The organism is Paraburkholderia sp. J7 (assembly GCF_905220155.1).
Taxonomy (GTDB): domain Bacteria; phylum Pseudomonadota; class Gammaproteobacteria; order Burkholderiales; family Burkholderiaceae; genus Paraburkholderia.
Genome location: NZ_CAJMYZ010000007.1, coordinates 1 through 56,310, shown reverse-complemented (window position 1 = coordinate 56,310; position 56,310 = coordinate 1). Strand labels below are relative to the sequence as shown.

Here is a 56,310-nt window from a genome sequence, read left to right as displayed (position 1 = left end):
GAACCGCGGATGATCTCGAGCGCCTGCGGCACGGTCAGCCCGGCGATCTCCGGCGTGCCGGTGCCCGGCGCATAGGCGGGATCGATGCCGTCGATGTCGAAGCTCAGGTAGACCGGACCGCCCTGCACGCGCGCGCGCACTTCTTCCATCAGCGGCGCCAGTGAACGGTTCCAGCATTCCTCAGCCTGCACGACCTTGAAGCCCTGCTGGCGGCACCAGTCGAAGTCCTCGGCCTCGTAGCCGGTCCCGCGCAAGCCGATCTGCACGACGCGATCGCAGTCGAGCAGCCCTTCCTCCACGGCGCGGCGAAACGGCGTGCCGTGCGCGATCTTTTCGCCGAACATCGTGTCGTTGACGTCGGCGTGCGCGTCCACGTGGATGAGGCCCACGCGGCCATGCTTGCGATGGATCGCGCGCAGGATCGGCAGCGTGATCGTGTGATCGCCGCCGAGCGAGATCGGGCGGCAGTCGTGTTCGAGGATCGCGTCGTAGGCGGCTTCGATGCGTGTGATCGAGTCGGCGAGATTGTAGGGATTCGTCGCGACGTCGCCGATGTCGGCCACGCGCAGCGAATCGAACGGCGCCGCGCGCGTCGCCATGTTGTACGGGCGCAGCAGCACGGATTCCGAGCGAACCTGACGCGGGCCAAAGCGCGCGCCAGTGCGGTTCGAGGTGCCGAGGTCGAACGGCACGCCCACGAAGCAGGCATCGAGGCCCGATGCGTTCTCGACCTGCGGCAAGCGCATCATCGTCGCGATCCCGCCGCAGCGGGGCATGGCATTGCCGCTGAGCGGCTGGAAGTATTGATCAGACATTACGGCGCTCCACTTTCATTTACCGTGCCGTATCATTCGAAACGGCCATAGCCGCAGTTGTAAGCGCGCGTCCATGAAAGATGAATAACGATCTCGTCGTTGTTCACATAGACTTCAGTCTATGTATCGATGTTTTCCCCGGAGAATCCATGCTCGGCAGCCTGACCGATCTCGACCTGCGCCTGCTGCGCGTCTTCGTTGCCGTGACGGACGCCGGTGGCGTGAGCATTGCGCAGACCACGCTGAACGTGAGCCAGCCCACCATCAGCGCGCAGCTCTCGACGCTCGAAACGCGGCTCGGCTACCGGCTCTGCGAGCGCGGGCGCAGCGGTTTCAGGCTGACGGAAAAAGGGGCACGCCTTTACGAACTGGCAACCACGCTGCTCGCCGCCGCCGAAGAGTTCACGCTCAAGGCGCGGCACCTGGACCGCAAGCTCGTGGGGACCTTGAGCATCGGCTTGATCGGCCATACGCCGACCAGTCAGAACGCGCGCATCAGCGAGGCGATCGCTTCGTTCCGGCAACGCGACGAAGCGGTGCGTTTCTCGATTTCGGTGAAGTCGCCGGGCGAGCTGGAGGAACAACTGCTCAACGGCGCGACGCAAATTGCGGTCGGCTATTTCTGGCACCGCGTACCGACGCTCGAATACACGCCGCTTTTCATCGAGCGGCAGATCGCGTATTGCGGACGCGGGCATGCGCTGTTCGAACGCGCGGGGCAGCTCGATCCGCTAGAGGCCGCGGAATTCGAATGGGTATGGCGCACGTATCCCACACCCGAGGCCCAGCACTCGACGACACAAAGCAAGGTCACCGCGCAGGCCGACAACATGGAGGCCGTTGCCCTGCTGATTCTCTCCGGACACCATCTCGGTTACCTGCCCGAGCAGTTCGCGGCGCCGCATGTGCGGCGTGGCCTGCTCGTCGCGCTCAATCCAAAGCAGCTGAGCTACGAGGTCACGTTTCATGTGGTCACGCAAAAGCGCAATCGGCATAGCCCGATCGTGCGGGCGTTTCTGGAGGACCTGAAGCACGCGCACTTGCACGAGGCCGAAGACGACGCGCAATGAAACGAGCGCGCCCTTCATGCGCCACTTCGGGCTAGAACGGCGATACCGTTGTCGCCGCCGCTGTCGCGCTCGACGCGGCAGGCGTCCATCGATACACCACGACGCTCGCGGCGTTGTAGTTATCCTTCGTCACGACGTACTCGCCAGTCGAGCGCAGATAGGCACGCAGGCCATACATCGAATCCACATCGTTGCCCACGTACACCGCATTCGGATTGCTATTGATGAGCGTCGTGTCGATCGCGCCGGTGGTGAGGTTGAAGGCATCGATGTTGGGGACGGTGTGCACGTAACCCACGAACAGATAGTTGCCGGCGGCGGCAATCGACTTGGGATTCGCGCTCGTGAGCGTAATCACCGGATTCGGCGCGCTCGTGTTGCCCGCCAGCCAGCCGTGATACACCTCCACTCGCGTGCCGACCGCGGTCCAGTCGGTAATGCCGGCGTCTTCTCCCGTGAGTATCATCGTGTCGCTTTCGGGCAGGTAGACAATGCGCGTGAGCCGCGAGATCGTGGCGGGAACGGGCGTAGTGAGCGCGGCGCCCCAGAGCGGCTTGCCGGTCGAGTCGAAGCCGGTTAGCGGGTAGTGGGAAATGACGTTGGTCTTGTCGAGGCCCACCCAGAGGTCGCCCTTGCTGTCGAGGCAAAAGCCGTTTCGCACCGGGGCCGCCGTATTGAACGCCGCCCCCGGCAGCGTGTAATCGGGAATGGCGATATAGCCGCTTGCCGCGTTGAAGTGGAAGAAATAGAACGTATCGGGATTCTGACCTGCGGCCACGAGAATGCGCTGCCCACCCACACTCGCCACTTGCGCGAAATGCTCGCCGCGCGCGGCGTCTGCGAGATTGATGCGCGGGTCGGAGGGATAGGTGAACGGGTCGATCGTGTTGGCGACGAAAGTGCCACCAGCCGTGCCCGAATAGATATTCATGGCGCCGTAGAATGTCGCGCCGTCGGTTCCCGGGTCCGGCGCCGCATTGCCTTCGAAGTTGAGCGACTGAAGCTTCCAGCGCAGCGTGCCGGTGCCATCGTAAGCCTGCAGATCGGTGCCGCCGTTGCGGCCGAGGTCCCACGAGCCGCCCCACGGATTGTTCAGCACGTACAGCGTGCCCGCGGAATCCTTGCCGATACCGACCACGCGCGTAAAGCGCTTGTCGCCTACCTGCCCCTTGATGCCCGTGGTCGTGTCGAGATAGCCGCCCCGTATGCCGAACGTGCCCGTTTGGGAAGGCGTGCCCGTTACGCTGAAGTTCTTGATGTTCATGTCGGGACCCGAGTCGCCGATCATCAACTGTAAGGTCTGCGAATCGAAGTACAGCGATGATGGCCGCGCCGTGGATGCCAACTGGATCGTGTTCAGGAGCTGGCCACCGGCACTGAATTCGAGCACGGCGCCCGCGCTTTTTTGCGCGACCCACAGATTGCCGCTCGCGTCGAGCGTCAGCGCGCCAGGACCCGCCACGCTGATGTCGCGTTGCCAGACGCCATCCGTGGTGTACACGCGCACGCGGTTGCCGGGAAAATCGCTTGCATAGAGCAGCGAGCCGGAGGTCGCGAGTCCGGTGATGACATCGGCAAGCTTTTCGGTTGTATCGGCGCTCACGGCGATCAGCAGGTCGCGGGCGCCGCTCGCGCGGTTGTATCGCCCGACGTTGCCGCTGCCATACGTGGTGTTGTACTGCATCGCGACGAACAGCGAGGTCGTGTTGCCCGTGATCGCGCCGCCCTGGAAGTCGCCGTGGCCGCCGATCGAGCCGAGGCTCTGGCCGTTCTGGTAGATCGCCACGCCGCCTTCGTTTTCATCCCACATCGACGACGTATAGATCACGCCTTCGGGCGCGACCCACATCGAGCGTGCCACGTTGCCCACGTGCGTCGCGTTGGCGCCGTAAGTGTTCGCAATCCAGTCGGTGGTGTATTGCGCTTCGCAAACGGGCGCAACCGTTGCGGTGAGGGCGGCCGTGAGCCATGCTGCGCCGATTCGATGAAAGATCATGAAAGATTCGTTGATTCGTAGACCTTACGGTGCAGGTGTTGAGGGTGCGATGTCGTCACCACGGGCTTCGTAAAAGTTAACGGCAGCCGCGCGGCGAGAATTGAGCGCTTTTTGATTGCGCCCCGATCCGGGCAGATTACAGGCGTAAAAAAGGCGCGACGGCCTTCGCCGTCGCGCCTTGCTTTGAACGTATCCGCTCAGTCGCGCGTTAGCAGCACTTCCCGGCGCCCGAGCCATACCGCGCGTTTTGCCGCTCGCGGAAGAACTCTTCGTAGGTCATCACCGGGCGGTCGGGATGCGTCGCGCGCATATGCGCGACGTAGCCCTCATAGTCGGGCAAACCGACCATCAAACGCATGGCCTGGCCGAGATAGCGCCCAGCCGTTTGTACGTTGTCGCGAAGTCCCGAGAACATCGTGTGCTCCGTTCAGTAGCGTAACGCCGATCAGTGCACGCGATTCGCCGCGACCGCAGCGCCGCCAGCCGGCATCGCCTGGTACGGCGTTTCCTGCACGGTCGGGCGGTTGATGCGGCGTGCACGCGCAATCGCGATCAGCCCGTACACGACAATGCTCACCACCACGAAGATGAACAGGCCCGAAAGCGCGGCGTCCACATAGTCGTTGAACACCATGCGTTGCATCTGTTCGAGCGACTTCGCGGGCGCGACGATCTTGCCTTCTGCGATCGCCGCCGAAAGCTTCTGCGCGTGCGCAACGAAGCTCACCTTCGGGTTGCTGTCGAAAATCTTTTGCCAGCCAGCCGTGAGCGTGCAGATGAGCAGCCAGAGCGTCGGCACGGCGGTCACCCATGCGAACTTCTCGCGCTTCATCTTGAAGAGCACGACGGTGCCGAGCATCAGCGCGATTCCGGCGAGCATCTGGTTCGAGATGCCAAAGAGCGGCCACAGCGTGTTGATGCCGCCAAGCGGATCGACCACGCCTTGATAGAGGAAGTAGCCCCACGCAGCCACGCACAAGCCCGTCGCGATCAGGTTGGCCGGCAGCGACTCCGTGCGCTTGAGCGAGGGGTGGAACGTGCCGAGCAGGTCTTGCAGCATGAAGCGGCCCGCACGCGTGCCCGCGTCGACGGCAGTCAGGATGAAGAGCGCTTCGAACAGGATGGCGAAGTGATACCAGAACGCCATCATCGCTTCGCCGCCGATCACCTGGTGCAGGATCTGCGCCATGCCCACGGCCAGCGTGGGCGCGCCGCCCGCACGCGCGACGATGGTCGTCTCGCCCACGGCCTGCGCGGTGTGCGTGAGCATCTCCGGCGTGAGCATGAAGCCCCACTGGCCGACGGTGTGCGCCACGGCGTCCGGCGTCGTGCCGAGCACGGCGAGCGGCGCGTTCATCGCGAAGTACACGCCGGGCTCGATCACCGAAGCAGCCACAAGCGCCATGATCGCGACGAAAGATTCCATCAGCATCGCGCCGTAACCGATGAAGCGCGCGTTGGTTTCGTTATCGAGCAGCTTGGGCGTCGTACCCGACGAGATGAGCGCGTGGAAGCCCGACACCGAGCCGCACGCGATCGTGATGAAGAGGAACGGGAACAGGTTGCCCGACCAGACCGGACCCGTGCCGTCGATGAACTTCGTGAAAGCCGGCATCTTCAGTTCCGGCGCGACGATCAGAATGCCGATCGCGAGCGCGAGGATCGTGCCGATTTTCAGGAACGTCGAGAGATAGTCGCGCGGCGCGAGCAGCAGCCACACCGGCAGCACCGAAGCGACGAAGCCATAGCCGATCAGAATCCACGTGAGCTGCGTGCCCGTGAACGTGAACCAGGCGGCGAGCGTGGGCGAATCGTGCACGTGCTGGCCGAAGGCGATGGACGCCATCAGCAGCACGAAACCAATGATCGAAATCTCGCCGATCTTGCCCGGGCGGATGTAGCGAACATAGAGGCCCATGAAGATCGCGATGGGAATCGTCGCGGCCACGGTGAACGTGCCCCACGGCGAGTTCGTGAGCGCCTTCACCACGATCAGCGCGAGCACCGCGAGAATGATGATCATGATGAGGAAGGTGCCGAAGAGGGCGATCACGCCGGGCACGGGGCCCAGCTCCATCTTCACGAGATCGCCGAGCGAGCGGCCATCGCGACGCGTGGAGAGGAACAGCACCACAAAGTCCTGCACGGCGCCCGCGAACACCACGCCCGCGAGAATCCACAGCATGCCGGGCATGTAGCCCATCTGCGCGGCCAGCACCGGGCCCACGAGCGGACCCGCGCCTGCGATCGCCGCGAAGTGATGGCCGAACAGCACGTACTTGTTGGTGGGCACGAAGTCGAGCCCGTCGTTGTGGCGCACGGCCGGCGTCATGCGCAGGCCGTCCAGTTGCAGGACGGTGCTTGCGATGAAACGGCTGTAGAAGCGATACGCGATCAGGTAGACGCACACGGCGCAGATCACGATCCACAGTGCGCTGATTCGCTCGCCGTGCGCGAGCGCGATGGTGCCGAACGCGAAGGCGCCAAGCAGCGCGACCAGCGTCCAGACGACAAAACTGGATGTCCGACTCATGCGGTGTCTCCTGTGTCGACCAGTGTTAGCGCCTAAGTGCTGACTCTGGTCTCATGCAAAGCATTTATGGTTTTGGCTTTTTGCCCAGCGTCAGGACCGGGCCCAGGCGCGCCGGTGAGTGCCAGCGCATGCATGACGCATTGCGCCATGCTGTGGGCGCTAGTATTCGCTTTCAGACCGACAGCCACAACCGGACAACTACGTAAGCGCGCTACGTAGAACTACGTAGGCATGACAACGCTTCGTTGCGCGCTCAACGATCGACGCAAGCACGGCGCAGCCAAACCGGGTATCGACCGGCATCGGCTGGATCATGACCGGTTCCCGGGAAACGACGGAAGAATCGCTATCATCGCCGCTCAACAATCTCCATCATTTGAAGACCCGCGCTTTTAAACACCGCGTGGATTGCCGGCCCCGCCGCGCGCGCCCGGTTATGCTTGCAGACTCAGCCCCCGAACACCGTCATGCCCGCCCCATTTTTCTTCGCCGACCGCCGCCTGAAGACAAAAATCTTCCTGCTTGCGGTCGTGCCGTTCCTCGCTGCCATCGCCGGCATCGGGATCGGCGTGCGCCAGCAGGCCACGCAGCTCGCGCAAACGCAGCACGCGACCATGCAAAGCGCCTATCTGTCGAGCAAGGAGATCGAGCTGCGCCACTACGTGGAGCTGGCCACGAGCGCCATCGCGCCGCTGTACGCGCCCGAGGAGAACGCCAGCACCGCGTTGCCCGCGCCCGCCGACGAAGCCGATCGCCAGCTCGCCGCGTTAGCCGTGCTGCAAAAGATGGACTTCGGACCCGACGGTTACTTCTTCGTGTACGACATGCACGGCCGCTCGCTCATGCATCCGCGCGAGCCCGCGCTCGTCGGCCAGGATCTCTGGAACCTGCGCGACCCGCAAGGCGCGCTCACGATCCAGCAGCTGATTGCCGCGGCCCAGCGCGGCGGCGGCTACGTGCGCTACATGTGGCACCGGCCGTCCACCGGCAAACTTGCGCCGAAGCTCGGTTACGTGGTGCCGCTGCCGCGCTGGGGCTGGATGATCGGCACCGGCATCTATCTCGACGACGTCGATTCGACGCTCGCGCACATTGACGAGCGCGCCTCCGCGAATATCAGGCACACCATTCAGTGGCTCGGCGTGATCGCGCTCGCGGGCGTGCTCGTGATCGCGCTCGGCGCGCTCGTGCTCAATGTGAGCGAGCACCGCAGCACCGATGCCAAGCTCAAGCGCCTCGCGCAGCAAGTGGTCGAGTCGCAGGAGCAGGAGCGCGCGCGGCTCTCGCGCGAATTGCACGACGGCATTAGCCAGATGCTCGTTTCGGTGAAGCTGCTGCTCGAGTCGGCGCTCGCGCGCTTCGAGCGCGGCGAAACGCGGGTGCCCGCCGCCGAAGCGTCGCTCGCCACCGGTCTCTCGCGGCTTTCGGACACGCTGCGCGAAGTGCGCAGCATCTCGCACGCGCTGCGCCCCTCGATGCTCGACGACCTGGGCCTCGCCGCGGCGCTCGAGCAACTCACGCGCGAGATGGCCGAGCAAACGGGCATCGAGATCGCCTTCACGCAAGCCGCGCCGAAGCCTGCGAGCAAAAAGGCGCAAGCGAGCGCGCTGCCCGACGCCGTCAACACGGTGCTCTTTCGCATTGCGCAGGAAGCGCTCACCAACATCGTGCGGCACGCGCAGGCGGCGCGCGCCGCGCTCACGCTCGAAGTCGCGGCGAACGGCGTGACGCTCGGCATCGCCGACAATGGCCGCGGCTTCGACGTGGCGCACGCACTGGCCGACCCGCGCGCGGGCCTGGGCCTGCGCAACATGCGCGAGCGGCTGGAGTCCCTGGGCGGCCGCCTCGACATCACCTCGCAGCCTGGCCATACGCTCGTCACCGCATGGGTGCCTGTTGCGCCTAATGCCGCGCCGAAAGCCGCCGCCGTATCCAGAACGCCGACATGACGATGACGAATGCAAACGTGAACGAATCAAAGAGCCCCGACGCGAGGCCCGCGCGGCTCATCCTCGTGGACGACCATCCGCTCGTGCGCGACGGCCTGCGCGCCCGGCTCGAAGCCGTGCCGGGTTTCGAGGTGGCAGGCGAGGCCGGCAACGCCGACGAGGCCATCGCGCTCGCCGCGTCGCTCGAACCCGATCTCGTGCTGATGGACGTGGGCATGGCCGGCGTGAACGGCATCGCGCTTGCGGGCCTCTTCCACGAGCGCTTTCCGGCCATCCGCGTGCTCATGCTTTCGATGCACGACAACGTCGAATACGTGACCGAGGCGGTGCGCGCGGGCGCGAGCGGTTACGTGCTAAAGGATTCGCCGGCCACCGAGATCATCCGGGCGATCGAGGCGGTGCTGGCCGGCCGCACGTATTTCAGCGCGGGGTTGAGTGCACGCATGATCCAGGCGTCGGCGCGCAGCACGCCGGTGGAGCGGCTCACGCCGCGCGAGCGGGACATTCTCGACGCACTGGCACAAGGGCTATCGAGCAAGCAGATCGCGCAGCGCGAGGGGCTCTCGGTGCGCACGGTGGAAACGCACCGGCTCAATCTCAAGCGCAAGCTGGAGATCGAAGGCCAGGCGGAGTTGATCAAGTTCGCGGTGGAACACCGCAGGAAGTGAAAAGGGCGCTTCGGATCAACCGAAGCGCCCTCAGAGGCACAATGCGTGTGCAACCACAGATTGGCGATCAGCTGCGCGCGTTGTGGTCGACGAGGAACTTGATGAGGCCGTCGATGCCGCCCTTGGCGATCTGGTCGGCAAACTGCGTCTGGTAGACCTGGATCAACCACGCGCCCATCATGTTGATGTCGTAAATCTTCCAGCCGCTCGGTGTTTGCGTGAGACGGTAGTCGATGGCGTCGTCGCCGCCGTTGCTGATCACATGCGACTGCACCACGGTGTCCTTTGCGCCCGCACCCGTGTTCGACGGCGCGAACTTGAAGTTCACCTGCGTATCGCGAAGTTGCGAGAGCGACGAAGCGTACGTTTTCACGAGCAGGAGTTGAAATTGCTCATACAGCTTCTGCTGCTGTTCGGGCGTGGCCGTCGCCCAGGGTTTGCCAACGGCGATACGCGTGGTGCGTTTGAAGTCGGTGGCGGGAACGAAATGGGTCTCGACCACCTGGGTGATCTTGTTCATGTCGCCGCCGCGTGCCTGCGGGTCGGCCTGCATCGCCTTCACGGTGCCTTCCACGGCGGCCTTGACGGTGGCGTCCGGCGAGGTCTGCGCGAACGCGGCGCCCGAAACGCCCGTGAAACAGGCGGCGACGATAAATGCGGTCAGGTAACGTTTCATACGCTCTTCTGGAACAGTGAAATTCAGGCGCCGGTACAGTGCGATTCAGTGCGGTTCGGTGCGTGCGCTTTGCGCGCATTCACGCAACCGCCGCGCGGCCGGCTGAGCCAGTATAACGGCTTTGGCGCACACGCTGCCGGGGCGCCGCCTCACGCTCGGCGTGCATGAGCCGCGCCAGGACGGGCTGGGCCGGTATACTTGTGCGTTTCGCGTCAAAGAACCCCATTGACAGGGCCCCCTCGCCTGTATGCTGAAGCCATTCATCATTAGCCTCGTCGCCTGGTCGGTGCGCCGCGCGGCGTGGGTGATCGCACTTGCGATCGTGCTCGCCGTGCTAAGCGGCGTGTACGTCGCAAGGCATTTCAAGATCAACACCGACATCAGCGGTCTCGTCGAGAACACGGCCGAATGGGCCGCGTTGAGCGAAGCCAAGGACAAGGCGTTCCCGCAGCGCGCGAGCTCGCTGCTCGTGGTTGTCGAGGCCGACGCGCCCGAGCTCGCCGACGCTGCCGCCGACAAGCTCGCGCAAGCGCTCAAAGCCGACTCGCGCGAATTCAGCGCCGTCTCGCAGCCCGCGGGCGGCCCGTTCTTCCAGCACAACGGCCTGCTTTTTCCGTCCACAGCCACCGTGCTCTCGACCACGGGCCAGCTCGTGCAGGCGCGCCCGCTCGTGAACCAGCTCGCGAAGGACCCGAGCCTCGCGGGTCTGGCCGGCACGCTCACGACCACGCTGCAGTTGCCGCTCACGATCGGCCAGATCAAATTGCCGCAAATGGCAAGCCTGCTGGGCAGCGCCGCCAATGTCGTCGACGACGTCCTGGCCGGCAAGCCCGCTGCGTTCTCGTGGCGCGCGCTCGTCGACAAGGACTCGGCCACGAAGCCCGCGTTCGCGTTCATCACCGTGCAGCCGGTGCTCAATTTCGCCGCGCTCAAGGCGGGCGCGAACGCAGTGCAGGCGATCCGGGAGACCGCCGCCTCGCTTCATCTCGACACCGAATTCGGCGCGCGCGTGCGCCTCACGGGCGAACAACCGCTCGCCGACGACGAATTCGCCTCGGTGCAGGACGGCGCCGCGCTCAACGGCGTGATCACGATCATCGTCGTGCTCGCCATCCTGTGGCTCGCGCTGCGCTCGGGCAAGCTGATCGGCGCCACGCTCATCACGCTCGTGATCGGCCTCGTCATCACGGCCGCGCTCGGCCTCATGATGATCGGCTCGTTCAACATGCTCTCGGTCGCGTTCATGGTGCTGTTCGTGGGGCTAGGCGTCGATTTCGGCGTGCAGTTCGGCGTGAAGTATCGCGAGGAGCGCTTTCAGGACGAGCGGCTCGACGCCGCGCTCCTCAAGACCGCACGCACCATCGGCGTGCCGCTCACGCTCGCGGCGATCGCCGTGGCCGAAAGTTTCTTTTCCTTCCTCCCAACCGCGTACAAGGGCCTCTCGGAACTCGGACAGATCGCGGGCGTGGGCATGTTCGTGGCGTACATCTGCAACATGACGGTGCTGCCTGCGCTCATCCGCGTGTTCAACCCGAAGGGCGAGCGCGCCTCGCCTGGCTTCGCGTTCCTCGCACCGGTCGACAAATGGCTCGCCGAGCATCGCAAGCCGGTGCTGCTCACCACGCTCGTCGTCATCGTGGGCGCGACGCCCTTGCTGCTGCATCTGCGCTTCGACTTCAATCCGCTGCATTTGAAGGATCCGCATACCGAGTCGATGGCGACGCTGCTCGCGCTGAAGGACTCGCCCGTCATCTCGATCAACGACGTGAGCGTGCTCGCGCCGTCGCTCGAAGAAGCCGACAAGATCGCCGCGCGGCTCTCGAAGCTGCCGGAAGTGGCGCGTGCGACGACGCTCAGCACGCTCATTCCCGACGATCAGCAGCAAAAGCTCATGCTGATCTCGAGCGCCGCGCAGCAGCTTCTGCCTGCGCTCACGCAGCAGCCGTCCGCACCCGTGACCGACGAGGTGCGTGTGCAGACGCTCAAGCGCGCGGCCAACCAGCTCTCGCTCGCCGCGAGCGACCATCCCGGGCCGGGCGCGGCCGAGGCGAAGCATCTGTCCGACTCGCTCAACAAGCTCGCGAGCGCGAGCCCGGCCACGCGAGACCGCGCGGAAACCGCTTTCAGCCTCACGCTCAAGCTTGCGTTTGCGCAGCTCGCGCGCCTCTTGCAACCCTCGGAAATCACGCGTGAAAACCTGCCGCCCGAGATGGTGCGCGACTGGGTGGCGCCGACTGGCCAGGCAATCGTGGACGTGGCGCCGCGCGTGCCGCCCGGTGTCGATTCCAACGACGACGCGATGCTCGCGCGCTTTGCACACGCTGTGAAGGCGGCGGAACCGAACGCGATCGGTGGCCCAATCTCGATCCTGCACTCGGCGAACGTGATCATCCTCGCGTTCTTCCAGGCGGCGGGGTGGTCGGTCCTGCTGATCACGGCGCTCCTCTGGATCACGCTGCGCAATTTCGGCGACGTGCTGCGCACGCTCATTCCTCTGCTGGTATCGGCGCTCGTCACGCTCGAACTGTGCGTCGTATTTGGAATTCAGCTAAATTTCGCGAACATCATCGCGCTTCCCCTGATGCTCGGCGTCGGCGTCGCGTTCAAAATCTATTTCGTGATGGCCTGGCGCGCGGGGCAAACCGGCCTCCTGCATTCGAGCCTCACGCACGCGGTGCTCTTTTCCGCCGCGACCACGGCCACCGCGTTCGGGAGCCTGTGGCTATCGCATCATCCGGGCACCTCGAGCATGGGCAAGCTGCTCGCGCTGTCCTTGTTCTGTACGCTGATCGGCGCCGTGGTGTTCCAGCCGGTGCTGATGGGCAAACCGCGCGCAAAACGCGCGAGAGCTGAAATTCAGGGGATCGATCAATGAAGAAGAAACAAGCCGCGCTCACCATGGCGGCGGCGGGCCTGGCGCTCCTCGTGACGTCGGGTTGCGCCACGGGCCCCGACCGCAAGCCGGGCGATCCGTTCGAGCCCGCGAATCGCGCGATTTTCACGTTCAACGACAAACTCGACACCTACATTGCGCAGCCGGTCGCCAAGGGCTACCAGAAGGTGACGCCGCAGCCGCTGCGCCAGGCGATCACGAACTTCTTCTCGAACATCGGAGACGTCGACAACTTCGCAAACAACGTGCTGCAGCTGAAGATCACCGACGCCGTCGAGGATCTCATGCGTATCGCGATGAACACGACCTTCGGTCTGGGCGGCCTGATCGACTTCGCGACGGCAGCGGGGCTGCCCAAGCATCACCAGGACTTCGGCCTCACGATGGGCCACTACGGCATGCCGGCCGGCCCGTATCTCGTGCTGCCGCTGTTCGGGCCGAGCTCGGTGCGCGACGGTATCGGCATGGCCGTGGACGTGAAGTTCAACGTCATCAACTACTTCGAGCCGGCTGTGCGCAATCCGATGTATCTCGCGCAGTTCATCAGCGCGCGGGCGGACCTGCTCGGCGCAACCGACCTGCTCAAGCAGGCGGCGCTCGACCCGTATTCGTTCGTGCGCGACGCGTACCGCCAGCAGCGCGAATCGCTGATTCGCGGCGGACGTGCTGGCAACAATGCGCCGCTGCCCAATTACGGCGAGCCGGGCGACGAAGGTGGCGAGGGCAAGCCGAACGAGAACGGCGCGCCCAATTATGAGGATCCGGGCGAGTCGGGCGGTGCGGGTGGTGCTGCCACTGGCGCGACTGGCGCTTCAAATAATGGTCTGCCGAATTACGACGATCCGGGCGAGGGGAGCACGGCTGCAACAGCGGCTGTCGCCGGTGCGGGTGCTGCTGCGGCGGCGGGTACGGCCGCTTCCGCACCGGCTACGGCATCGGCGCCGGTTGCGGCTTCGGCCGCCGCGCCGGCTTCGGGTGTGACGGCGGTGCCTGCGACACCTGCGTCGGCGCCCTGAACCCGGTATAGCGATGGCCTGCTTCTGGCGGGCAGCATGCAAACGCAAAAAAACCCGGCAACCTTTTCAGATTGCCGGGTTTTTCATTCATCCGCGCATACCGCTCAGTGCACCGAAGCGTCTTCGCTCTCGGCCAGGCGCTCGGCCTCGTTTGCCGCCGCCAATGCCGTGGCGTCCGCCGACGTCTGCACGGTCTCGCGATAGCGCTCGTAGGCTTCGTCGGCGTAGCGGATGCGTTCGCGGCCGTGCGGGGCGGGCACGCCGTCCGCGCCGAGGTTCACGAACACCATCTTTTCGATCGTCAAAATGCTCTTGCGTGTGATCTTGTTGCGCACTTCGGCGCGCAGCGTGATCGACGTGCGGCCGAACTCCGTGGCCGTTATGCCGAGTTCGATGATGTCGCCCTGACGCGCCGAACTCACGAAGTTGATCTCAGACATGAACTTGGTCACCACGCGCTGGTTGTCGAGCTGGCAGATCGCATAGATCGCCGCTTCTTCGTCGATCCAGCGCAGCAGACTGCCGCCGAACAACGTACCGTTCGGATTCAGGTCTTCAGGCTTGACCCACTTGCGAGTATGAAAATTCATGGCTGGTAACTCCCCGAAATGTGATTCGCCCCCAGATTTGCAGAAACGGATCTAGGGTTAACACTGAGATGTTACCAGAGATAGGGGTTTACCCTAGGTATTTCAATAACCCGCCAAGGTCATCCTGGGAAAAAAGCGCCGCTGGCCGTCAGCACCTGCCGCGCGGCGCTGAGCGACTGGCGTGCCGCTTTCGCATCCGCCGCCACGCGCAGCAGGCCGCCTAGTTGCGACGGGTCGCGCGCCAGCTCGCGCAGGACAGGGAGCACTGCGGTCGTGCCGTCGTCGCGCAAGCCTGCCATTGCCGCCTTCGGCAAGCTGCGCCAGGCCGGATCGACAATCGCGCGGCACACGGCAAACGGCACGCCATGCGCGGCTGCCGCTGCCGCTGCCAGATGCGACTCCATGTCGACGGCGAGCGCCCCGCACGCGCCGAACAGCGCCGCCTTATCCGCCGCGCCGGTAAGCGGCGCGGCAACGGCTGCCTCCACGCCGCGCCGGGTTTTCGCGGCGAGCGGCGAGGCCATCAACGCGTCGGCCATGCGTGCGCTCCAGGCGGGATCGGTCGCGACGCGCCCGAACGGGCCGTCGATCGCTTGCGCAATCACCAGGGTGCCCGGCTCGAGATCGGGCGCAAGACCGCCCGCCGTGCCGAAGCTGACGATGCCGGCCGCACCGCCCTTGAGCGCCGCGGCGAGCGCGCTCTGCAGCAGATCCGCGCGCGCGGCGTAGACAGCGCGCACGCCATCCCGGCCTTTGCCCGCGGCAATGCCCGCCTCGAAGGCCATGCCCGTTACTGCGATCACGGGCAAGGCACGCGCCTTGACACCAGCCACCGCGCTCACAGACCGACCGTGACGCGCGTCACGCCCGCGCGCTTGAGGTTGCGGTAGCGCGCGAGCGCCCACAGCGGGAAGAACTTGCGATAGCCGTGGTAGCGCAGATAGAACACGCGCGGAAAGCCCGTGGCCGTGAAGCGCGTTTCGTCCCAGAGGCCGTGGACCTGCTGCGTATTCTGCAGATAGTCGATACCGCGCGCGACCGCCGGATGATCGACTGCACCCGCGGCCATCAGGCCGAGCAGCGCCCACGCCGTTTGCGAAGCCGTACTCGTGGCGCGCTCGTAGCCGCGGTATTCGAGCTTGTAGCTCGTGCCGTCTTCGCCCCAGCCGCCATCGTCGTTCTGGATCTGCACGAGCCACTGCACCGCGCGCTTCATGCGCGGGTCGTCGTGCGCGAGGCCGGCCGCGTTGAGCGCACACAGCGCCGTCCACGTGCCGTAGACGTAGTTCATGCCCCAGCGACCGTACCAACTGCCGTCGGACTCCTGCTCTTCGAGCAGGTAGTTGTACGCGCGGCGCGCGTGCTCGCTCGCCGCCGGCAGTTCGCCGAGCTGCGCGAGCATCGAGAGGCAGCGGCCCGAGACGTCGGCGGTCGGCGGATCAAGCAATGCGCCGTGGTCCGAGAACGGGATGTTGTTCAGGTAGTACTGCGTGTTTTCCGGCTCGAACGCGCCCCAGCCGCCGTTGCTGCTCTGCATGCCGACCACCCATTCGCGCGCGCGGGCGATGGGGGCGTCATAGGCCTTCGTGTTGTCGAGCTTGTCCACGCGATCCATGGCGGCCACGACCACGGCCGTGTCGTCGACGTCGGGGTAGTGCGGGTTGGCATACTGGAACGCCCAGCCGCCCGGACGCACCGCCTCACGGCGCGAGATCCAGTCGCCGCGCACGTCGAGGATCTGCAGCGGGCGCAGCCATTCGAGGCCGCGGCGCGCGGCTTCCTCGGCGCGCGCCTCGCCAGTCTCCAGCAACGCGTGCGCCGCGAGCGACGTGTCCCACACCGGCGAAAGGCAGGGCTGGACGTACGCTTCCTCGGTGTGAACCGTCACCAGCTTTTCGAGCGACTGGCGCGCGATGGCGCGATGCGGATGATCGGCGGGATAGCCCAGCACGTCGTACATCATCACGGCGTTGGCCATGGCCGGGAAGATCGCGCCCAGACCGTCCTCGCCGTTCAGCCGCTCGTCCACGAACGCCACCGCGGCGTCGATCGCGCGTTGGCGCAGGTAATTCGGAAAGAGCGGATCGGTCACGCGCAGCACGCCGTCCACGGCGCGGAAGAAGCCGAACCAGCCCTTGCTCTGATGCGGGGAGCGGGCGTTCAGGCCTACGCTCACCGGCGCGCCGCGGAACAACTCGTCGATGCGCACGCCGCGCGGGTTGCGCGCGACCGGGCGCTTCGCGCCCAGCACGAGCAGCGGCACGATCACCGTGCGCGCCCAGTACGACACCTTCGAAAGATGGAACGGGAACCACTGCGGCAGCAACGTGATCTCGACGGGCATCATCGGGACTGCGTACCATGTCACCACGCCAAAGAGCGCGAGCAGGATGCGCGTGAACACGTTGACCTGCTCCGCGCCGCCTGCCGCGAGAATCGCCTCGCGTGCACGCACCATGTGCTCGGCGTCTTCCGCGTCGCCGATCATCTTGAGTGCGAAGTAAGCCTTCACGCTCGCGCTCACGTCCATGGCGCCGTCGGTGAAGAGCGGCCAGCCGCCTTCCGGCAACTGGATGCGGCGCAGGTAGCGCGCGATCTTCTGTTCGAGCTCGAGGTTCGCTTCTTCGCCGAGGTAATGCACGAGCAGCACATATTCGGCCGGAATCGTGGCGTCCGCTTCGAGTTCGTAGACCCAATGGCCATCGGCACGCTGGTCGGCGAGGATCGCGTCGGTCGCGCGCGCGACGGCGGCGTCGAGCGATGCGAGCGGGACCAGCGGTGCGGCGACCGGAGCGGCCGTCTCACCGGCAAACGTGGGAGCGGGCGTCGCCACGGCCGGCGCGTAGGCAACGTCAGCGCCCGTGAGGGGGCTGGCGAGGTCTTCGGTCGGCATGGCTTGGGATAAATCGTTCATCTACGTTCCAAATTTTCGGTCAGGAGCAGTTCGGCGGCCTTGCGGCCCGAGCGGATCGCTCCTTCGATCGTCGCGGGCAGACCGGTAGCCGTCCAGTCGCCTGCAAGCATCAGATTGTTCCAGCGCGTGCGCGTCGCGGGGCGGCGCCACTCTTCGTCGGGCACCGCGGCGAAAGTCGCGCGCGCATCGGCGCACACGCGCCAGGCGGGCAGCGGCTCGAGCGGCAGCGAAGCCGCCTCGGCCACGTCGGCCCACACGCGGCGCGCGATGACCTCGGGATCGAGGTCGAGCACGCCGTGCGCGTCGTGGATCGTCGCCGAGAGCCGCCCTTCGGCCGTGCACAGCCAGTGGGCCGTGCCGTTGACGAGCGCCATCGGCGTGACGAGGCCCGGCGGCGCCGGCACGGCGTAGTGCACCGTGACGATCGCATTGTGGCGCTGCGGCGCCTGCAGCGCCGGCACGAGCGCGGCGGCGGCCGCGCCGGGCACGGCCAGCACCACGGCTTCGTCGTGAGCGAGCGTTATACGCCCGTCTGGAAAATCGAGTGCGGTGACACGGCCCGCCGCGTCGTCGTACACGATCTCCCTGAGCGGCGAATCAAGGCGAATCGCCGCGCCACCGTGCTGAAGCATGCGCAAGGCCGGATCGACGAACGCGCTGGAAAGTCCACCGCGCGCCGCCAGCGGCCGGAACGACTCGCCGCCCGCTGCGAGCGACTCGCGCAGCATGGCGCCCGCCAGTTCCGCGCTGCCCACGCGCGGCTCGACATTGAGCGCCGTGAGAAAAAACGGGTGCAGCAGCCGGTCCCACAGCACACCTTCGCAGCGCATGGTCTGCGCCATCGTGCGGCCTGGCTTGGCGAACAGGAGCGGCAGCAGCCCCAGATAGTCCGCGGCGCGCGTACCCGGCACGCGCGAGCGCGCGTCGCCAATCCAGAACGGCATGCGCGAGCGCGAGAAGCGCACCGTCCACCGCGAGCGCGCCGCGATATCCATGAACGCGAAGCCGGGCTCGGTGGGGCCGGAAAGCGCGTCGCCGGCGCCGATCGTGCGCACGTATTCGAGTGTGCGCGCATGACCCGCCAGCACCAGATGATTGCCCGTGTCGAGCGTCGCCGAAAGCGTGCGGTCGTAGTACGAGCGGCAGCGTCCACCTGCCTGGCCGGCGGCCTCGTAGAGCGCCACCTGCACGCCGCGCCGCTGAAGCCGCACGGCCGTCGCGAGGCCCGCAAGCCCAGCGCCGATGACGTGGACTAGCCGCGGCATCAGAACAGCGCGTAACGCGCCACGATCCACATCAGCCGTGCGCGCGGCTTGCTGACTTTCGTGCGCGGCAGGTCGAAGCCGCGCTCCACGGTGCGCTCGAGCAGCACGCGGTAGACGCCCGACATGATGCGCGGCGCTTTCACCTGCGCACGGGGCGCGGCGTCCATGATCGCGTCGGCTTGCACGAAGTGCGCGCGGGCGCGTTGCACGAGCGTCTCGCACACGCGCGGCAGCGACGGGTCGGCGGCAATCGTGTGCGGATTGCCCGCCGCAATGCCTTCGCGCGCGAGCAGCTCGCGCGGCAGGTAGCAGCGGTTGATGTCCGCGTCTTCGTCGATGTCGCGCAGGATGTTGGTGAGCTGCAGCGCGCGCCCCAGATGGTGCGACAGCAAGCGGCCCGGCTCCTCCTGCATCCCGAAAATTCTCACCGACAGGCGGCCCGCGGCGCTCGCCACGCGGTCGCAGTACAGGTCGAGCGTGTCCTCGTCGGGCGCGCAGATGTCCTCGGCGGCGTCCATGGCCATGCCGTCGATCATCGCGTGGAAGTCTTCGCGCTGAAGCCCGAACGTATGGATGTGACGCGTGAGCGCCGCGAGCGAGGCGCGCGGCGTGCCGGCATAGCACGCATCGATGTCGGCGCGCCATTGATCGAGCCCCGCCGCACGCTCGGCGCGCGGCAGGTCGCTGTCCGCGATGTCGTCGACAGCGCGGCAAAAGGCGTAGACCTGATACATGGCGTCGCGCTGCGCAGGAGGCAGGATCCGCATCGCCAGATAAAACGAGCTGCCCGACGAAGCGGCGGCGGCGTCGGTTTGTTGTGTATCGTCCACGACGAGATTGGAAACAGCCAAGACGATCTCCGCTGGGGGCGCCCTCAACGGGCGTTCGACTCTATTCGGGCCCGCATTGCCGCGGGTCGCCCGCGCGCGCGGACACGCGCGAGGCACCCGACCCTAAAATTGCCCGCCAGGGGCGCGCAAGGCCGGAAACGGGCAAAAGTATATCAACCTTTGAGGGGCGCCGCAGTTGAGTCGGGGCGCATAGCGTGGGGGTGCGTGCCCCAAAGCGCGGAGCGACGAGACGGATCGAGGCCGCAGCCGCCTGCGGCCCGGGCAAGTCTCAGGCAAGCGCGACCGAGCGGTTGCGCCCCTGGCGTTTCGCGGTGTAGAGGGCGGCGTCCGCCTCGTTGATCATGCCCTCGTAGTCGGGCGCCCCCGTGCGCGCGGTGGCGGCGCCCACGCTGGCCGTCACGGGCACGATCACGCCTTGCACCTCGATGGGCTCGTCGCCGATCGTGCGGCGGATCTTCTCCGCCACGTAGAGCGCGTCGTCCAGCGGCGTGCACGGCAACAGCAGCGCGAATTCCTCGCCGCCGAAGCGCCCGAACACATCCTGCTTGCGCACGACGCCCGACACGCGCTGCGCCATCGAGCGCAGCACCGTGTCACCGGCCACGTGGCCGAATTCGTCGTTGATGCGCTTGAAGTGGTCGAGGTCGAACAGCAGCATCGAAAGCTCGCCGCCATAGCGCTGCCAGCGCAGGAATTCGTCGGCGAGGCGTGTTTCGAAATAGCGGCGGTTCGCAATGCCGGTCAGGCCGTCGCGATCGGCGTATTCGCGCAGCTTGGCCACGGCCTCCTCGCGCTCGCGCTGCATGACGCTCACGTGCGTGACATCCGAGAGGGTCACGCACACGGCGATCACGTCACGCCCGCGCATGAGCGGCATGAAGGTGCAGTCCTGCTGCATGTAGTCCACACCGCCCGTGATCGGCCGGTCGTGGTCGAACTGGAACAGATACGGGCGCTGCTCCCACGAGCTGAACGCGAAGCTGCCCAGCTGGAACACGCTCTCGACCTTGCGCGTGAGCCACGCGCGCGGCAGATCGGGGAAGCGTTCGAAGATGGAGCGGCCGATCACGTCCTCGGCCGTCACACCGCTGTGGTCCTGCATGAAGCGGTTCCAGCTCAGCACGTTCATGTCGCGATCGACCACGAAAATGCCGAAACCCACCCGTTCGACAACGAGGTCCGATAGCGATGGCAATCCGGATGGCTCGTTCATAGGCTATGCAACAACGCGTCGATGGCCCGGCTCACGACATGGATCGACTCCTCGGCCATCAGCATGACGAGGTGGGCGCGAAAGCGCTGGTCTTCCAGCGCGAAATTGACTTCGACGAGCAGCGCGACGTCCCAGGCGAGCAGGCCCGGCTGGAACACTTCGTCAAGCATGATCGCCTCGCCGAGGAGGCCCGGCTGCGAAAACACCGGCATGCGCCCGAGCTGGTCGAGCATCGACGAGACACACGCGCCCGTAAGCGCGTTGGCGACGTCGAACATCAGCTCTTCTTCGGTGAGCGCGTCGTCGCCGATCGTGGCGTAGGGGCCGCCGACAAGGCTCCCCAGCTCGGCGATCTCGCCGCTGCGGCAGATCACCAGCGCCTCGCCCTTGATCTCCGAGCGAAAGCCCTGGCGCACAGCCGCGACCGGACCGTCGATGCCGGTCATCTCGCGCAGCGCCGCCGCGGCCTCGGATACAGCGACCACGCGCACGCGCGGCACCGAAAGTTCGATGAAGGCGTTGAGCAGCCCCGACAGTCGCGTCGCTGCCTGCCCCATGCCGAGATTGGCGATCTCCTGGAGCGCGTCGCGCTGGAGTTCCGTGAACACTCGATCAGGCATACAACCCGTACTCCTTCAGGATGGGCAGCAGCGCCTCCTGGGTTACCGGCTTTGCGACGAACGCCGCCGCGCCGAGCGCCTGCACGCGCTCACGGGCACGAGGCTGGACGTCCGCTGAAACGACGATCACGAACGTGTTGAGGTCTTCGTGCTGCAACGCTTCGAGGACCTGGAAGCCCGTCATGTCGGGCATCGTGAGGTCGAGGAACATGACAGCCGCACGGCCGGCGCGGTAATGCGCAAGCGCTTCGTGTCCGTTCGCCGCGTACGAAATCGAAACGTCCCAGTCCTCGGGCAGCGCCTTCGTGAGCACCTTGCGGGCTAACAGCGAGTCATCGGCGATCACGATGGGCAAGGACATGGATATGCTGAATGAGTGTGCGTTGGACGGAGTGCGTTTCGACGGATTAACGGCGGCACGGGCAATTACTTTAGGGAAAACTTCAAAGAATTTTGCGAACCGGCCGAATAATGCATAACGCATGAACGGATCCGCGCGCTGGCATGTCGGCACAAGGCGCATGGCCGCGCCTTCGTCCCGCCGTCGCCCAATGGATACCGGCAACCCGTGCGCCGGTCATGAAGGCCCTCGTCTGCATGCCTGCAGCCACCCCGTAGCATGGCCATGCGCCTGGTCGGCTGGCATGGCTCACATGCGAATGCGTTATTTATCTCGTGTCCGCGATTCTCGAATCAAATTGAATCAAATGCAACTCGCCGTTAATCAATCAACGAACAAAATCGACTCATTTCGACTAATTTATGGAAATAAATGATCCATCCCTTAAATGAAGGACGTCGATTATCCCTTTGTGGTACGTTTGCGCTTCGCCGATTTTCGCGAATTCGGCATGAAGCGAGAGGAAACCCCCTGGACAGCGCGCTTGCCAGCCGATTTTTGCAGCACGCCGGGGATCTGCCGGCCGTCGGGGCGTCATCGCGGTCGTTTATCATGTCGCATGCCCAGCCGTCTTTTCCCTGTTTTTCCGTACGATGATTGCTGACCGGCCCGAGCGGCCAGACGAACGCCCCTCCCTGCCGCCCCCCGCCGACGACACGCCGTTTCCGGCCGCGCCGGGTCACGACTTCACGGTGCGCCGGCGCACGCTGCTCGCGCTGCTCGTCGCGGCGATCGTGCTGCCGTGCCTCTACGTGGCCGCCATGGCGTACAACGACCTGCGCACGCGCGAAGCCGACGCCACCGACACCACGCTGCGCACCGTGCGCGTGGCCGAAGAGCATGCGCTCAAGGTGTTCGACATGAACGAGGCGCTCGACGCGCGCGTGGTCGACCTTGTGCGCGGCCTGAACGACGACGGCATCCGCGCCAGCGAGGCGCAGATCCACGAAAAACTCGACGCGATCGGCGGCGGATATCCGCAGGTGGCCGCCGTGTCGATTTTCGGGGGCGACGGCGATCTGCTCGCGAGCAGCCGCTACTCGCCGCCACCGCCGGTGTCGATTGCCGCGCGCGAAGACTTCACCGGCATCCGCGACGGCCGCGTGATCGACCACGTCTCGCGCGTGATGCAGGGCCAGGTGAGCGGCGAGACCGTGTTCAACATGGGCGTGGCGCGCCTGAACGACGCCGGCGAGTTCGCGGGTCTCGTCTCGGTCGCCTTGCGCCCCGGCTATTTCAGCTCGTTCTACCGCGACCTGCTCGGCCCCGATTCGCCGATGTCGCTCGGCCTCGTGCGCAGCGACGGCACGATCCTCGCCTTCGATCCGCCGCCGCGCGCCGACGCGTCGGTCATCACGCCGCGCTCGCCGCTCGGCGCCGCGCTCATGCGTGGCACGGAGTCCGGCGTCGTGCGCATGCATTCCACGCTGCTCGACAGCAACGTGATCCTCGCGTTCCGGCGCGTGGGCGCGTACCCGGTCTACGTGACCTGCGCGTATCGCACGCCGGCGATCTGGGCGGCCTGGTACCGGCACCTGAGCGTGCTGATCATCTCGATGTTTACGCCGTCGATCGCGCTGTGGTGCGTGATCTGGCTTTCGCTGCGCCGACTCGCCGCCGAAGAGGAGGCGTGGGAGCGCTGGCAGGCCGAAGCCTCAATGCGCCGCTCGATCGAGTCCGCCTACCGGCAATCGCGCAAGATGGAAGCGCTCGGCAACCTCGTGGGCAGCGTCGCGCACGATTTCAACAACCTGCTGATGATCGTGTCGGCCAACGTGCAGATCGCGCGGCGGCGCGGCGCGGCGGGCTTCGAGCGCGAACTCTCCGCAGTCGAACGCGCGCTCAAGAGCGGCCAGTCGCTCACGCGCCAGCTGCTCGGCGTGGCGCGCAAGCAGCCGCTGCGCAACGAGACGATCCATGTGGGGCGCTGGCTGCCGGCGGCCCGCGAGTTGTTGCGCGCGTCGCTGGGCGCGAAGGTGTCGCTCGTCGTCGAAGTCGATGACGATGTGTGGCCCGTGCTCGTCGATGTGGCCGAATTCGAGCTTGCACTGATCAATCTGGCCGTGAATGCGCGCGACGCGATGCCCAACGGCGGCCGCTTCACCGTACGTGCGCGCAACATCAGCTTCCGGCCCGACGAAGGTTTCCCGCTCGACGGCGACTTCGTGCACATTGCGCTCGAAGACACGGGCACAGGCATGCCGCCGGACGTGCTCGCGCGCGCGTTCGAACCGCTCTACACGACCAAATCGAAGGGCACGGGCACCGGCCTCGGACTCCCGCAAGTGTTTGCGTTCTGCGAGCGCACCGGCGGCCTCGCCGCGATCGACAGCGCAATCGGCGCGGGCACGACAGTGCATCTGTATCTGCCGCGCTCGCTCGCCGAGCCGCCCGCGCAGCGTCCGGGCGAGCCGCGCGAGGAGAGCGCCCAGGTCCAGCATGGGCTGAACGTGCTGCTCGTGGAGGACAACGATGAAGTCGCGGCCGGCACCGAGGCGCTCCTGCAGATGATGGGCCACCGCGTGACCTGCGCAAGCGACGCCGCGAGCGCGCTGCAGCGCGTCGAAGCGCCGCTTGCCGAGGGTGAGCACGCGCCGCGCTTCGACCTCGTGCTTTCCGACATCCACATGCCGGGGACGATGAACGGCATCGATCTGGCCGAGGCGCTGCAGGGGCTCGAGCCGGAGCTACCCGTGATCCTCGTGACGGGTTACGCGGAGGAGCTGGAGCGCACGCGCAATGCCGATGTGCGTGTACTGTCGAAGCCGTTCGACATCGCGTTGCTGGAGAAAATGCTCGAGGCGATTCGCGAGGACCGCCAGGCGCGTGCGAAGCGCGAGCACGACACGACGCTCCAGAGCCCGCGGGCATGACCGGACACGCGTGACCCGCCTCGCGGCACGAGGCTTGCGGCAGGCAGCGCGACCCGCAGAATCAGGCGGTTAGACGTCACGCCCAGCATGCGCCGACCGATGCACCATCCCTGCACAATCGGCGCATGATGTGAGCGGGCGTCGCCATCTGGCGAAGGAGGCTGCCATGAAACAAACCGTGACCGGCGTTTTCCCAACCTACGACGAAGCACGTCACGCGCAGGACGCGCTGCTGCAACGCGGCTTCGCGGCGGGCGACATCGACCTGCCGGCGCGCACTGAGGGCGTGCTGGCTGGCATCGAGCGGCTCGTGGGAGGTTTTTTCTCGACGACGGGCGACGTGCGCCGAACCACCGAGGCCCAGACCGGCATGACGCCGCCGCCGGGCGAGCCGGTGCGCATCGGCGTGCATGTGAGCGACGAGGCGCACGCCAATCTCGCCTACGAAACGCTGCGCGAGGAGCACGCGACGGACGTTGCGCTACGCGGCTCACCGTGGGCGTGGCCGGCGACGGACAGTCCCGTCGCGCGCGAACACTCGGCGCTCGATGAACTGGGGCTCTCCGAGTTCGCCGACGCCCTGCGCCGCCGTGCGGCGCAAACGGAAGCAGCGCGCAAACAAACCGCTGAGGAACCTACGTTCGCCCCCACCGCCGAACCGATGCGGCCGACGAGCGAGGCCGAGGCGACCGTGCTCACTTCTGCGAGTGCGCCCGGCGCCGGAGCGGTGATGGGCGCGCATCATGTGGATGTTCCAGCCGCGCCCGAAGCGACGCGACCCGCCGCTGGCGCCGCGCCGCAGATTCCGGACGAATTCCTCGAGTACGAGGAAGACACGCCCGAGCACGACAAGGACATGCCGGGGCAGCGTCGCACGTTACATTGAGGCCGCCCGCGCAATACGGCGTGTGAGGTACGTTTGGTGTGATCAGGCGTCAGCGGCCAAGCTGGCGCTTGACCCAGGCCACGTACGTGTCGACGAAGCCCTGCAGGAACTTGCGCGTGTCCTCGCTGACGATCTCGCCTTTCTCGTTGATGCGGCTCGCGTCGTGCTTGATGAACATCTCGGGCTGACCGAGCACGGCGACGTCGAGATAGGCGAGGACATTGCGCAGATGTTGTTGCGCGAGCGCCGTGCCGGTCGCTCCCAGCGACGTGCCGAGCACCGCGCCCGGCTTGCCGCGCCACGAATTCGTGCCCCACGGCCGCGAACCCCAGTCAAGCGCGTTTTTCAGCCCGCCCGGAATCGAGCGGTTGTATTCGGGCGTGACGAAGAGCAGCCCGTCGGCGGCTTCGATCTGCTGCTTGAAACGGCGCGCCACCTCGGGATAGTCTGCGTCGTATTCCTGGCTGTAGAGCGGCAGCACGCCGATGTCGAGATACTCGAAAGTGAAATCCGCAGGAGCCAGCGACGTCACCGCGTGTGCGAGTTGCCGGTTGAATGATTCCTTGCGCAGACTGCCGACCACAACTGCGATCTTGTAGGCCATTTCGGTTTCCTCGAAGGTGCGCGAAGCGCAGTGAAAGGAAACATCATCATAGACGCGCGCGAGTTCTCGCGATGCGCGCGCGCCTGGCCAGGCACCATGCACCGCTGTGGATAACCAGGGGTGGCGCGAATTTATCCACAGTTTTTGTCGATAAGCTTGTGGACAACTTGCGCGGAGAGCCGGTGGATACGGGCCTCGCGTGGGATTCGTCTGCAGGTTAGCAAATGTGCAATTCCGGCGCGTGCATGGCGTTGATTGCATCTCGTCCTTGCACGCTGGCTCTTGCGCTCGCTTTGACGTTCGCTTGTCGTGCGTGAGCGACCCGGCGATTTCAACCGAGCAGCGCCGCGACGTTTTCGGTTGGGCGGCCGATCACGGCGCGTCCGTCGCGTACGACGATGGGCCGTTGAAGCAGAATTGGATGCCGTGCAATTGCTTCGTATAACTGATCAACTGTCACACCAGATGCATCTAGACCAAGCTCTGAGTACTCGGTTTCACCGGTGCGGATCATGTCGCGCAGCGATCCGCCCAGCATCGCGTGCAGCGCCTTCAGTTGTTCAACGGTGAGCGGCTGCTTCAGGTATTCAATCACCTCGACAGGCTCATTCGCCTTCGAGGTGGACACCAGTTCGCAAGCCGCGCGGGATTTGGAGCAGCGGGGGTTATGGTAGATCGTGATCATGGCGTCTGATGGACGAGAGGGGAGTGGTGGGTGAGCCTCGGTGAGGCCGTGGAATCGCTGTGATTTTACCGAGGGTGGGCGGGTAGACGTATGGAGTCTCGGTCGACGAAGGACTGACGCCTTTAACACGCGTTGCAGCCATGTGGCTGCGCTTGGGATTTGTGGTGAGGTCTTCCGGTCGTGCGCTTGTGGGGGGCGAGCTGTGGTAGGGGATAGGGACTGACTTTATGCGCATAAAGAGCAGTGGCGTGCGTGCGGTCGTCTTTCAGTGCACGAGCTATTCCACCCATGTCCGCCATACATCAATCACGTGATCGATGAGGCTTCATAACCCAGACGATCGTTATGGGGCAGCCACAGACCTTCGCACGAGCTTTATGCGCATAAACCTTGTCCGAATGGCTAATTCAGTTGCGAATTACACCAAAAATCATTGAACTGAAAAACATTCCAGGTAAAATCCCATGCTAATAGCAAAAAGGAGAATACCAATTGGCAGCAGAGATAATCGCAGTCACGCAACAAAAGGGCGGGGTCGGTAAGAGCACGATCGCGATGCATCTCGGCGCGGCCTTCCACGAGAAGGGGAAGCGGGTGCTGGTTGTGGATGCCGATGGTCAAAACACGTTGGTCCATTGGGCCAGTGCGTCAGCCGATGGCGACACGGGTATCCCGTTCCCGGTCGTCAATCTCTCCGAAGCCGGTGGCCAGATTCACCGGGAGATCAAGAAGTTCATCAACGACTACGACGTGATCGTGGTGGACTGCCCGCCGTCGATCACTGAGAAGGTCTCCGGCGTGGTGCTGCTGGCCGCTACTGTTGCCGTCATTCCGACTTCGTCCTCTCCGGCCGATTATTGGTCGAGCGTTGGCCTCGTGAAGCTCATCCAGCAGGCCCAGGTCATGAACGAAGATCTGCGCGCCGTATTCCTGCTGAACAAGACCGAAGAAAAGCGCATGCTGACTCGCGAGTTGAAGCGCGCCCTTGAAGAGCTCGGTTTCCCACTGCTCAGAACGCAGATTCCCACACGTGAGGCGTACAAGCAGGCAATGGCACTCGGCCAGACAGTTCTACAAATGAACGACCGCGGCGCTCGCCTCGCTGCAGTGGAAGTGCGCGCATGCGCCGACGAGATTGCGGCCATGCTCCCCTGACTTTATGCGCATAAAGGACCCTGAATGAAACCCTCCCAATTCGCCAAAGGCTTTCAGGCTCGGCCTGATACGACGAGCAGCGAAAAGCGCACGGCACTCGACCGCCTCAACGCCATCGACGGACTCGTCCAGGACAAGCCAAAGACGCGAGAGGTGGCTGGGCGCTCGAGTCAGCCTGCCCTTGTGACTGGCCTTGAATCTGCGGTCGAGCCCGTTCTCGACGAAGCACCGGGCCTCGAAAACGAGTCGGCCGAGTACCACGCCTGGCGTATCGCACACGGCTACCGTCCCGGGCAGATCATCGAGTTGCCGCTCAAGGACATCAAGCCGAGCCCCTTCAATCCGCGTCACTTCTATTTGAAGGCTTCGATCGCAGAACTGGCCGTCAATCTCGCGAAGCAAGGGCAGCAGCAGGCAATCCATGTGATTCCTGACTACGCAGCGCCGGGCAGCTACTACGTGAGCGATGGCGGCCGTCGCGTGCGTGCGCTGAAAGAAGCAAACAAGGAAGTCGTCAAGGCAATCGTCATCGATCTGCCGATCGGCATTCAGAGCTACAAGCTCGGTTACGACCTGAACGTTCAGCGCGATTCGCAAACCGTGTTCGATAACGCGGTGGTGTGGAAGCGATTCATCGATGAAAAGCACTTTCAGAGTCAGCGCGAGCTTGCCGATCACCTCGGCCTCGATGAATCGACGGTTGCGGTTGCGCTGTCGATCGGCAAGTTGCCGGAGCTGGTCATGCAGGAAATGGTGGCGCGCCCGGACCGGTTTGGCTCGAACATGGCCTATCAGGTTGGCCGTTATCACGGCGCGCGCGGCACGGACGCCACGCTGCGTCTCATCAACCGCATCGTTGCCGACGACCTCAGCACGCGCCAGGTGGCGGATATCGTAAAAGGCCGGGCGAGCGCGCAGGAAAGCCCGAAGCCGGCTGGACGGCAACGCTACGCGCAACGGCTGGAGATCAAACTGGACGGTGTGGCTGTCGGTGACCTGAAGTCATACGGGGACGACCGCCTCGAGTTGCGCCTGAAGGGACTCGCAAAAGATCGACGCGACGCGATTCTTCAGCAGATCGAGCAGATCCTGAAGACGAAATAAGTTTGGAAAATTTGTCGACGACTGCCACGCATCGGGCAGACCGTCGACAATCAGACGGGGCGTTCCACGTCGCTCGAATCGGCCAAATCTGGCCCCACCGCCCCGCCTTGCGCGGGCCGGCCTTGCATGACGGTCAGGCCGCGCGCGTCTGGCTCAGCGTGAACGCGAGCAGGTCGCCGTCGGTCGGTTCGCCCCAGGTCTTGCGCGCGAGCCAGTCGAAAAACGCCGTATCGGCCAGTTTCGATTCCAGTCCGCGACGACGCCAGTCATCGCGCAAATGCGAACCCAGCCCCGGCAGTTCATCCGTCTCGAACGACTGACGCGCAAGCTCGCGCTCCATGTCGCCCTGCTCCTCGTAGAGCGAGCGGGCTTCCTTGCGCCGATAGGCGGCATATTCATCGAGCAGTCGCGCCTTCGGATCATCGGCGGCAACAGCTGCCGACGCGCCGCGGCCAACGGCCGGTGTGGCGCCTGCCGCAGTCTCGACCGGCGGCGCATAGCCCTTCTTCAGCGCGTCCTTGAACAGCGCCGCAGCGCTGCGCACCGGCGGCAGGCTCGTGCTGCGCATACGCTGTTCGGTCAATTGCAACGCGGCGCGAATGCGGTTTTCCTCGCTGTCGGCGTAAAGCGACTGCGCTTCCTTGAGCGGAATCCCTATCTTCACCATGCGATCGACAAGCGTGCTGTCGAACACATTCGGATGCTCGTCGAGCGCGAGCATCGGCTGCTTGCGCTCGGTTACGCGAAACTGGATTTCGGCAACACGGCGCCCTTCGCGATGCTCGATCAACTCGACGAAGATGTTCGTCACCGCGTTGACTTCGGCGATGGCAGGCCGCAGATAATCGCGCTTGAAGTATTTGTACTCGCGTTTCGCTTCGTCGCCCGCTTCGGTATCCGGGGTACCGGAAAGGATCGGGCGCCACCACTCCCAGGTCTCGCGCATCGTCAGATGGCTGGGGTTGGTCAAATAGCGCACGCAGATCTCATAGAGCGCAAGCCCCGCGCTGCTGCGCAACTGGCTCTGGAACTGCAGGCTAAGGCGGGCGTACTGGACCGGATCCAGCAGCTTCTTCTTGATCTTCGGCGCGAACGAAAACTCCACCCAGACACGGCGGGTTTGCGGGTCCTCGAGAATTTCCGCATCCGCAATCAGCGTGGAAATCCCCCACTTGCGACCGGGCTTCTGGCTCGACGTGCCCTGGCTCCATTCGACCTGCACCGACACCATACGGCGCAGGTGCTCCTTCACGAGCGCTGTGTCGTTCGAATCGAACGCCGAATTGGCGACGATGTCGGAAAGCAGCGCACGGTAGGTATCGCCGGACTCGTCGGCCTGCTGGGCGACGGCCAGCAGGACGTTGAACAGCTTGCGAGTCAGCAGGGTGATCTTGCCACTCTTCGGCTGGATCGCGATCGCCTCGACGGCCTTGCGCAATTCCGCCGAGCTGGGGCTTACCACATCGGTCTTTTTCACGCGCTTCGTGGCCATGCGTCGGGTCGAGGAGAGAATTTCGCGAAAGGATACCGTCTGTGGTGATAGGCGTCTATAGGGCCTCTCTCACCATTGCCGGTGATGCGCATATCGCGCGCGCCGCTCACCGCGACGCCTTCCCGTATTGCCTCACCTTTGGCCAGACGCCCATCCAGCGGGGCGCTTTGCGTCATGCGTGGTCCGGCCCGATCCTGTATTTGCGATGGCCTCCCAAGGGTCGCCATCTGTTCCCGTATTCGCTCACCTTAAATATTTTCGTGCAGCCAGTGATAAAAGTGCGTCGCAGGCAGCGAAATCCGGGCTTCGGAGCGGTAGCTGGCCAAAAAATCCGCTGCAAAGCGATCGCACCGCAGCAAAACACGCGCGTCGCACGTGCAAGGCCGGCAGAAAGCCCAGATTGCGAAGCCAAAAACTACGCGCCACAGCAATCGAAGGTCAAAATTGTCGAGGTTCGCCGTCGCGTGCTCCGATGTCTCCCGGAAACACTCACCTTTTGCCGTGCTGACTGAACACATCGACCCGCTCCCGAAGGCCGTCGTTGCTGCAGTCAGCCCGCAACAGCCCCCGAAAGTCCTCACCTTTCGCATCCCGGCACGGTTGCGCTGCACCGTCACGGCGCCTCCCGGAAACACTCACCTCATAGGGCATCAGAAAAAAAAATCAATGAATTCCGTGACTTATCCACATGTGTGGCGGACCCGGGAAGGCGATATCAACTCCCGTATCACCTCACCTCAGGCGAACACAGTACATTTGGACAGATGCGCGCTTGCCGAAAGTGCGCTCCTGAATAATCTCACCCAAGCAGGATTCCAGTGGAGAGAAGCACCACCCGCACCCGCGTATTTTCGGCGTCTGCAACGCAGTGAACACCAACTTCCTCCCGAATATGCTCACCTTGGCCGTGAAATCCGCAAAAAAAGGCTCCCGAAAAGCCTCACCTTATCGATCTTGACCGGACGGCCGCCGCTGGTTTCGCGGCACTGCGGAAATCCCCCGAAAATCCTCACCTTTCGACGTGAAAAATCCCCGGCAACGCGTGACAGGCTGCCGGGAAATCCGCCCGGTTCGCGTACACGCCCCCGTAAAGGCTCACCTTTGGACCCTCGAAGCGCCCATTTCGCCCGATTTCGGGCTCCGGCTCCCGAAAAACTTCACCTTCGATCCGCATTTTTTCCCGATACTTCTCACCCTAAGCATTGCAGCCCCTCGATTTAGCCGAAAAATGGCGCAAATCTGTGCTCCCGAACCCGCTCACCGTTGCATTTCCCGTAACATCGCAGTCGAGCCCAGCTACGCGCGACCTGTCCGCCCATGGCCTCCCGCATTGCCTCACCCTTGCCGGGAAATCAAGAATCCGCCCGCTCCTGAACCCACTCACGTCCTTTCCTGCAGTGGCTCACCGGTATTCCCGAAGCCCGTCACCGAACTTTCCCGCAGGCACTCACCCAGGGTCCCGTAAAGCTTCACCTGATCACCCGGAAAGCCCCGCCAGGTAAGGATTTGCCGTGGCGTTAACGTTTTTAACCGGTATCAAGGGTGTTTACTTTTATATCTCTCAAGCAAGAATCCCCCCGCGAGCGATTGGAGATATCCACATCCCAATCCCACCGCCTTGACGAAGTCCAGAAGTCCGCTCGCGTGAAACATCGGATAGCCGTAAAATAAGGCCAAAAAAACGCGCATTTACAAGGGCTTATGAAACAAACTTCGATTTGTTTCACGGAAAGACCCAGCCGATCTCGCCTTGCATCGTCAGAAAACGCCTGCGCAATGACCTTTGGCCACCTCCAGCAGTACCGACACTCAAAAACGTAGCAAATAGAACGTAATTTGTTATTATTCGTCCACTCCCCTGCCGAGAAGACGAATATGCGAGACCAGGACCGCCAGGCAATCCGCGAAGAAATCGAGAATTTGCGCCACAACGGCGCGCGCAGGCAGGAGCTTTCCTTACATGCCTGCAAACGCTTGTTCTTCGATTTCGAAATCAAGCCGTCGATGGCTGCCGTTCGGGAACTGACCCAGACAGGCAGTGCAAGCGACATCCCCAAGGACATCGATCTTTTCTGGCAGCGCATTCGCGCGACGTCAAAAGTGCGTGTGGGCGCCGGAGCAATTCCGCCCGCGCTCGAAGAACGTGCAGGCGAACTGCTTGGCGCGCTTTTCGAGGAAGCGTTGGCGCTCGCAGGCGATGCCCTGCAGGCAGAACGCACGCAATTCGAGGCCGGTCGCCTCGATGCCGAGCAGGCGACCCGGGAGGCCGAAGCCCGGCGCTCGGCCGCCGATGAAATGCTGCAACGCAGCGAAGCTCGCGTGGAAGCGGCCTATGAGCGGGTGCGTGAACTTGAAAGTCAGCTTGCCGCTGCATCCGCGCATGGCGCCGCGGCGCATGGCAACCGCGAAGTCGTGATACAGCGTCTGGAAACGGAAAACGACGCGCTGCGCAAGCGGGTCGAGGTGGAACAGACGACCAACGCGGGTTTGCGCGATCGCATTGACGGTTTGCACGAAGAGATGCGCAAGAGCACCGAGCACTACGCGCAGCAGATCAAGGATGCGCTTGCCGAGGCCGAACGGCGCGTCAAGCCCATGCTGGTCGAACTGGATTCGTTGCGCTCGATGTCGTCGACCTGGCAGGCGGCGCAGCGCGATGCCAGCAAGAAGGAATTCGATTTCATCCAGCAACTGGCGACGGCGAAGGCCCGCGCCGACCGGCTGGACGCCGTGCTGCGCGAACGGTCTGACGAAGTGGACGTGCTCACCCGGCAAGTCACGGCATTGCGCGGCCAGCAAGGACTCGACGCGTCGATCGCGACCGTGCTCTGTTCACTCGCCGCCGCGGGCCGGTTGGGCGAAACCGAACTGGCAAGCCTCGGCACCTCGGTCGATGGTCACGTTGCGTTGCCGGCGCGTTGCCCGAACTGTCACGAAGGAGAGCCGGAGTTGTCCGAAGTGGACGATGGTTTCGAATTCACTTGCCCCGAGTGCGAGCACACCTCGGGAACGGGGGCGTCGAAGCTTGCGGCGTACGCGCGCTTCATGGCCGGCAAGCATTCGCACGAACAGACTTCCTGAGCGCTGACTGGACGATGCGCCAAGCCAGCCCGGCCCGGAGACGTGAGCTTTTACGGGAGACGCGTACGCGTTCCGCAACTACAGAACCACGCGCCGACGCGACGTTTCACGTCTTATCGCTTTCTACCGAAGCGTGTTGCGCTGCCTCGCGTTCCGCCCACGTTTTCCATGCGCGATGCAACCGCCCCGCGGAGATCGGCTGCAGGAAACCGAGCCACTGCCCTACCTGATCCGTATCCACGCCGCGCTCGAACAGGTCCGCCGCGAACGTGTTGCGCAAGGTTTGGGGACTCGCGCGCTCGGCGCGCGTTTCGGCCACGCCGGCGGCTTCCATCAATGCGTCGATGGCGCGAAGCACAGTGGCCTTGTGCATGGGACGTCCGGACGGCGAGCCCGGAAACACCAGTTGTCCTGGCAGTCCGGCCAGTCTGCGTGCTTCGAGCCAGGCGCCGAGCACATCGACGGCAAATGGCGTCAGTCGCGTGACGCGCGTAAATGCCGGGTTGGCGGCTTCGATCGTGACCCATTCCGAGCCGATCGCCACGCAGTCGAGCGTGAGTGAAATGGCGTCACCCGTTTTCAATCCACCGCCCAGGAAGATGGCAACAAGCGCCCGGTCCCGGCGTTCGCGCCATCGTTTTGCCGCAGAAGGCTCGACGAGCGGCGAGAACAATTGGCCAATGATCGCGGCGCGCTCGACGACACCAAGAAAACCCGTCGGCTCGTTCTCGCGTGCGTTGCGCCACGCGGCTTCGCCGTCCTGGGCGATGAAGCGCGCCGGGTTCGTGGAGGCGAGTTCGATTTCGCGCACGTGATCGAGCACGCGCTCGATGAGCCGCAGGTAGCGAAGACGCTGCGGCTTTTTCACATCGAGGCTTGCAACGAATTCGGCGATCGTGCCGGTATCCACGGTCATGACCGTCTTGCGCTTGAGCGCGAGCCATTCCAGAAAGCGTCCCCACTGCACGCGATAAACCTCGGCGGAGGACCGGCGCAAGTCTTGCGAGGCGAGCCATGCGTCGAATGCGGCGACGGGGTCGCGCTGCCAGTCCTGGCGTTGCTGGTCGAAGAGGTCGCGTGAGGAAGTGGAGGACGCCATCTCTATCATTCCGTTAGTTGCGTTACGAGCCCATTATAGCGATCGAATGACCATCGCACTGAATTCGTTCCGCGCGATGCGTCCGCGGCCAGCGATCAACCACCCCAAGGCCTGGCACGCCGCCCAGCGTCGTTGTGCTTCGCGTGTCGGCGCGATTCTTCCGCGCGTTGCGCGGCGCGCTCATAGGCCGAGACGGCGAATGCGAATACCGCTGGCAGTGCGTTGGATTGCCCGAAGTCGACCGTTTCGTCGGTTTCCGGCCAGGCAAGGTCGCCGGGCCGTTGAAAGAGGCCGAGCATGAGGGCGTCGTGGCGGCTGGCGAAGCCGAGATCCGCAAGCGCTTCTGCCTCGATGGCATGCAGCAGCCGCCAGGTGAGCGGCACCTGCCGCGTGATATAGCGCTGCGAGATGTTGCGCACGATCAGTTCGAGGTCGCGCGCGGCGGCCTGAAAGCGCAAGGCCGCCAGATCGTGCTCGCGCGGCAGTTCGGTTGGGAGGGACATCGACGGCTCCGGTCGGGCTTTTACTGTATAAATATACAGTAGTCGAGCCGATCGCGCAGCCTCGTCCGTTCGGCCAAAGCTAGCGGTGAGGCGCTCGGTCAGCCGTGAATCACCACCAGCAGCGCGCGCGCTTCGCCCTTGCCCGCGTTGCGGATGGCGTGCGGCTGGTCGGCGATATAGCGCGCCGTGTCTGCGGCCTTCAGGCGCGCTTTGGTGCCAGCCGCTTCGACCTCGATGCTCCCCTGCAGCACCGTCAGATGTTCGCGCGTGCCCGGTTCGTGCGCGGCCGAAACCAGCGCTCCGCCTGGCTTGAGCGTCAGTTCATACCACTCGAAGTTGCCGGCCAGCTCGATCGGTCCCCATACACGCAACTGGTAACCGGCGTCGTGGCCGTGCAGCGTCGGGATGTCGTGCGGCCCGGCCACGGCGATCGCCTCGGGCGCCTTCGGGGCGGCGAACAGCGAATCGAGCTTGACGCCCAGCGCATTCGTGAGCCGCCAGGCCACCGCAATGGTCGGGTTCGCCTTGTCGCGCTCAATTTCCGATAGCATGGATTTTGAGACGCCCGCCGCGCGCGAGAGGTCGTCGAGTGTCATCTTGCGCTCGGAGCGCAGCCGCTGGATTTGCTCGCCCACGCGCGGCGGCGCGGCGGCGGATACGGCCGACGCAGGCAGGGTGCCAGTCGCAGCCGATGCGCTCGCGTCAGGAAGGGCGTTCGCCGGTGCGGCGCGCGATTTACGGGTGCTTGCCATTCACGGCCTCATCGATTAGAGTGCGTTCGACATATCGAAAATGAGTTCGAAATAACGGATTTTTTCGCTAACAACTGACGGCGACTATAGCAAACCGCAGGCAAAACCGCGGTAGTCCGCAGCTATGTGAGGAGCACGATTCATGCGTACCCCGTATCTCGACCACTTGCGCGCGACGCTCGACCAGATCCGCGCGGATGGCTTTTACAAGAACGAGCGCGTGATCGCCACGCCGCAGTCGGCCGACATCCGGCTCGCAGACGGTAGCGACGTGCTCAACTTCTGCGCAAACAACTACCTCGGCCTCGCCAACGATGCGCGCCTCATCGCCGCCGCCAAAGACGGCCTCGAGCGCGATGGTTTCGGCATGGCGTCGGTGCGTTTCATCTGCGGCACGCAAACCGTGCACAAGCAGCTCGAAAGCGCACTCGCGACATTCCTGAAAACCGAGGACTGCATTCTCTATTCCAGCTGTTTCGACGCGAACGGCGGCCTCTTCGAAACGCTGCTCGGCGAAGACGACGCCATCATCAGCGACGAACTCAATCACGCGAGCATCATCGACGGCGTGCGTCTTTCGAAAGCGCGCCGCTATCGCTACAAGAACAACGATCTTTCGGACCTCGAAGCAAAGCTGAAGGAAGCCGACGCAGCGGGCGCTCGCTACAAGCTCATCGCCACCGACGGCGTGTTCTCGATGGACGGCATCATTGCCGACCTCAAGGGCATTTGCGATCTCGCGGACCGCTACGACGCACTCGTGATGGTCGACGACTCGCACGCGGTGGGCTTCATCGGCGAGCATGGACGCGGCACGCCCGAACACTGCGGCGTCCTTGAGCGCGTGGACATCATCACCGGCACGCTGGGCAAAGCGCTGGGCGGCGCATCGGGCGGCTATATCGCGGCGAAGCAGGAAGTGATCGACCTGCTGCGCCAGCGCTCGCGTCCCTATCTTTTCTCGAACACGCTTACGCCGAGCATTGCGGCCGCTTCGCTTGCCGTGCTCGAGCTGATTGCGAGCGACGAAGGCGCGCAACTGCGCCGCCGCGTGCGCGAGAATGGCGCGCAGTTTCGCCGCGACATGAGCGCGCTCGGCTTCACGCTCGTGCCCGGCGAGCACCCGATCATTCCCGTAATGCTCGGCGACGCACAGGTCGCCACGAAAATGGCCGACGCGCTCCTGCACGAGGGCGTCTACGTCATCGGCTTTTCGTATCCCGTCGTGCCCAAGGGCCGCGCGCGCATTCGCACGCAAATGAGCGCGGCGCACACGCCCGAGCAGATCGGGCGCGCCGTCGAGGCATTTGCACGCGTCGGCAGGCAGCTCGGCGTGATTTAACAAGGATTGCGAATCAAATGAAAGCACTTGCCAAACTCGAACGCGCGCCCGGCCTCACGCTCACGCGCGTGAAGAAGCCCGAAGTCGGGCACAACGACGTGATGATCAAGATCCGCAAGACGGCGATTTGCGGCACGGACATCCACATCTGGAAATGGGACGACTGGGCGCAGAAAACCATTCCGGTGCCGATGCACGTGGGCCACGAGTACGTGGGAGAGATCGTCGAGATGGGCCAGGAGGTGCGCGGCTTCCAGATCGGCGACCGCGTGTCGGGCGAAGGGCACATCACCTGCGGCTTTTGCCGCAATTGCCGCGCGGGGCGGCGCCACCTGTGCCGCAACACCACGGGCGTGGGCGTGAACCGCGAAGGCGCGTTTGCCGAATACCTGGTGATTCCGGCCTTCAACGCGTTCAAGATTCCGCCCGAGATCTCCGACGAGCTCGCGGCGATCTTCGATCCGTTCGGCAATGCCACGCACACGGCGCTGTCGTTCAACCTCGTGGGCGAAGACGTGCTGATTACGGGCGCGGGGCCAATCGGCATCATGGCTGTGGCGATCGCGAAGCACGTGGGTGCGCGCAACGTCGTCATCACCGATGTCAACGACTACCGGCTCGAACTCGCGCGCAAGATGGGCGCGACGCGCGCCGTGAACGTTGCGCGCGAGTCGCTGCGCGATGTGATGAACGAACTGCACATGACCGAAGGCTTCGACGTGGGCCTCGAAATGTCGGGTGTGCCGAGCGCGTTCACGGCGCTGCTCGAGTCGATGAACCACGGCGGCAAGGTCGCGCTGCTCGGCATTCCGCCCGCGCAAACCGCCATCGACTGGAACCAGGTGATCTTCAAGGGGCTGGAAATCAAGGGCATTTACGGCCGCGAGATGTTCGAGACCTGGTACAAGATGGTCGCCATGCTGCAAAGCGGGCTCGATCTTTCGCCCATCATCACGCACCGCTTCAGCGTGGACGACTATGAGAAGGGTTTCGCGGCCATGCTCTCGGGCGAAAGCGGCAAGGTGATTCTCGACTGGACCGCGGCCTGAACGCGCGGCGGTTTCCTGAATACGCGGCGATTTTACTGCGGTTGTTCCGGCCCCGGCTGCGCGAATTCGGCCTCGATGCGCACGCCGATCTCGTCGCCCACGGCGGGATACCAGCTCGTCAACCCGAACGCCGAGCGGTTGAAATGACCTGTGGCGGCGAAGCCTAGCGTGGGCTGCTTGGTGAGCGGATTGGGCGCGTAGCCGTTCAAGGTGACGTCGAGCGTGACCGGCTGGGTCACGCCGCGTATCGTGAGATTGCCCGTGAGCGTGCCGCGCGCCTCGCCCGTGCGCGTGAAGTGCGTGCTCGTGAAACGAATCTCCGGATAGCGTTGCACGTCGAGCATCTGTGGGCCTTTCACCATGGCGTCGAGCGCGCTGACGTTGGTGTTCAGGCTCGTGGCGTCGATCACCGCTTCGAGCGTGGCTGTTTCGAGGCCGCCTGACGTCCAGTCGAGCGTTGCCTGTGCGCGGTCGAAGCGCATGACGAAGCGCGAGTAATGGAGGTGATCGACGTCGAATACGACGCTCCAGTGATGTGCGTCCATCGCGTAGCGCCCCGCCGGCACGTCGGCTTCCGTGCGGCTTACGCTGTGCGTGACCACGCGCAGCGGCGTGCACGCGGCGAGGCTCGCAGCACACAGTGCCATGCAGAAGGCACGGCGCGAGCCGCAAACGAGGCGCGCAAGCGACTCAGGCGTCCGGTCTTTCATCTCTGTTCCCTTTAACTCGTCGATACTCATCAGTACGTTTGACGGCGCGCGTTTCTTCCACGCGCCTCGCGAAGCATAACGCGACGGGGACGGATCGCGCTGCCCGTCCCGGTCACGCGCATATTGCGCGCCGCGCGAAACTCGGGTTTCATACGCGCATTGGAGCCCGAAGCGCGGAGAGCCGATCCATGCCAGCCACGAACCACGCCGTGTGTTTTCACGCCACGCTCGTGCGCGACGTCGACGCGATGACGGCCGCGACCGTGCGCTCGTTCGGGCGTCACACGCACGATCAGTACGGCATTGGCGTAATCGATCGAGGCGGTCATGTCTCGTTGAGCGACGCGGGCCAGGTCGAGGCCGTGCCGGGCGACCTCATCCTAGTCAATCCGGGCGAGGTGCACGACGGCCGCCCGCTCGACGCCGCCGGGCGCACGTGGCGCATGCTGTATTTCGAGCCGCGTTGGGTCGACGCGCTGCAAGCCGACATCACGCAGGGCGACGACGCCGCTTTCGCGCTTCACGCGCCGGTGATCAGGGAGCCGCATTTGCGTGCGCTGTTCGATGCGGCCTTCGCCCACGTCACTGACGAAAACGGCGACCTCTCCCACATGGCTTTCGACGCCGCTACGCTCGAAGTCATGACGCGTCTCGTCGAGGCGCTCGGCCACCGCCGCGCGCTGGCGCAGTGCTCGCCGGCATCGCTTGAGCACGTGCGCGACATGATCGACACCGATCCGGCCCAGCCGTTCTCGCTCGCGCAACTCGCGCAGGCGGCGGGGCTGAGCCGATTCCAGCTCCATCGCGGCTTCCTGCGTGCGTTCGGCGTTGCGCCGCACGGCTACATCCTGCATCGCCGCGTGGCGCTCGCGCGGCGTCTGCTCAAGGCGGGCACGGCGCCCGCGCAGACCGCGCTGGCCGCCGGTTTCTGCGACCAGAGCCACCTGAACCGCGCCTTCGCGCGGCAGTTCGGTGTTTCGCCGGGGCGCTACCGGCTCGCGCGCGCAGCATGAGTCCCATGCGCCTCGAGCGCTGACGCACAACGATCCAAGACGGCGCGCCGTGGTGAGCCTATACAGGCGTATCACCACGAGGAGCGCTCCATGTCGATACGATTGCCGTCGCGCGAAAGCACGCGGCGCTTAACCTTCTCCCCCCGATCCGTCGCCCATTGGCAATTGACGGCGGCCATGCTTACCGTGGGCAGCACGGTCATCGCCAGCAAGGCCATTGGCGCCGGGCTCGATCCGCTGTCCGGCACCGCGCTGCGCTTCGCCATTGCGTTGCCGGTCTTTCTGCTGCTCATGCGTCTGACCGGCACGACCTTTCCGCGTCCTGGCCTGCGCGACACGCTGTTGCTCGTCGCTCAGGCTGCCATTGGCAGCGTCGGCTATACGGTCTTGCTGATCGCGGGCACGCAGCGGACCTCCGCGAGCGACGCCGGCATTATCCTCGGCACGCTTCCCGCCGTGTGTGCGTTGACGGCGGCGCTGGTGCTGGGCGAGCGGCTGCGTGCGAGCACGCTCGTTTCGGTGACGATCGCGAGTTTCGGCGTGGCGATGGTCACGCTCGCGCCCGGGGAACACCGCGATGGCGCGCGCTCGCTCACGGGCGACGCGATGATACTCGGCGCGGTCGTGTGCGAAAGCCTGTTCGTCCTGCTAAACAAACGGCTTTCGCGGCCGTGGCCGCCACTCGCGCAGGCTAGTGCGATGACGGGAATCGGCTTCGTCGTATCGGGCCTGTGCGCGTTACCCGGCTGGCTTGGCGCGGCCCACACCGTGCCGTTGCATGCCGTGCTCGGCGTGGCCTACTACGCGCTCGTGCCGACAGTCGGCGGATTCTGGCTCTGGTACGCAGGCGCGGCGCGTGTGCCAGGCGGCGAGGCCGCGGTCTTCACAGCTGTGGCGCCCGTGTCGAGTGTGGCGCTTGCCACGGTGCTGCTCGGCGAGCCGCTGACTCCCACGCGCGTGCTGGGCCTCGCACTGGTCGTGGCCGCCGTGTTCGCGGTTTCGGGACGCGCACTTTGGGATCGCATCAGCGCGCTGCGCGGCGCGCGCAACAGCAAGGTGTCTTGACTTGGGAGAATGATCGTTCTACATTACGGGCTCGGAGAACGATCATTCTCCCGCTGAAACGAGACTAGCCATGAGCCCGCCCGCTGTAACGAACCCCGAGCCGAACACACAAGCGAACACGGAAGCGCCGCAGCTCGACGCGCGCGCGCGCCTGCTCGACGCCGCCGAGGCGCTGATCTACGCGGGCGGCATTCACGCAACGGGCGTCGATGCGATCGTTCGCACGGCAGGGGCGGCGCGCAAGAGCTTCTACACGTATTTCGAATCGAAGGACGCGCTGGTTGCGGCCGCGCTCTCACGGCGCGACGAACGCTGGATGCGCTGGTTCATCGCCGGTACGCTCGCGCGCGGACGCACGCCGCAGGCACGCCTCATCGGCATGTTCGACGTATTGCGCGAGTGGTTCACGTCTGAAGGCTTTCACGGTTGTGCGTTTCTCAACGCGGCTGGCGAAATCGCCTCGCCCGACGACCCCGCGCGCGTGGTCGCGCGAGAACACAAGGCGCGCCTGCTCGACTTCGTGCGCGAACAAAGCGATGCGTGGGCCGCGAGCGTCGGCGTCGATCGCCGTGTCGCCGCACGCCTCGCGCGCCAATGGCTGATCCTGATCGACGGCGCGATCGGCGTGGCGCTCGTGAGCGGTGACGCCGATGCGGCGCTCGATGCGCGCGCGGCAGGCCGATCGTTGCTCGAAGCCCTCGCGCCAAAAAGCGCTCCCGAATCCCGCAACCGTTCCGAAAGCCGATCTACATTCCGCGCACCATCCCGGCGCGCTGCCCAACGCAAGGAGCAAGACCATGAGTGATTCGCCCGAAGTGCGTCCGCCGCTGCCGCCGTTCACGCGCGAGAGCGCCATGCAGAAAGTGCGCGCCGCCGAAGACGGCTGGAACACGCGCGACCCGCAACGCGTTTCGCTTGCGTACACGCCGCAAAGCGTGTGGCGCAATCGCGCCGAGTTTGTGACGGGCCGCGCGGCGATCGTCGAATTTCTCGCGCGCAAATGGGCGCGCGAACTCGACTATCGCCTGATCAAGGAGCTATGGGCGTACACGGACAATCGCATCGCGGTGCGTTTTGCCTATGAGTGGCATGACGATTCGGGCAGTTGGTTCCGCTCATACGGCAACGAAAACTGGGAATTCGACGCGAACGGCCTGATGGCGCACCGTCACGCATCGATCAACGACCTGCCGATCCGCGAGGCGGATCGCCTCTATCATTGGCCGCTCGGGCGCCGTCCCGACGACCATCCGGGTCTCTCCGACCTCGGTCTCTGACGCTTCGCTTTCATCGGAACGACTCGCGCCGGTGGCACCATGCCAGCGGCGAACGAGTCGCCCGATCCGAGCCAGGGCTCCATTGCGCACGCATCGGGTTGCGGTACAGTTCGTCATTCACCGCGAACCAGCAATCAGAAAACAGACGACCGCCCTCGCGGATCGGCGCAATAAAGGACGGAGAGCCCATGCGGTTTTGGCAGAAGCAAGGTGGCGCAGCAACAAAAACGATAACGGGCGCGGCGACGAAGGCGATAACGAAGGCGACAACGAAAGCGAAGCAAACGAAACGCGGCGCGACTGCTGCTTTGCTGCTCTTGCCGCTGCTGCTGTTCGGCACCGCGCAGTCGGCGCATGCGGCGAACTGGTGTAGTTCGGGCCTGTGGGTGGACGCAATGGTCGGCTCGTACCACATTCATCCCGACAAGGACTTCGAACAGTTCAACCCGGGCCTCGGCATTGAATGCTGGCCAGGCGACACGTGGGCGCTCACGGCCGGCGGTTTTCGCAATTCGCTGCGCCGGCCCTCGTACTATGGCGGCGCGGTGTGGGCGCCCGAATTCCTGCATTGGGGCTTCGTGAGGCTCGCGGCGATGGGCGGCATCATCTCCGGCTACAACTACGGCAACTGGGGCCTTGGCCACGACCATACGATCGGGCCGGTGGTCGCGCCGATCGTGATGGTCGCGTACAAGCGCGTGGGCGTGAACTTCATCGTCATTCCGCCGATACCTTCTGACGATCTTCCCTTCACCATCGGGTTTCAGTTGCGCTTCAAGTTCTAGGGCCCGACGTCCTCCCGCAAACTCTCACCTTTGCTGATAACCTGACGCCTTTGTCATATTGGCGTCAGGCGCGCGCCACGGCCTGACCCTAAGATACGAGCCTTCGCTTTACCGGGCGCGAGACGCGACGCGCTACCCACGTCAAAGGAAAAGGATGAAGAAGTTCACTCGCATGCTGATCGCCGCAGGCGCACTGGCCCTGAGCGCTGGCGCCATGGCGGCCGACGCACCTGAACCCACCTGGTTGCCCGCAACGGCCGCCGCGAGTTTGCAGAATGCAAGTGCGATCGTCGAAGGTGCGAATGGGTCGAACGTGAAGTCGACGCTTTATGTCTTCATGGACCCAAACTGTATTTACTGTCACCTGGTGTGGAAAGCGCTGCAACCGTATGAAGCGGTGGGCCTGCAGGTGCATTGGATTCCTATGGGCTTTCTGAAGGCCGATTCGGCGGGCAAAGCGGCCGCGCTGCTGGAAGCGAAAGATGGCGCCGCGCTGCTCAAGGAACTCGAAACGCACTACTCGGAGAAGGACGAATCGGGCGGTATCGCACCGCTCGCACACATTCCCGCGGCCGACAAGAACAAGCTCGACAACAACATCAAGCTCTTTCAGGACCTCGGTTTCGACGGTACGCCTACGCTGATTTATCAGGGATCGGGCGGCCGCTGGGCCAATGTCAGCGGCTTGCCGAAACTGAACGACCTGCCGGGCATGCTGAATCTGCCCGCGCAACCGATTACCGATGCCGAGCTGAAAAAATATCGTTGAGCGCGTGCGGCGGTGAGTCATTCGCTGCATCGTGAGTTCACCGATACAACGATAGGTGAGGAGTTCCAGGAGTCGAACTCGCTGCGCTCCTCCCGAAAAGCCTCACCTTTACTCTCGCGGGGCGCAAACACCTGCTAGACGATGGCGGAACGTGTTGCAAGGCCGATGGGCGTAGCGAACGTTCGCGCCACGAGGCGGTGCTCGACGATAGCGGACCGGTAGCCAGGCAATTGATTCGGATAGCAAATTAATATACACGCGCCGTTTGGCGGTAAAAATATGTGCGAGGAGGCTTGCGCCGCAATGCTGAGCGCTCTGCGCTTACGGGAACAGCGGTGCCGAAGCACTGCACAAACATGCGTTGCAAGGTGAGCAACGCAAAGAAAACTGAAGGTGAGCATATGCGGGAGAGTGGGCTCACTGCAGTGTGCGGCGCGCGATTTTTCGTCGCACCGTTTCGCACGTCGGCGGCCCGGTTCAGCCCGATGCGGCCCGTGTGAGTTCACGCGAAGGTGAGCGTTTCCGGGAGCGTGAACGCAACGCGAGCCGTTGCTGCGCTGCGGCAGCGTCGCCGCGAGCGGGTTGTGATTCGCGGTATAGTCATTTGCGACAAGAGGGTTCGTTATGCGCCCTGCGCTTCACCGCCACCGCGCGTAAGCGGTCTGCAACGGAGTTTTCCATGGGTATCCTGGACAGGCTTTGGCCGCGCGCCCGCGCGAAGCAGGTGCCGCAATCGCCACAAATCCAGACGCTGATCGAGCGTCTGCTCGTGCTCAGCCCTACGCTCAGGCTCGTGCCCGAGTGGCGCGAGCGGCTTGCGCCGGCACTGGCTCAGTCCGTCGCATACGTGCGCGACGTGGTGGACCGCATGCCGCACGCACACGAAGCGAGCGCCGCTACATGGTCGAGCGACCCCTATATCCACGCTTTTTTCGCTGCGCCCGACGAGGTTGCCCATGTGCTGAGCCGCTCGCCTGAACTGCATGCATGGTTCGAGAGCCATTCGCTTGCGCGCGAGACCTACGCGGTACTCAGCATGGCGCTGAACGAGCGCCGTGCCTTCGGTGTCGAGCAGTATGGCGACGAGGTGCACACCGATGTCATGCAGACTACGCTGAGTTTCGACGACCACCAGGTGCGCGTGTGTGGCGAAACCGAAAGCGAGCTTCGCGAGCAGATCGTGGAGCGGGTTGTCGAGCAGATCGCACTCGAAGGCCTCGCGCAGATCGGCGCCGACGAGTCGCGCCGCGACGTGCTGGAACAGGAGCGCGCGCTCCTCAGAACGCGCCTGCAACTGCTCACGCGTCACGGCGCGGGCACGCAACGCATGCTGGGCGAGCAAGCCACGCAAAACGTCGCCGAAGTGGCGAAGGTCGAGGCGCAGATCGCGCAGAACGAGCGCGAGATCGCCGCGCTCGGCCTGAAGAGCGAAGCGCTCGAACACCAGCTTTCGGTGATCTGCAACGTACTCGCGAATCCCGCGCAGTACACAAACGTCGAAATGCGCGAGATCTGCCTGAGTCCGATGAACGTCCTGCTTCCGAATGGCGGCCCGGACAACAGCGCCTCGATCATATTTCCTCTCGCGCACCTGCCGGCGAGCCCGCAGGGTTTGCGCGCGTTCTCACTGGTGCGCTTCGCGCGCACCGATCTTCAACCGTTGCCGCGCGTGCTCGTCGAAGACAGCCGCTTCATGATCTGAGCGCGGCCGTACGGTCATAGGTGAGAAGATTCGGGAGCGGTGTGCGGGGGATTGCGACGGTTCGTTGACAAAGCATGTCGTCATCACCGTGGCCGCCTGTCTGCCGCGGACGTTTCGTGATCCCGAAGTGCAGGAGAGCCTGGTTCCAGCGCGCAAGATTTTCCTGGTAGTCCCAGGTTAAGGGATGCGAATATTGCCGAGTACCAGGTGTTAGCAATCGAAACCTTGCGCGAGTGAGCGAGAGAGGCGAAGAGGTGAGCGTTTTCGGGACCCGTGAGCAACGGTGCAAAATTGCGCTTCGAATCGCTAACCGTTTAAGCAAAAAGCCCCTTGAAAAGGGGCTTTTTTGTCTTCGACCTCGACATCGGGCCTCGCACTTCGGCGCAAAAGGTGAGCGTTTTCAGGAGTCGTGGGTCAGGCGCCGTGCGCCGGCCAGGCGAGTACGCCGTTCGCGTCGATGGTGAAGCGCAGGTCGTCGGATTGCGCTGCCGGCGCGTCTTCGGCGGCGATATCGAAGGTAACGCCCGCTATCTCGACGGCAACGTAGCGGTCGCCGTGACGCAGCGACGTGCCCGCCATGCGCCCTTGCCACGCGCCCTCCTGCGTCGCGACGAGCGCGCGCGGCGAGACCCGCCACATCACGCGCGAGCCCGCCGCGAGCGACGGATCGGCGCACGGCAGGCGTAGTCCCGTCGGCGTTTCGATCGTGCCGCCCGCTCGCACGATGCCCTCGCCTACATTGTGCAGGCCGAGCAATTCGGCCACGCGCAGCGTGGCGGGCTGCTGGAATACGTCGGCCACGGCGCCCGCCTGCAACACGCGCCCTTGTTCGAGCACGAGCACTTCGTCGGCGAGCAGGGCGGCTTCGTCGGGGTCGTGCGTGACGATCACCGTCACCGCGCCCACCTCGCGCTGCAGCGCCCGCAACGATTGTTGCAGGCGGCGGCGGCGCGGCGTGTCGAGCGCGGCGAACGGCTCGTCGAACAGCAGCAGTTGCGTGTGCCGCGTGAGCGCACGCGCAAGCGCCACGCGCTGGCGCTGGCCGAACGAGAGCTGGTGCGGCAGGCGCTCGGTGAGCGCGTCGAGGCCCAGGTGCGCGAGCCAGTAGCGTGCGCTGGCGGCGTCGGCATCGACGGGAAACGCGAGCTGCTGCGCCACCGTCATGTGCGGAAAGAGTCCGTAGTCCTGCGGCATGTAGCCGATCTGGCGGCGCTCGGGCGCCAGCGCGCCGAGGTCGGTCTTGCCGAGCGTGACCCAGCCCGCGTCATTGCGTTCGAGCCCGGCGACGATGCGCAGCGCGAGCGACTTGCCCGAGCCCGAAGGGCCGATGATCGCGAGCCGGCGGGTTTGCGGCTGCCACGTAACGTCGAGCGTGAACGCGCCGAGGTGCCGGCGCGCCGCGAAGGCGAGACGCAGGTCGGCGCTATCCGATGCGGTGGCGCCTGGCGTGATACTGGTGAGTTCGTCGCCGTTGTCGAGGTTCACCGCCAGCGTCGAGCGCGCGCCACGGCTATAGACGGAAAGCACCGCGCAGATGATCGCAATGCCGAGCGTTGGCAAGAGGAGCGGCATCATCGCTGGCAGGCCCTGGCCGCCGAACACGACATAGGTATAAACAGGCAGCGAATACGGGTGATACGCGACCATCACGGTCGCGCCGAACTCGCCGAACGCGCGCAGCCAGGCGAGCGCGAGCCCCGCGCGGATGGCGGGCCACGCAATGGGCAGCGTGACGCGAAAGAAACGGCTGGCGGCATGATGGCCGAGCGTGGCGGCGACGTCGTCGTACACGGGATCGACGGCGTTGAACGCCGAGCGCGCCGCGACGATCAGGAAGGGCGCGGCCACGAAGGTCTCCGCAAGCACGATGCCCGTGAACGAGTCGGTGAGCGAGCCGCCGAAAAGCTGACCGATGCTGCTATACGGCCCGATCAGAAACAGCAGCAGCACGCCGCTCGTGAGCGGCGGCAGCGCGAGCGGCAACTGCACGACGAAGCCGACGAGCGCGATGCCGCGCGCGCGCGAACGTGCGAGCCAGTAGCCGAGCGGCACGCCGCCCAGCAAGATGACGAGCGTGGCCACGCTCGCGCTCGCCACCGATACGCCGACCGCAGACCAGGTGGCGTGCCAGTCGACGCCGGCCCAGTCCGCCTGGCCGATCTGCGGAATGCTTGCGACGAACGGCGCGCACAGGTAGACCGCGAGCAGCGCGCCGAGCCACCAGAGCGGCTGCGAGCGCTTCACTGCAACGTTCGCAGTAACCTGCGCGGCTTGTGTCATTGCTGTGCGGCGTCGATCACGGCCTGGACCGACGGCGGGATTGCCTGGCCCTGACCGTTGACGGCAGGCTTCGTCACGTCCACGCCGTGCTCGGCGAGCAGCTTGCGGCCTTCTGCCGAAAGCAGAAAGTTCACGAAGCGCGCAGCGCCGGCGCTGTTGGGGGCGTCGTTCAGGATGGTGAGCGTGTAGTTCGCCTTGATCTTCAGTTCGGGCGCGGGGTGGATCGCCGGAATCTTCAGGTCGGAGGTTTCGGTCGAATAGAAGAAGCCCGCGTCGAGCTGACCTGACTGCAGGCGGCCAACGAGCGTTTCTTCCGGCAACACCTGCTCGGGATTATCCGGCGCGCCAAGCGTCTTCTCGACGAGGTCAGGCTGGTTGTACGCCTGCGCGGCCTTCGTCATGAGTTCCACCGTGAAGGCGCCCTTCGGGTCGAGCTTGGGGTCGGTGCGGCCAAGGCGAATGCCCGGTTCCTGCAGCACCTGATCCCACTTCTTCGTCTTGAAGTCGTTGGCGAAACGGCTCTTCGGGTTGTAGCCGATCAAGAGCGGCGATTCGGCGAAATTCACGTACCACGTCACGTGATTGCCGTTGGCCTCGCCCATGAGGCTCGCGTTGACCTTCGGGCTCGCGCTGATGAACACATCGCCGCGGCGCAGCTTGCCCTTTATTTCATTGGCGATCTTGTTCGAGCCCGCTGCATAGCCCTTGAAATGCAGGCCCGTTTCCTTTTCGAACGCGGGGCCCACGCTCTTTTCCATGAGGTTCACGAGCGAGCCTGCATAGAGCACATTGACATCGGATTCGTCGGCGAATGCGTTGGTGCTTGCGCCCATTGCACCCATCACACCGCTCATCACGACGACTGAGGCCACCAGCTTGCGGATAAACATGTTCGACACCCCGTTCGTTATAAAGGCCAATATATTACGATGGACTGCTGTGATCATGTGCTTATCCAAATGGCTATTTTGGCGATCAATGCCTGTGCGCGTCACACTGACACGGCTAAACTGAGGGTCCAGTTCTTTTCCCGGTTCAATGTCCTGTTCAATTGTGGAGGCCCTCATGCGTACCAGCGCCCGTAATCATTTCTCCGGCCAGATCAGCGCGGTCAAGGCCGGCGCCGTCAACGACGAAGTCACGCTGCAGGCCGACGGCGGCCTCGAGATCGTCGCGATCATCACGCATGGCAGCGCCGCTTCGCTGGGTCTCGCCGCCGGCAAGCCGGCCTTCGCGCTCGTGAAGGCATCGTCGGTGATCCTGATGGTCGACGGCGATACGAGCAAGGTGTCCACGCGCAATGTCGTCGCCGGTACGGTTTCGTCGGTCACGAAGGGCGCGGTGAATGCGGAAGTCGTGCTCGCGGCCCCGAGCGGCGCGCAAATCGCAGCCATCGTGACGAACGACAGCGTCGATCGTCTCGGCCTCGCGGCGGGCAAGCAGGCTGCGGCGCTCTTCAAGGCGTCGAGTGTGATCGTCGGTGTAGACGGTTGATGCGCGGCTGCAATCGCACGTGAGCGCGATGAGTGACGAATCCGCTGCGGCGCCGCCGTCGCGCGATTTCGATGCACTGGCCGCGGCGCGCTGTGACGCCCTGACGGGTGCGCCAGCGGCGCCGCGTACGCCGGATGCCTGGCTCTTCGCGCGGCTCGTTGCGGCGCGCGAGGTGCGCGGCGAATTGCCGTTGCTTGGGTTATCGCGCGCGCAGATCGAGGCGCTCGGCGCACGGCATTTCGTGTGTACGGTGACGAATGAAGCGCTGCACGCGCACGCGGTGACAGAGGCGTCGCACGCCGCATTCGCCACGGCAATGCATGCCTTTCTCGTTGCGCTTGCCGCGCCGCAAGCCAACCCCGACGACGTGCGTTGCCTCGCTGCAATCATTGCCCACGCGTGTCTGCGGCCCGATCATCTTTGGCGCGATCTTGGCCTGCGTGGCCGCGACGACGTGACACGCATGCTGGAGCGCTTTTTCCCCGAAGTCGTGGCGCGCAACGTGGAAGGCTTGCGCTGGAAGAAACTGCTGGCGCGCGAACTCGCGCGGGCATCGGGCACCACGCCAGGTCCTGCGCCTGGCTGCCCCGGCTGCGAGGACTTCGGTTTCTGCTTTCCCGCCGGGCGTTAGCCGTCCAGGGGAGCGGCGCGCGGCACGCATCGTGTATGCTTGCGCGCATGACCAAGTCCCCCAATGATCAACCGCGTACCGACGCTCCCGCGACCGCACAGGCGCAGAAACCGGCTGAACCCGAAGTGCGTTTTCGCATGCGCATCATTCAGGACGGCACGATCGCGCTCGGGCCAGGCAAGGTGTCGCTGCTCGAAGCCGTTCGCGAGCATGGCTCGATCTCGGCTGCGGCGCGCAGCATGAACATGTCGTACCGGCGCGCGTGGCTGTTGATGGACGAACTCAACCGCGCGCTGGAGTCGCCAGCCACGGTTTCGGAGCATGGCGGGCAGAGCGGCGGTGGCAGCATGCTCACGCCGGTCGGCGAAGAAATCGTGCGCCTGTATCGCAGCATCGAGGCGCGCGCCGCAACGGTTTGCGAGTCCGAGATCGAGGCGCTCGTCAAACTCATCAAAAGCTGAGCTGGTGTAACGCGGCGGCGCACTGCCGCCAGCGTCAGGCGCTTAGCCGTGGCGCAAGCAGAAACGCGAGACGGGCACCGCGGTGAGCGTGGGCGTTGCGTTCGCATGCAGCCGCACCATCAACTCGACGAAGCTGGCAAGGCTTGCCGTGCGCAGCGGGTGCCACGTTACCTGATGCCGTTCGCACACGCGCTTGAGCGTGCTCATTGAATCGTGGTCGATGCAGTCCACGGGAAACACCGCCAGATCCGCGTTCGCAAGCGCCGCTGCGAGCAGCCCCTTGCGATCCTCCACGCCGCCGTCGTGCACCGTCAGTTCGCCTCCCGCCGACTCCACCCAGCGCCTGAGGGCGTGATTCGAACCGGGCCTGCCACCCACGTAGACGATGCGGCGGCCCCTGAGCGCATTCTCGGGAAGCGCGTGTTGGGCCTGTGGGTCTTCGTGCGCTTGCGTTGTCTGCTCCATGGCGTGGACTTCGGCGCGCAAGGCGTCGATCAGCGCATGGGCTTCGTCGAGTTGCGCGCGCAGCGTGTGGAGCGCGGCGGCGTCGGCATTCGCGCGCTGCTCGGCGATTTCGCGGCGGCTCGTATGCAGCGCGACCCTCGCGTCGCGTGCCGCGAGCGCTTCCTGCAGCGCTTCGAGCTGCGCCTGCTGCGGCGTTGTCTCGCGCTGCGCCGCCAGTTGCGCGGTTTGTGCATCGAGGGCATGGCGCGCCGCGTCGCGTTCACGGCTCATCTCGTGCAGACGCGCCTGCTGGCGCTCGATCCTGGCCTGTAGTTCGGCGTTCTCGGCTTCCAGCGCCACGAGGCGGCGCAAGTCGGCGCGATTGGCGGCGCCAACCAGGTGCGAGAGCATGTGCAACTCGCCGAACGCGGCCTGGCGCACTTCCATCGTCGTGACCGGATGTGTCATCAGCGCCCAGTACGCAGGCGGAATGTCGCCGTTCGCGAGCGATTCATTCCAGAGCGCGAGCACGGCCTGTGCGTCGCGCGCAGTCGCGAAACGGCGCAACGTGCCTGCATAGCGCGTGTCGAGCGCTTTTTGCAATGCCTTGGCGCCCGCGCCGCCTTCTATCGCCAGCTCGACCGCGGCATGGTGGATCTCGAGATCGCTCGCGTGCTGGGCGTCGAGCCGGGCGAATTTCGGGACGAGCTTGCGCAGCTCGTGCGTGCTCAGGCAGGTGCCGATGATGGAGCAGTGCAGATGGGCGTCGAGTTCGGCCAGGCGCGTGCGCTGCCGCGCGCGGGCGAGTTCGGCTTGCGAAGGGCCGCAGCAGTCTGCGCTTCCCAGGGCGCGCAGTGTGGTCTCTTCGGCAGGAGTGCCGCCCGGTGTGCGGGCGAGGCGGAACGGCGGTGCGTGCATGGTGACCTCTGATCCGGTGCGCGACACGGGGCTGTGCATGGGCGTACGCGGCGAGCGTGCCTCGACGCGGCCACGCGCCTCCGGCTGCTCACGCCTTCAGCGCAATATACCATGGAATATAACGACTATCGGCTGTCGGCCGGGCGTGCGCTTCAGGCGGCAGGTTCGCGCACGAGCGCCGTTGCAACAGCGGTGACGGCGATGGCTTTGGCTTTGGCTTTGGCGACAGAGCGGTCCGCCACCGCCTCGCACGCATGCGCTTCGGAACGCGCATTGGCCGCGTTCGCGTGCTGCGCGAGGACATGCTCGACGCCGAGTCCGACGAAGGCGGCATCGAGCCGCTCGAGTTCGGCCACGGTGCTGCGCAGCGCTTCGGTATCGAGACAGAATGCGTCGCTGAAAAGCGCATCGCGCGTCTTGTCGAGGCGCCGCGCGTCGCGAATGGCGCGCTTGAGTTCGCGCTGGCGGGCGAAGCGGGCAAGATCGATGCGCCGCGAGAGCGCGAGAAGGAGCGGCTGCAGCGAAGCGCCGACGTGTGCCGCGTGAGCACCGCCAGCGCCGCCGTCGCCGCGCGCGAGCATGTGCTCGAAGCGCTCGATGCTGTTGCGCAACCGCCGGAACGCGTCGATCACGTCGCGGATCAATTCCGCGCGCTCGTGCCCCGACGCGGGACGCAGCGTGGTGATCGTGGCTGCGAAGCCGTCCGCGCCGGATGGCGCGGGTGCGCCACGCGCCTGCGATATCGATGTTGCGCTTACGAGGCGCCGACCACTCGCCACTTGCGGCCTCCGTCTGCTGGATGTTCGTTCGTTGTATTCTATAGGATATAACGATTTAGAGACGCAGCGCATGAATCGCACGGCGTCATGTTTCTGTGGCGCCAGGCCGTATGAACTAAAATCGCCGTTTTGCGCCTCGCTTTTGCCTGGTTGCGCACGCACCCGATTTTTTGCTTTTTCCCGCTGTTCAATGACCACACCCTCTCCCGAGGCGGCGTCCGACGACCCGCCCAGTCTTTCGCGCAATCGCGGTTTCCAGCGCTTCTATGGCGCGCGCGTGCTGTCGTCGCTCGCGTTCCAGATGCTCGCCGTCGCCATGGGCTGGCACATCTACGCGCTCACGCATAGCGCGTTCGCGCTCGGTCTCGTCGGCCTCGCGCAGTTCCTGCCGATGTTCTGCCTCACACTCGTCGTCGGCCACGTGGCGGACCGCTACGACCGCAGACGCATCGCGTCCGTATGCCAGCTCATCGAATGCGCCGCCGCGCTGACCTTCGCGGCCGGCACGATCGGCGGCTGGCTGAGCGCGCCGCTCATTTACGTGCTCGCCGCGTGCGTGGGCGCGGCGCGCGCGTTCGAGTCGCCCGCCATTTCGTCCTTGCTCCCGGGCGTCGTGCCGCGCGCACAACTCCCTAATGCAACCGCCTGGTCGACTTCGGCGAACCAGACCGCGAACATCGTCGGCCCGGCGCTGGGCGGGCTGCTGTACGGCATCGGCGCGACGCCGGCCTACGCGGCCTGCTCGCTCGCGTTCGCGGCGGCGGCCGCACTCTCGGGCACGATTCCGATGCGCGCAAAACCGCCCGCGCGCACGCCTGTCACGCTCGAATCGGTGTTCTCGGGCATCGCGTTCATCCGTTCGCAGCCCGTCATTCTCGGCGCGTTGTCGCTCGATCTGTTCGCGGTGCTGTTCGGTGGCGCGACGGCACTCTTGCCGGTGTTTGCGCGCGACATCCTGCACGCCGGGCCCATCGCGCTCGGGCTCTTGCGCTCGGCGACGGCCGCGGGCGCGCTGGCGGGCTCGATCTGGCTCGCGCACTTTCCGCTGCGGCGCCGGCCGGGCCTTGCGATGTTCGGCGGCGTGATCGTGTTCGGCTGCGCGACGATCGCGTTCGGGCTCTCGCACAACATCGTCGTGTCGCTGATGGCGCTGGCGGTGCTGGGCGCCTCGGACGTGGTAAGCGTGGTCGTGCGCACGTCGCTCGTGCAGTTGCGCACGCCCAACGAAACGCTCGGCCGCGTGAGCGCGGTCAATTCGCTTTTCATCGGCACATCGAACCAGCTTGGCGAGTTCGAATCGGGGCTCACGGCGGGCTGGTGGGGTGCGCAGCGCGCCGTCCTCGTGGGCGGCGTGGCGACGATCTGCGTTGCGCTGCTATGGATGCGGCTCTTTCCGGCCCTGCGCGACACGCGCTCGCTCGAACGCGAAGAAACACGCGCCACCGCGAGCGCGAACTAGGGCCTGTTCATACGCGCGCCGCGGCCTGCGGCGCGCCGTCCCGCCGATGCCGCGCGCCGGTGTTTGCCGTTATCCTTTCTCCGGGGCCCGCTCGCAGCGAGCCACCGTTTCGCTCGTCCACCCGTCAAGTCATGCATTCATTGACCATCGCCCCGAGGAGCGCCGCATGCGCGTAGGCCGTCCCGTCAAGGCGTTGCCGCAGCCACTGTGCGATTACTGCGGCGCGAAAGCGGTGCTCGCGCGCTTTGCCGACGAAGCCTACCCGTACCGCGACGATCACGGCCCGCTGTGGGTCTGCACGCCCTGTGAGGCCTGGATCGGCGTGCCCGCGCGTAGCACGCGCAACGTGCCGCTCGGCCGGCTTGCCAACGCCGCCCTGCGCGACGCCAAGAGCCGCCTGCACGACGCGCTCGAACCGCTGGTGGCCGCGAAGATGCGGCGCGACAAGGTCAACGCCTTCGAAGCGCGCGGCAAGGCTATCCGCTGGCTGGGGGAGGAACTGGGTTTCGACCTGCCCAATCCGTCGATTCATCTCCTGACGCTCGAGCAGTGCGAGCAGGCCATCGCCCATATCGAGGCGTTCATGGCCGCGCGGCGCGGGCAGGCCGGCGGCGAGGTTGGGGGCGAGGGCAGCCCGCGCTAAAGCGCTGTCACCGCGGGGCCACGGTCAACGTGCCGTCCGTTCGCCAGCCGATGCGCGGCGCATGTCTGTCACTGATCGTTACATTCGATTTGCGCCTCGACGCTTAACCTTCGGCGCGGCGTGCCGTTATTGCACGGAACAGACTCTTACTTGCCCTTCCATGGCCAGGACCATCCCTTTTCCGCAGCGCTCGCAAGCCGGTCGCCCCCGACGCAGCAAGTCGATGCTGCTGCCGATCCCGCACGCGGTCGCCAACGAACTCGCACTGCAAGTGCATCTCGCGCTCGCTGCGATCCGCCGAGGCGGCACGGGCGACGACGCACGCGCCTTGCTCCATGCACACGTGCTCGCGCAATCGATTGCGGAGGCCGGATACGGCGTTCTGGAACCGGAAAAGGTGCGCTCGGCCGATGCCGCGCTGATCGCCTGCTTCGAGTGCGGCAACACGGGCGGCGGCTGGCAGCTGGACGAAGCGGGTTTCGAGGCGGTCGCGCAGCTCGTGGCGGTATACGACCGGCAGTTGCAAAGCGCGCCGCTGTGGGCGTTGACCGAGGCAAGCGAGCGGCTCGAGCGCATGGGTGCCGGCGAAACCAGCCAGCAGGCATTGCGCAAAAGCGCGTAATGTGGGCGCGGCGGGTATGCGCATTGCGGCCGGGTTGAGGCAGTAAGCAGGAGGGTGAAGTGAACGATCCCTGTTTTTGAGAGGCGAGCGGATCGACGCGATTGGCAGCGCAACGGATGGCGCAATTGACGCCGCGATTCGCGCCACCAGCCGGCGCTGTGGCGACATTGGCACGAGATTTGACGCCGGACGCGAATCGTGTTGACTTCGGACAGGTGGCGCGCCTAAAATTCGCCCGTCTTAACAAAAGGGGCTGACGCCTTGGACAGTAGCAGTTGTCGATCTTCGAACAGTTTCGCTGCCTGACCGGCAGGACGTCCGCGCTCCCTTTCTTTCAGCCGCCGTCTTGCCAGCCAGGCAGATGGTGCGCGTCTAGCAGTAAATCCTCGTGCACTCTTGATTAGCGTCGACCGACGCCGCAGCGACTCGAACGTATCGAGCGTCGCGGATGGCCGACATCGCGCCGTAAGCCCGCCCTGATCGACGCGCGCTTGCGGCACGGTTCGTTCGTTGCGCCCTCTTGCGCGACGCGCGGATCGACACATGCGCGCCTGCCAGGCGCTTCGCGTTCGGGCCACCGGCTCGAGGCAAGCGCCCGAGGCCAGCCGCCGTGACGATAAGGAGTTCCGATGTCTGACAGTGACAGTTATCCGTTATGCCGCTTCCTTTTGAATTGCACTGAGGAAAGCGGGCAGACGCGAGCCGCCGCGCGCTGAAAGATTGCGCTCTGCCGGGTCTGCTGGCTTTCCTCCCCGATGCGTCCCCTGTGACGCCAGGAGAACCAGTATGAACTTCGGCCTTCTTTTGCCGCACCTGTCGCAACTGCAGCACACGCAGCACTCCCTCCATCCCGATGTGCTCGGCGCGCGTGAGCGCGCGAGCGCGCCGCCGCCCTGCCGGGAATCGCGACTCGCCGCGCGCTGGCGAGACTTGCGAGCGCGCGTGTTTCGGGTCTGAATCAGACGAGATGTACACGAACCCCCGCGCGTATGCCGAGCCGGTCCGGCCGGCCATACGCGCCGCGCGAGGGGTTCGCGCAATAAACCAAACGCCGGTGCTTCGACATGAACCAGTTCAACCACACATTGCGAACGACCCGCCGCGCAGCGCGCGCCTGCGCCGGGGCGCTCGCGCCCACGCTTGTACTCGCTAACGGAGGCCGCT

At 65.0% G+C, this 56,310-nt stretch carries 51 protein-coding genes (1 of these 51 only partly in view); 27 read left to right on the top strand and 24 right to left on the bottom strand.

All coding sequences use genetic code 11. The features are described from left to right. A protein-coding gene (speB, locus tag U5A58_RS13435; protein WP_321961776.1) for an agmatinase crosses the window boundary here: on the bottom strand, window positions 1-815 show its 5' portion. 139 nt of this gene lie to the left of the window's left edge; 815 of the gene's 954 nt are visible here — the first part of the coding sequence; its start codon is at window positions 813-815; its stop codon lies beyond the left edge, outside the window. Window positions 816-964: 149 nt separating this feature from the next. Between speB and U5A58_RS13430 the strand changes: the two genes are divergently transcribed. Further along, on the top strand, window positions 965-1,885 hold the full coding sequence (locus tag U5A58_RS13430) for a LysR family transcriptional regulator (protein ID WP_321911699.1): 921 nt from the start codon (window positions 965-967) through the stop codon (window positions 1,883-1,885). Between the two features lie 31 nt (window positions 1,886-1,916). Here the strand turns inward: U5A58_RS13430 and U5A58_RS13425 are convergent, their stop codons facing one another. The 3 genes from U5A58_RS13425 to U5A58_RS13415 form a co-directional block, all read right to left on the bottom strand. Beyond that, window positions 1,917-3,881: an SMP-30/gluconolactonase/LRE family protein gene (locus U5A58_RS13425; protein ID WP_321961775.1), complete on the bottom strand. Its 1,965-nt coding sequence runs from the start codon at window positions 3,879-3,881 to the stop codon at window positions 1,917-1,919. A 208-nt stretch (window positions 3,882-4,089) separates the two neighbouring features. Then, entirely contained in the window at window positions 4,090-4,296 is a 207-nt protein-coding gene (locus U5A58_RS13420; RefSeq protein WP_321911701.1) for a YbdD/YjiX family protein, read from the bottom strand. Between the two features lie 30 nt (window positions 4,297-4,326). Beyond that, a complete protein-coding gene (locus tag U5A58_RS13415; RefSeq protein WP_321961774.1) occupies window positions 4,327-6,414 on the bottom strand; it encodes a carbon starvation CstA family protein in 2,088 nt (695 codons plus the stop codon). Between the two features lie 467 nt (window positions 6,415-6,881). Here U5A58_RS13415 and U5A58_RS13410 point away from each other — a divergent pair, with 467 nt between their 5' ends. Together U5A58_RS13410 and U5A58_RS13405 are read left to right on the top strand one after the other, a co-directional pair. Then, a complete protein-coding gene (locus tag U5A58_RS13410; RefSeq protein WP_321911704.1) occupies window positions 6,882-8,363 on the top strand; it encodes a cache domain-containing protein in 1,482 nt (493 codons plus the stop codon). Between the two features lie 17 nt (window positions 8,364-8,380). Next, window positions 8,381-9,031, top strand: a complete 651-nt coding sequence (locus U5A58_RS13405; protein WP_415764425.1) for a response regulator — start codon at window positions 8,381-8,383, stop codon at window positions 9,029-9,031. Window positions 9,032-9,098: 67 nt separating this feature from the next. Here the strand turns inward: U5A58_RS13405 and U5A58_RS13400 are convergent, their stop codons facing one another. Then, on the bottom strand, window positions 9,099-9,707 hold the full coding sequence (locus tag U5A58_RS13400; RefSeq protein WP_321911706.1) for an ABC transporter substrate-binding protein: 609 nt from the start codon (window positions 9,705-9,707) through the stop codon (window positions 9,099-9,101). 247 nt (window positions 9,708-9,954) lie between these two features. Between U5A58_RS13400 and U5A58_RS13395 the strand changes: the two genes are divergently transcribed. Together U5A58_RS13395 and U5A58_RS13390 are read left to right on the top strand one after the other, a co-directional pair. Continuing rightward, window positions 9,955-12,582: an MMPL family transporter gene (locus U5A58_RS13395; RefSeq protein WP_321961773.1), complete on the top strand. Its 2,628-nt coding sequence runs from the start codon at window positions 9,955-9,957 to the stop codon at window positions 12,580-12,582. Further along, window positions 12,579-13,616: a VacJ family lipoprotein gene (locus U5A58_RS13390; protein ID WP_321934023.1), complete on the top strand. Its 1,038-nt coding sequence runs from the start codon at window positions 12,579-12,581 to the stop codon at window positions 13,614-13,616. Before U5A58_RS13395 ends, U5A58_RS13390 begins: the two co-directional genes overlap by 4 nt. Window positions 13,617-13,720: 104 nt before the next feature. Here U5A58_RS13390 and U5A58_RS13385 read toward each other — a convergent pair whose 3' ends face one another. From U5A58_RS13385 to U5A58_RS13350, 8 genes are all read right to left on the bottom strand, one after another. After that, window positions 13,721-14,206: an acyl-CoA thioesterase gene (locus tag U5A58_RS13385; protein ID WP_321911710.1), complete on the bottom strand. Its 486-nt coding sequence runs from the start codon at window positions 14,204-14,206 to the stop codon at window positions 13,721-13,723. A 119-nt stretch (window positions 14,207-14,325) separates the two neighbouring features. Next, the gene (locus U5A58_RS13380) at window positions 14,326-14,991 is read right to left on the bottom strand and encodes a phosphorylase (RefSeq protein WP_321961937.1); all 666 of its coding nucleotides are present in this window, start codon (window positions 14,989-14,991) and stop codon (window positions 14,326-14,328) included. A 53-nt stretch (window positions 14,992-15,044) separates the two neighbouring features. Beyond that, on the bottom strand, window positions 15,045-17,120 hold the full coding sequence (gene shc, locus U5A58_RS13375) for a squalene--hopene cyclase (protein WP_321961772.1): 2,076 nt from the start codon (window positions 17,118-17,120) through the stop codon (window positions 15,045-15,047). Next, window positions 17,117-18,385, bottom strand: a complete 1,269-nt coding sequence (gene hpnE / locus U5A58_RS13370) for a hydroxysqualene dehydroxylase HpnE (RefSeq protein ID WP_321961771.1) — start codon at window positions 18,383-18,385, stop codon at window positions 17,117-17,119. The genes shc and hpnE overlap by 4 nt, the downstream gene beginning before the upstream one ends. After that, window positions 18,385-19,236 carry a presqualene diphosphate synthase HpnD gene (gene hpnD, locus U5A58_RS13365; RefSeq protein ID WP_321961770.1) on the bottom strand — a complete coding sequence of 284 codons (852 nt, stop codon included), beginning with the start codon at window positions 19,234-19,236 and terminating at the stop codon, window positions 18,385-18,387. Before hpnD ends, hpnE begins: the two co-directional genes overlap by 1 nt. A gap of 268 nt (window positions 19,237-19,504) precedes the next feature. Continuing rightward, window positions 19,505-20,449 carry a diguanylate cyclase gene (locus tag U5A58_RS13360; RefSeq protein WP_321911713.1) on the bottom strand — a complete coding sequence of 315 codons (945 nt, stop codon included), beginning with the start codon at window positions 20,447-20,449 and terminating at the stop codon, window positions 19,505-19,507. Further along, complete coding sequence (locus U5A58_RS13355) at window positions 20,446-21,069, bottom strand: chemotaxis protein CheC (RefSeq protein ID WP_110383369.1); 624 nt, start codon at window positions 21,067-21,069, stop codon at window positions 20,446-20,448. Before U5A58_RS13355 ends, U5A58_RS13360 begins: the two co-directional genes overlap by 4 nt. Beyond that, window positions 21,062-21,430: a response regulator gene (locus U5A58_RS13350; RefSeq protein ID WP_321911715.1), complete on the bottom strand. Its 369-nt coding sequence runs from the start codon at window positions 21,428-21,430 to the stop codon at window positions 21,062-21,064. The genes U5A58_RS13355 and U5A58_RS13350 overlap by 8 nt, the downstream gene beginning before the upstream one ends. Before the next feature lie 632 nt (window positions 21,431-22,062). Here U5A58_RS13350 and U5A58_RS13345 point away from each other — a divergent pair. Beyond that, window positions 22,063-24,342 carry a hybrid sensor histidine kinase/response regulator gene (locus U5A58_RS13345; RefSeq protein WP_321961769.1) on the top strand — a complete coding sequence of 760 codons (2,280 nt, stop codon included), beginning with the start codon at window positions 22,063-22,065 and terminating at the stop codon, window positions 24,340-24,342. Window positions 24,343-24,508: 166 nt separating this feature from the next. Beyond that, complete coding sequence (locus U5A58_RS13340) at window positions 24,509-25,228, top strand: hypothetical protein (RefSeq protein ID WP_321961768.1); 720 nt, start codon at window positions 24,509-24,511, stop codon at window positions 25,226-25,228. 49 nt (window positions 25,229-25,277) lie between these two features. On the opposite strand, the gene U5A58_RS13335 is transcribed toward U5A58_RS13340, so the two are convergent. After that, entirely contained in the window at window positions 25,278-25,832 is a 555-nt protein-coding gene (locus U5A58_RS13335; RefSeq protein ID WP_321911721.1) for an NAD(P)H-dependent oxidoreductase, read from the bottom strand. A 331-nt stretch (window positions 25,833-26,163) separates the two neighbouring features. Next, window positions 26,164-26,517, bottom strand: coding sequence for an arsenate reductase (glutaredoxin) (arsC, locus tag U5A58_RS13330; RefSeq protein WP_321961767.1), 354 nt, complete (start codon window positions 26,515-26,517; stop codon window positions 26,164-26,166). A 492-nt stretch (window positions 26,518-27,009) separates the two neighbouring features. Between arsC and parA the strand changes: the two genes are divergently transcribed. Next, window positions 27,010-27,672 carry a ParA family partition ATPase gene (gene parA / locus U5A58_RS13325; protein ID WP_233883963.1) on the top strand — a complete coding sequence of 221 codons (663 nt, stop codon included), beginning with the start codon at window positions 27,010-27,012 and terminating at the stop codon, window positions 27,670-27,672. Between the two features lie 24 nt (window positions 27,673-27,696). Further along, entirely contained in the window at window positions 27,697-28,776 is a 1,080-nt protein-coding gene (locus U5A58_RS13320; RefSeq protein ID WP_321961766.1) for a ParB/RepB/Spo0J family partition protein, read from the top strand. Between the two features lie 133 nt (window positions 28,777-28,909). Here the strand turns inward: U5A58_RS13320 and U5A58_RS13315 are convergent, their stop codons facing one another. After that, a complete protein-coding gene (locus U5A58_RS13315) occupies window positions 28,910-30,268 on the bottom strand; it encodes a replication initiation protein (protein ID WP_158760779.1) in 1,359 nt (452 codons plus the stop codon). A 41-nt stretch (window positions 30,269-30,309) separates the two neighbouring features. Between U5A58_RS13315 and U5A58_RS13310 the strand changes: the two genes are divergently transcribed. Together U5A58_RS13310 and U5A58_RS13305 are read left to right on the top strand one after the other, a co-directional pair. Beyond that, window positions 30,310-30,780, top strand: a complete 471-nt coding sequence (locus tag U5A58_RS13310; protein ID WP_321961765.1) for a hypothetical protein — start codon at window positions 30,310-30,312, stop codon at window positions 30,778-30,780. Window positions 30,781-32,143: 1,363 nt separating this feature from the next. Next, window positions 32,144-33,349 carry a DNA-binding protein gene (locus U5A58_RS13305; protein WP_321961764.1) on the top strand — a complete coding sequence of 402 codons (1,206 nt, stop codon included), beginning with the start codon at window positions 32,144-32,146 and terminating at the stop codon, window positions 33,347-33,349. 106 nt (window positions 33,350-33,455) lie between these two features. On the opposite strand, the gene U5A58_RS13300 is transcribed toward U5A58_RS13305, so the two are convergent. The 3 genes from U5A58_RS13300 to U5A58_RS13290 form a co-directional block, all read right to left on the bottom strand. Further along, window positions 33,456-34,448 carry a tyrosine-type recombinase/integrase gene (locus tag U5A58_RS13300; RefSeq protein WP_321961763.1) on the bottom strand — a complete coding sequence of 331 codons (993 nt, stop codon included), beginning with the start codon at window positions 34,446-34,448 and terminating at the stop codon, window positions 33,456-33,458. Between the two features lie 95 nt (window positions 34,449-34,543). Continuing rightward, entirely contained in the window at window positions 34,544-34,951 is a 408-nt protein-coding gene (locus tag U5A58_RS13295; protein WP_321911736.1) for a DUF2471 family protein, read from the bottom strand. Window positions 34,952-35,049: 98 nt separating this feature from the next. Next, entirely contained in the window at window positions 35,050-35,703 is a 654-nt protein-coding gene (locus tag U5A58_RS13290) for an XRE family transcriptional regulator (RefSeq protein ID WP_321934015.1), read from the bottom strand. Window positions 35,704-35,845: 142 nt separating this feature from the next. Here U5A58_RS13290 and U5A58_RS13285 point away from each other — a divergent pair, with 142 nt between their 5' ends. Beyond that, on the top strand, window positions 35,846-37,045 hold the full coding sequence (locus tag U5A58_RS13285; RefSeq protein WP_321961762.1) for a glycine C-acetyltransferase: 1,200 nt from the start codon (window positions 35,846-35,848) through the stop codon (window positions 37,043-37,045). Between the two features lie 17 nt (window positions 37,046-37,062). Continuing rightward, entirely contained in the window at window positions 37,063-38,094 is a 1,032-nt protein-coding gene (tdh, locus tag U5A58_RS13280) for an L-threonine 3-dehydrogenase (protein ID WP_321911740.1), read from the top strand. A gap of 32 nt (window positions 38,095-38,126) precedes the next feature. Here the strand turns inward: tdh and U5A58_RS13275 are convergent, their stop codons facing one another. Continuing rightward, entirely contained in the window at window positions 38,127-38,741 is a 615-nt protein-coding gene (locus U5A58_RS13275; RefSeq protein ID WP_321961936.1) for a YceI family protein, read from the bottom strand. A 251-nt stretch (window positions 38,742-38,992) separates the two neighbouring features. Between U5A58_RS13275 and U5A58_RS13270 the strand changes: the two genes are divergently transcribed. From U5A58_RS13270 to U5A58_RS13240, 7 genes are all read left to right on the top strand, one after another. Continuing rightward, complete coding sequence (locus tag U5A58_RS13270) at window positions 38,993-39,817, top strand: AraC family transcriptional regulator (protein ID WP_321961761.1); 825 nt, start codon at window positions 38,993-38,995, stop codon at window positions 39,815-39,817. Window positions 39,818-39,907: 90 nt separating this feature from the next. After that, complete coding sequence (locus tag U5A58_RS13265; RefSeq protein WP_321961760.1) at window positions 39,908-40,882, top strand: DMT family transporter; 975 nt, start codon at window positions 39,908-39,910, stop codon at window positions 40,880-40,882. Between the two features lie 70 nt (window positions 40,883-40,952). After that, window positions 40,953-41,687, top strand: a complete 735-nt coding sequence (locus U5A58_RS13260) for a TetR/AcrR family transcriptional regulator (protein WP_321961759.1) — start codon at window positions 40,953-40,955, stop codon at window positions 41,685-41,687. Beyond that, entirely contained in the window at window positions 41,680-42,159 is a 480-nt protein-coding gene (locus U5A58_RS13255; protein ID WP_201699544.1) for a DUF1348 family protein, read from the top strand. Before U5A58_RS13260 ends, U5A58_RS13255 begins: the two co-directional genes overlap by 8 nt. Window positions 42,160-42,347: 188 nt before the next feature. Further along, the gene (locus tag U5A58_RS13250; protein ID WP_321961758.1) at window positions 42,348-42,944 is read left to right on the top strand and encodes a hypothetical protein; all 597 of its coding nucleotides are present in this window, start codon (window positions 42,348-42,350) and stop codon (window positions 42,942-42,944) included. A gap of 154 nt (window positions 42,945-43,098) precedes the next feature. After that, window positions 43,099-43,713: a thioredoxin fold domain-containing protein gene (locus U5A58_RS13245; protein WP_321961757.1), complete on the top strand. Its 615-nt coding sequence runs from the start codon at window positions 43,099-43,101 to the stop codon at window positions 43,711-43,713. A 679-nt stretch (window positions 43,714-44,392) separates the two neighbouring features. Beyond that, entirely contained in the window at window positions 44,393-45,415 is a 1,023-nt protein-coding gene (locus U5A58_RS13240; RefSeq protein WP_321946024.1) for a hypothetical protein, read from the top strand. 414 nt (window positions 45,416-45,829) lie between these two features. On the opposite strand, the gene U5A58_RS13235 is transcribed toward U5A58_RS13240, so the two are convergent. After that, window positions 45,830-47,695, bottom strand: coding sequence for an ATP-binding cassette domain-containing protein (locus U5A58_RS13235; protein ID WP_321961756.1), 1,866 nt, complete (start codon window positions 47,693-47,695; stop codon window positions 45,830-45,832). Further along, window positions 47,692-48,585 carry an extracellular solute-binding protein gene (locus U5A58_RS13230; RefSeq protein ID WP_415764436.1) on the bottom strand — a complete coding sequence of 298 codons (894 nt, stop codon included), beginning with the start codon at window positions 48,583-48,585 and terminating at the stop codon, window positions 47,692-47,694. Before U5A58_RS13230 ends, U5A58_RS13235 begins: the two co-directional genes overlap by 4 nt. Window positions 48,586-48,760: 175 nt before the next feature. Here U5A58_RS13230 and U5A58_RS13225 point away from each other — a divergent pair, with 175 nt between their 5' ends. From U5A58_RS13225 to U5A58_RS13215, 3 genes are read left to right on the top strand one after another with little or no spacing between them, the layout of a single operon-like run. Next, the gene (locus U5A58_RS13225) at window positions 48,761-49,189 is read left to right on the top strand and encodes a TOBE domain-containing protein (protein ID WP_321961755.1); all 429 of its coding nucleotides are present in this window, start codon (window positions 48,761-48,763) and stop codon (window positions 49,187-49,189) included. A gap of 28 nt (window positions 49,190-49,217) precedes the next feature. Then, complete coding sequence (locus U5A58_RS13220) at window positions 49,218-49,820, top strand: nitrogen fixation protein NifQ (protein WP_321961754.1); 603 nt, start codon at window positions 49,218-49,220, stop codon at window positions 49,818-49,820. A 47-nt stretch (window positions 49,821-49,867) separates the two neighbouring features. Beyond that, the gene (locus U5A58_RS13215) at window positions 49,868-50,281 is read left to right on the top strand and encodes a winged helix-turn-helix domain-containing protein (protein WP_415774219.1); all 414 of its coding nucleotides are present in this window, start codon (window positions 49,868-49,870) and stop codon (window positions 50,279-50,281) included. A gap of 42 nt (window positions 50,282-50,323) precedes the next feature. Here U5A58_RS13215 and U5A58_RS13210 read toward each other — a convergent pair whose 3' ends face one another. Next, the gene (locus tag U5A58_RS13210; protein ID WP_321961753.1) at window positions 50,324-51,643 is read right to left on the bottom strand and encodes a DUF2325 domain-containing protein; all 1,320 of its coding nucleotides are present in this window, start codon (window positions 51,641-51,643) and stop codon (window positions 50,324-50,326) included. 152 nt (window positions 51,644-51,795) lie between these two features. Further along, a complete protein-coding gene (locus tag U5A58_RS13205) occupies window positions 51,796-52,422 on the bottom strand; it encodes a hypothetical protein (RefSeq protein ID WP_321961752.1) in 627 nt (208 codons plus the stop codon). Between the two features lie 190 nt (window positions 52,423-52,612). Here U5A58_RS13205 and U5A58_RS13200 point away from each other — a divergent pair, with 190 nt between their 5' ends. From U5A58_RS13200 to U5A58_RS13185, 4 genes are all read left to right on the top strand, one after another. Then, window positions 52,613-53,881: an MFS transporter gene (locus U5A58_RS13200; RefSeq protein WP_321961751.1), complete on the top strand. Its 1,269-nt coding sequence runs from the start codon at window positions 52,613-52,615 to the stop codon at window positions 53,879-53,881. A 166-nt stretch (window positions 53,882-54,047) separates the two neighbouring features. After that, window positions 54,048-54,524, top strand: a complete 477-nt coding sequence (locus U5A58_RS13195) for a zinc-finger-containing protein (RefSeq protein WP_321911763.1) — start codon at window positions 54,048-54,050, stop codon at window positions 54,522-54,524. A gap of 223 nt (window positions 54,525-54,747) precedes the next feature. Then, entirely contained in the window at window positions 54,748-55,146 is a 399-nt protein-coding gene (locus U5A58_RS13190; RefSeq protein ID WP_321961750.1) for a hypothetical protein, read from the top strand. A 786-nt stretch (window positions 55,147-55,932) separates the two neighbouring features. Beyond that, window positions 55,933-56,103, top strand: a complete 171-nt coding sequence (locus tag U5A58_RS13185) for a hypothetical protein (RefSeq protein ID WP_321911765.1) — start codon at window positions 55,933-55,935, stop codon at window positions 56,101-56,103. Window positions 56,104-56,310: the final 207 nt, after the last annotated feature.

What these genes read in the sequence shown, in the direction of transcription:
- U5A58_RS13430 (WP_321911699.1), top strand. Translation starts at nt 965, where the DNA reads ATGCTCGGCAGCCTGACCGATCTCGACCTGCGCCTGCTGCGCGTCTTC.
- U5A58_RS13425 (WP_321961775.1), bottom strand. Translation starts at nt 3,881, where the DNA reads ATGATCTTTCATCGAATCGGCGCAGCATGGCTCACGGCCGCCCTCACC.
- U5A58_RS13420 (WP_321911701.1), bottom strand. Translation starts at nt 4,296, where the DNA reads ATGTTCTCGGGACTTCGCGACAACGTACAAACGGCTGGGCGCTATCTC.
- U5A58_RS13415 (WP_321961774.1), bottom strand. Translation starts at nt 6,414, where the DNA reads ATGAGTCGGACATCCAGTTTTGTCGTCTGGACGCTGGTCGCGCTGCTT.
- U5A58_RS13410 (WP_321911704.1), top strand. Translation starts at nt 6,882, where the DNA reads ATGCCCGCCCCATTTTTCTTCGCCGACCGCCGCCTGAAGACAAAAATC.
- U5A58_RS13400 (WP_321911706.1), bottom strand. Translation starts at nt 9,707, where the DNA reads ATGAAACGTTACCTGACCGCATTTATCGTCGCCGCCTGTTTCACGGGC.
- U5A58_RS13395 (WP_321961773.1), top strand. Translation starts at nt 9,955, where the DNA reads ATGCTGAAGCCATTCATCATTAGCCTCGTCGCCTGGTCGGTGCGCCGC.
- U5A58_RS13390 (WP_321934023.1), top strand. Translation starts at nt 12,579, where the DNA reads ATGAAGAAGAAACAAGCCGCGCTCACCATGGCGGCGGCGGGCCTGGCG.
- U5A58_RS13385 (WP_321911710.1), bottom strand. Translation starts at nt 14,206, where the DNA reads ATGAATTTTCATACTCGCAAGTGGGTCAAGCCTGAAGACCTGAATCCG.
- U5A58_RS13380 (WP_321961937.1), bottom strand. Translation starts at nt 14,991, where the DNA reads ATGGCCTTCGAGGCGGGCATTGCCGCGGGCAAAGGCCGGGATGGCGTG.
- shc (WP_321961772.1), bottom strand. Translation starts at nt 17,120, where the DNA reads ATGAACGATTTATCCCAAGCCATGCCGACCGAAGACCTCGCCAGCCCC.
- hpnE (WP_321961771.1), bottom strand. Translation starts at nt 18,385, where the DNA reads ATGCCGCGGCTAGTCCACGTCATCGGCGCTGGGCTTGCGGGCCTCGCG.
- U5A58_RS13360 (WP_321911713.1), bottom strand. Translation starts at nt 20,449, where the DNA reads ATGAACGAGCCATCCGGATTGCCATCGCTATCGGACCTCGTTGTCGAA.
- U5A58_RS13355 (WP_110383369.1), bottom strand. Translation starts at nt 21,069, where the DNA reads ATGCCTGATCGAGTGTTCACGGAACTCCAGCGCGACGCGCTCCAGGAG.
- U5A58_RS13350 (WP_321911715.1), bottom strand. Translation starts at nt 21,430, where the DNA reads ATGTCCTTGCCCATCGTGATCGCCGATGACTCGCTGTTAGCCCGCAAG.
- U5A58_RS13345 (WP_321961769.1), top strand. Translation starts at nt 22,063, where the DNA reads ATGATTGCTGACCGGCCCGAGCGGCCAGACGAACGCCCCTCCCTGCCG.
- U5A58_RS13340 (WP_321961768.1), top strand. Translation starts at nt 24,509, where the DNA reads ATGAAACAAACCGTGACCGGCGTTTTCCCAACCTACGACGAAGCACGT.
- U5A58_RS13335 (WP_321911721.1), bottom strand. Translation starts at nt 25,832, where the DNA reads ATGGCCTACAAGATCGCAGTTGTGGTCGGCAGTCTGCGCAAGGAATCA.
- arsC (WP_321961767.1), bottom strand. Translation starts at nt 26,517, where the DNA reads ATGATCACGATCTACCATAACCCCCGCTGCTCCAAATCCCGCGCGGCT.
- U5A58_RS13320 (WP_321961766.1), top strand. Translation starts at nt 27,697, where the DNA reads ATGAAACCCTCCCAATTCGCCAAAGGCTTTCAGGCTCGGCCTGATACG.
- U5A58_RS13315 (WP_158760779.1), bottom strand. Translation starts at nt 30,268, where the DNA reads ATGGCCACGAAGCGCGTGAAAAAGACCGATGTGGTAAGCCCCAGCTCG.
- U5A58_RS13305 (WP_321961764.1), top strand. Translation starts at nt 32,144, where the DNA reads ATGCGAGACCAGGACCGCCAGGCAATCCGCGAAGAAATCGAGAATTTG.
- U5A58_RS13300 (WP_321961763.1), bottom strand. Translation starts at nt 34,448, where the DNA reads ATGGCGTCCTCCACTTCCTCACGCGACCTCTTCGACCAGCAACGCCAG.
- U5A58_RS13295 (WP_321911736.1), bottom strand. Translation starts at nt 34,951, where the DNA reads ATGTCCCTCCCAACCGAACTGCCGCGCGAGCACGATCTGGCGGCCTTG.
- U5A58_RS13290 (WP_321934015.1), bottom strand. Translation starts at nt 35,703, where the DNA reads ATGGCAAGCACCCGTAAATCGCGCGCCGCACCGGCGAACGCCCTTCCT.
- U5A58_RS13285 (WP_321961762.1), top strand. Translation starts at nt 35,846, where the DNA reads ATGCGTACCCCGTATCTCGACCACTTGCGCGCGACGCTCGACCAGATC.
- tdh (WP_321911740.1), top strand. Translation starts at nt 37,063, where the DNA reads ATGAAAGCACTTGCCAAACTCGAACGCGCGCCCGGCCTCACGCTCACG.
- U5A58_RS13275 (WP_321961936.1), bottom strand. Translation starts at nt 38,741, where the DNA reads ATGGCACTGTGTGCTGCGAGCCTCGCCGCGTGCACGCCGCTGCGCGTG.
- U5A58_RS13270 (WP_321961761.1), top strand. Translation starts at nt 38,993, where the DNA reads ATGCCAGCCACGAACCACGCCGTGTGTTTTCACGCCACGCTCGTGCGC.
- U5A58_RS13265 (WP_321961760.1), top strand. Translation starts at nt 39,908, where the DNA reads ATGTCGATACGATTGCCGTCGCGCGAAAGCACGCGGCGCTTAACCTTC.
- U5A58_RS13260 (WP_321961759.1), top strand. Translation starts at nt 40,953, where the DNA reads ATGAGCCCGCCCGCTGTAACGAACCCCGAGCCGAACACACAAGCGAAC.
- U5A58_RS13255 (WP_201699544.1), top strand. Translation starts at nt 41,680, where the DNA reads ATGAGTGATTCGCCCGAAGTGCGTCCGCCGCTGCCGCCGTTCACGCGC.
- U5A58_RS13250 (WP_321961758.1), top strand. Translation starts at nt 42,348, where the DNA reads ATGCGGTTTTGGCAGAAGCAAGGTGGCGCAGCAACAAAAACGATAACG.
- U5A58_RS13245 (WP_321961757.1), top strand. Translation starts at nt 43,099, where the DNA reads ATGAAGAAGTTCACTCGCATGCTGATCGCCGCAGGCGCACTGGCCCTG.
- U5A58_RS13240 (WP_321946024.1), top strand. Translation starts at nt 44,393, where the DNA reads ATGGGTATCCTGGACAGGCTTTGGCCGCGCGCCCGCGCGAAGCAGGTG.
- U5A58_RS13235 (WP_321961756.1), bottom strand. Translation starts at nt 47,695, where the DNA reads ATGACACAAGCCGCGCAGGTTACTGCGAACGTTGCAGTGAAGCGCTCG.
- U5A58_RS13230 (WP_415764436.1), bottom strand. Translation starts at nt 48,585, where the DNA reads ATGTTTATCCGCAAGCTGGTGGCCTCAGTCGTCGTGATGAGCGGTGTG.
- U5A58_RS13225 (WP_321961755.1), top strand. Translation starts at nt 48,761, where the DNA reads ATGCGTACCAGCGCCCGTAATCATTTCTCCGGCCAGATCAGCGCGGTC.
- U5A58_RS13220 (WP_321961754.1), top strand. Translation starts at nt 49,218, where the DNA reads ATGAGTGACGAATCCGCTGCGGCGCCGCCGTCGCGCGATTTCGATGCA.
- U5A58_RS13215 (WP_415774219.1), top strand. Translation starts at nt 49,868, where the DNA reads ATGACCAAGTCCCCCAATGATCAACCGCGTACCGACGCTCCCGCGACC.
- U5A58_RS13210 (WP_321961753.1), bottom strand. Translation starts at nt 51,643, where the DNA reads ATGCACGCACCGCCGTTCCGCCTCGCCCGCACACCGGGCGGCACTCCT.
- U5A58_RS13200 (WP_321961751.1), top strand. Translation starts at nt 52,613, where the DNA reads ATGACCACACCCTCTCCCGAGGCGGCGTCCGACGACCCGCCCAGTCTT.
- U5A58_RS13195 (WP_321911763.1), top strand. Translation starts at nt 54,048, where the DNA reads ATGCGCGTAGGCCGTCCCGTCAAGGCGTTGCCGCAGCCACTGTGCGAT.
- U5A58_RS13190 (WP_321961750.1), top strand. Translation starts at nt 54,748, where the DNA reads ATGCTGCTGCCGATCCCGCACGCGGTCGCCAACGAACTCGCACTGCAA.
- U5A58_RS13185 (WP_321911765.1), top strand. Translation starts at nt 55,933, where the DNA reads ATGAACTTCGGCCTTCTTTTGCCGCACCTGTCGCAACTGCAGCACACG.